The 55,564-nt window shown below is 73.1% G+C and carries 52 protein-coding genes and 1 pseudogene (1 of these 53 cut by a window edge); 21 read left to right on the top strand and 32 right to left on the bottom strand.

Translation table 11 applies throughout. The features are described from left to right. Positions 1 to 2,564, bottom strand: partial view of an FHA domain-containing protein gene (locus tag ACFYXE_RS37455; protein ID WP_389320758.1) — the 5' portion only. 82 nt of this gene lie to the left of the window's left edge; 2,564 of the gene's 2,646 nt are visible here — the first part of the coding sequence; it begins with the start codon at positions 2,562 to 2,564; the stop codon falls past the left edge of the window. A gap of 330 nt (positions 2,565 to 2,894) precedes the next feature. Between ACFYXE_RS37455 and ACFYXE_RS37450 the strand changes: the two genes are divergently transcribed. Then, positions 2,895 to 4,805 (top strand): streptophobe family protein, encoded by a 1,911-nt coding sequence (locus ACFYXE_RS37450; RefSeq protein ID WP_389320793.1) that lies wholly within the window; start codon positions 2,895 to 2,897, stop codon positions 4,803 to 4,805. A 289-nt stretch (positions 4,806 to 5,094) separates the two neighbouring features. Further along, the gene (serB, locus tag ACFYXE_RS37445) at positions 5,095 to 6,309 is read left to right on the top strand and encodes a phosphoserine phosphatase SerB (RefSeq protein ID WP_361171442.1); all 1,215 of its coding nucleotides are present in this window, start codon (positions 5,095 to 5,097) and stop codon (positions 6,307 to 6,309) included. Positions 6,310 to 6,392: 83 nt separating this feature from the next. Here serB and ACFYXE_RS37440 read toward each other — a convergent pair whose 3' ends face one another. The 4 genes from ACFYXE_RS37440 to ACFYXE_RS37425 all read right to left on the bottom strand — a co-directional run bounded on the left by ACFYXE_RS37440 (position 6,393) and on the right by ACFYXE_RS37425 (position 8,848). Beyond that, positions 6,393 to 6,911 (bottom strand): histidine phosphatase family protein, encoded by a 519-nt coding sequence (locus ACFYXE_RS37440; protein ID WP_361171439.1) that lies wholly within the window; start codon positions 6,909 to 6,911, stop codon positions 6,393 to 6,395. A gap of 88 nt (positions 6,912 to 6,999) precedes the next feature. Next, positions 7,000 to 7,215, bottom strand: coding sequence for a hypothetical protein (locus ACFYXE_RS37435; RefSeq protein WP_389320753.1), 216 nt, complete (start codon positions 7,213 to 7,215; stop codon positions 7,000 to 7,002). Between the two features lie 168 nt (positions 7,216 to 7,383). Next, positions 7,384 to 7,500, bottom strand: coding sequence for an SGM_5486 family transporter-associated protein (locus ACFYXE_RS37430; protein ID WP_150166275.1), 117 nt, complete (start codon positions 7,498 to 7,500; stop codon positions 7,384 to 7,386). A gap of 43 nt (positions 7,501 to 7,543) precedes the next feature. Continuing rightward, a complete protein-coding gene (locus tag ACFYXE_RS37425; RefSeq protein WP_389320748.1) occupies positions 7,544 to 8,848 on the bottom strand; it encodes a CynX/NimT family MFS transporter in 1,305 nt (434 codons plus the stop codon). A gap of 119 nt (positions 8,849 to 8,967) precedes the next feature. Here ACFYXE_RS37425 and ACFYXE_RS37420 point away from each other — a divergent pair, with 119 nt between their 5' ends. Further along, positions 8,968 to 9,666, top strand: a complete 699-nt coding sequence (locus ACFYXE_RS37420; protein ID WP_389320745.1) for a FadR/GntR family transcriptional regulator — start codon at positions 8,968 to 8,970, stop codon at positions 9,664 to 9,666. On the opposite strand, the gene ACFYXE_RS37415 is transcribed toward ACFYXE_RS37420, so the two are convergent. From ACFYXE_RS37415 to fabG, 3 genes are all read right to left on the bottom strand, one after another. Then, positions 9,650 to 9,973 carry a hypothetical protein gene (locus tag ACFYXE_RS37415; RefSeq protein ID WP_389320742.1) on the bottom strand — a complete coding sequence of 108 codons (324 nt, stop codon included), beginning with the start codon at positions 9,971 to 9,973 and terminating at the stop codon, positions 9,650 to 9,652. The two genes, ACFYXE_RS37420 and ACFYXE_RS37415, sit on opposite strands and share 17 nt — an antisense overlap. A gap of 151 nt (positions 9,974 to 10,124) precedes the next feature. After that, positions 10,125 to 10,886 carry an enoyl-ACP reductase FabI gene (gene fabI / locus ACFYXE_RS37410; RefSeq protein ID WP_389320739.1) on the bottom strand — a complete coding sequence of 254 codons (762 nt, stop codon included), beginning with the start codon at positions 10,884 to 10,886 and terminating at the stop codon, positions 10,125 to 10,127. A gap of 5 nt (positions 10,887 to 10,891) precedes the next feature. Further along, positions 10,892 to 11,611, bottom strand: a complete 720-nt coding sequence (gene fabG / locus ACFYXE_RS37405; RefSeq protein WP_389320736.1) for a 3-oxoacyl-[acyl-carrier-protein] reductase — start codon at positions 11,609 to 11,611, stop codon at positions 10,892 to 10,894. Positions 11,612 to 11,798: 187 nt separating this feature from the next. On the opposite strand from fabG, the gene ACFYXE_RS37400 reads away from it, so the two are divergent. The 3 genes from ACFYXE_RS37400 (at position 11,799) to tyrS (ending at position 16,061) form a co-directional block, all read left to right on the top strand. After that, entirely contained in the window at positions 11,799 to 13,322 is a 1,524-nt protein-coding gene (locus ACFYXE_RS37400) for a TldD/PmbA family protein (protein ID WP_361171417.1), read from the top strand. Continuing rightward, positions 13,319 to 14,713 (top strand): metallopeptidase TldD-related protein, encoded by a 1,395-nt coding sequence (locus tag ACFYXE_RS37395; RefSeq protein WP_389320733.1) that lies wholly within the window; start codon positions 13,319 to 13,321, stop codon positions 14,711 to 14,713. The genes ACFYXE_RS37400 and ACFYXE_RS37395 overlap by 4 nt, the downstream gene beginning before the upstream one ends. A gap of 79 nt (positions 14,714 to 14,792) precedes the next feature. Beyond that, on the top strand, positions 14,793 to 16,061 hold the full coding sequence (gene tyrS / locus ACFYXE_RS37390; RefSeq protein WP_361171411.1) for a tyrosine--tRNA ligase: 1,269 nt from the start codon (positions 14,793 to 14,795) through the stop codon (positions 16,059 to 16,061). A gap of 68 nt (positions 16,062 to 16,129) precedes the next feature. Here tyrS and ACFYXE_RS37385 read toward each other — a convergent pair whose 3' ends face one another. Further along, positions 16,130 to 16,405 carry a GlsB/YeaQ/YmgE family stress response membrane protein gene (locus ACFYXE_RS37385; protein ID WP_361171408.1) on the bottom strand — a complete coding sequence of 92 codons (276 nt, stop codon included), beginning with the start codon at positions 16,403 to 16,405 and terminating at the stop codon, positions 16,130 to 16,132. 225 nt (positions 16,406 to 16,630) lie between these two features. Between ACFYXE_RS37385 and ACFYXE_RS37380 the strand changes: the two genes are divergently transcribed. Together ACFYXE_RS37380 and ACFYXE_RS37375 are read left to right on the top strand one after the other, a co-directional pair. Next, positions 16,631 to 17,017 (top strand): DUF3099 domain-containing protein, encoded by a 387-nt coding sequence (locus ACFYXE_RS37380; RefSeq protein WP_361171405.1) that lies wholly within the window; start codon positions 16,631 to 16,633, stop codon positions 17,015 to 17,017. A gap of 188 nt (positions 17,018 to 17,205) precedes the next feature. Beyond that, positions 17,206 to 17,445: a hypothetical protein gene (locus ACFYXE_RS37375; protein WP_389320728.1), complete on the top strand. Its 240-nt coding sequence runs from the start codon at positions 17,206 to 17,208 to the stop codon at positions 17,443 to 17,445. Positions 17,446 to 17,452: 7 nt separating this feature from the next. Here the strand turns inward: ACFYXE_RS37375 and moaA are convergent, their stop codons facing one another. The 3 genes from moaA to ACFYXE_RS37360 form a co-directional block, all read right to left on the bottom strand. Beyond that, complete coding sequence (gene moaA, locus ACFYXE_RS37370) at positions 17,453 to 18,460, bottom strand: GTP 3',8-cyclase MoaA (RefSeq protein WP_361171399.1); 1,008 nt, start codon at positions 18,458 to 18,460, stop codon at positions 17,453 to 17,455. A 158-nt stretch (positions 18,461 to 18,618) separates the two neighbouring features. Then, positions 18,619 to 20,256: a cation acetate symporter gene (locus ACFYXE_RS37365; RefSeq protein WP_361171395.1), complete on the bottom strand. Its 1,638-nt coding sequence runs from the start codon at positions 20,254 to 20,256 to the stop codon at positions 18,619 to 18,621. Beyond that, positions 20,253 to 20,639, bottom strand: coding sequence for a DUF485 domain-containing protein (locus ACFYXE_RS37360; protein WP_361171392.1), 387 nt, complete (start codon positions 20,637 to 20,639; stop codon positions 20,253 to 20,255). The genes ACFYXE_RS37365 and ACFYXE_RS37360 overlap by 4 nt, the downstream gene beginning before the upstream one ends. 353 nt (positions 20,640 to 20,992) lie before the next feature. Between ACFYXE_RS37360 and ACFYXE_RS37355 the strand changes: the two genes are divergently transcribed. The 4 genes from ACFYXE_RS37355 to ACFYXE_RS37340 all read left to right on the top strand — a co-directional run bounded on the left by ACFYXE_RS37355 (position 20,993) and on the right by ACFYXE_RS37340 (position 25,958). Further along, on the top strand, positions 20,993 to 22,537 hold the full coding sequence (locus ACFYXE_RS37355) for a S8 family serine peptidase (RefSeq protein WP_389320723.1): 1,545 nt from the start codon (positions 20,993 to 20,995) through the stop codon (positions 22,535 to 22,537). 89 nt (positions 22,538 to 22,626) lie between these two features. Then, positions 22,627 to 24,123, top strand: a complete 1,497-nt coding sequence (locus ACFYXE_RS37350; RefSeq protein WP_389320790.1) for a S8 family serine peptidase — start codon at positions 22,627 to 22,629, stop codon at positions 24,121 to 24,123. Positions 24,124 to 24,203: 80 nt separating this feature from the next. Next, positions 24,204 to 24,812, top strand: a complete 609-nt coding sequence (locus tag ACFYXE_RS37345) for a hypothetical protein (RefSeq protein ID WP_389320720.1) — start codon at positions 24,204 to 24,206, stop codon at positions 24,810 to 24,812. A gap of 141 nt (positions 24,813 to 24,953) precedes the next feature. Next, positions 24,954 to 25,958 (top strand): CopD family protein, encoded by a 1,005-nt coding sequence (locus tag ACFYXE_RS37340; RefSeq protein WP_389320787.1) that lies wholly within the window; start codon positions 24,954 to 24,956, stop codon positions 25,956 to 25,958. Positions 25,959 to 25,976: 18 nt separating this feature from the next. On the opposite strand, the gene ACFYXE_RS37335 is transcribed toward ACFYXE_RS37340, so the two are convergent. From ACFYXE_RS37335 to ACFYXE_RS37285, 11 genes and pseudogenes are all read right to left on the bottom strand, one after another. Beyond that, complete coding sequence (locus tag ACFYXE_RS37335) at positions 25,977 to 27,020, bottom strand: zinc-dependent alcohol dehydrogenase family protein (RefSeq protein WP_389320717.1); 1,044 nt, start codon at positions 27,018 to 27,020, stop codon at positions 25,977 to 25,979. Between the two features lie 42 nt (positions 27,021 to 27,062). Further along, complete coding sequence (locus ACFYXE_RS37330; RefSeq protein WP_389320713.1) at positions 27,063 to 27,779, bottom strand: lysoplasmalogenase; 717 nt, start codon at positions 27,777 to 27,779, stop codon at positions 27,063 to 27,065. After that, positions 27,776 to 28,810: a sterol desaturase family protein gene (locus ACFYXE_RS37325; RefSeq protein ID WP_389320710.1), complete on the bottom strand. Its 1,035-nt coding sequence runs from the start codon at positions 28,808 to 28,810 to the stop codon at positions 27,776 to 27,778. The genes ACFYXE_RS37330 and ACFYXE_RS37325 overlap by 4 nt, the downstream gene beginning before the upstream one ends. A 126-nt stretch (positions 28,811 to 28,936) precedes the next feature. Then, complete coding sequence (locus ACFYXE_RS37320) at positions 28,937 to 29,713, bottom strand: VIT family protein (protein WP_389320707.1); 777 nt, start codon at positions 29,711 to 29,713, stop codon at positions 28,937 to 28,939. A 65-nt stretch (positions 29,714 to 29,778) separates the two neighbouring features. Beyond that, positions 29,779 to 30,414 carry a hypothetical protein gene (locus ACFYXE_RS37315; protein WP_389320704.1) on the bottom strand — a complete coding sequence of 212 codons (636 nt, stop codon included), beginning with the start codon at positions 30,412 to 30,414 and terminating at the stop codon, positions 29,779 to 29,781. Then, positions 30,411 to 30,746, bottom strand: coding sequence for a hypothetical protein (locus ACFYXE_RS37310; RefSeq protein WP_361171371.1), 336 nt, complete (start codon positions 30,744 to 30,746; stop codon positions 30,411 to 30,413). The genes ACFYXE_RS37315 and ACFYXE_RS37310 overlap by 4 nt, the downstream gene beginning before the upstream one ends. 18 nt (positions 30,747 to 30,764) lie before the next feature. After that, positions 30,765 to 35,960, bottom strand: coding sequence for a caspase family protein (locus ACFYXE_RS37305; protein ID WP_389320700.1), 5,196 nt, complete (start codon positions 35,958 to 35,960; stop codon positions 30,765 to 30,767). 123 nt (positions 35,961 to 36,083) lie between these two features. Beyond that, entirely contained in the window at positions 36,084 to 37,328 is a 1,245-nt protein-coding gene (locus ACFYXE_RS37300; RefSeq protein WP_389320697.1) for an amidohydrolase family protein, read from the bottom strand. Then, positions 37,325 to 38,623 carry an amidohydrolase family protein gene (locus tag ACFYXE_RS37295; RefSeq protein ID WP_361171362.1) on the bottom strand — a complete coding sequence of 433 codons (1,299 nt, stop codon included), beginning with the start codon at positions 38,621 to 38,623 and terminating at the stop codon, positions 37,325 to 37,327. The genes ACFYXE_RS37300 and ACFYXE_RS37295 overlap by 4 nt, the downstream gene beginning before the upstream one ends. 33 nt (positions 38,624 to 38,656) lie before the next feature. Next, positions 38,657 to 39,541 (bottom strand): annotated as a pseudogene (locus ACFYXE_RS37290) (SDR family NAD(P)-dependent oxidoreductase). Between the two features lies 1 nt (position 39,542). Continuing rightward, complete coding sequence (locus tag ACFYXE_RS37285) at positions 39,543 to 40,340, bottom strand: acetoacetate decarboxylase family protein (protein WP_389320694.1); 798 nt, start codon at positions 40,338 to 40,340, stop codon at positions 39,543 to 39,545. 166 nt (positions 40,341 to 40,506) lie between these two features. Between ACFYXE_RS37285 and ACFYXE_RS37280 the strand changes: the two genes are divergently transcribed. The 6 genes from ACFYXE_RS37280 to ACFYXE_RS37255 all read left to right on the top strand — a co-directional run bounded on the left by ACFYXE_RS37280 (position 40,507) and on the right by ACFYXE_RS37255 (position 46,255). Next, positions 40,507 to 41,115, top strand: coding sequence for a TetR family transcriptional regulator (locus ACFYXE_RS37280; RefSeq protein WP_361171478.1), 609 nt, complete (start codon positions 40,507 to 40,509; stop codon positions 41,113 to 41,115). A gap of 31 nt (positions 41,116 to 41,146) precedes the next feature. Continuing rightward, positions 41,147 to 42,142, top strand: coding sequence for a DEDDh family exonuclease (locus ACFYXE_RS37275; protein ID WP_389320691.1), 996 nt, complete (start codon positions 41,147 to 41,149; stop codon positions 42,140 to 42,142). Positions 42,143 to 42,256: 114 nt separating this feature from the next. Beyond that, positions 42,257 to 42,490, top strand: a complete 234-nt coding sequence (locus ACFYXE_RS37270) for a hypothetical protein (protein WP_055702389.1) — start codon at positions 42,257 to 42,259, stop codon at positions 42,488 to 42,490. A gap of 158 nt (positions 42,491 to 42,648) precedes the next feature. Further along, entirely contained in the window at positions 42,649 to 43,437 is a 789-nt protein-coding gene (locus ACFYXE_RS37265) for an SURF1 family protein (protein WP_361180775.1), read from the top strand. Positions 43,438 to 43,716: 279 nt separating this feature from the next. Next, positions 43,717 to 45,495: a glycoside hydrolase family 15 protein gene (locus ACFYXE_RS37260; protein ID WP_389320687.1), complete on the top strand. Its 1,779-nt coding sequence runs from the start codon at positions 43,717 to 43,719 to the stop codon at positions 45,493 to 45,495. Between the two features lie 4 nt (positions 45,496 to 45,499). Continuing rightward, on the top strand, positions 45,500 to 46,255 hold the full coding sequence (locus ACFYXE_RS37255; protein WP_361180773.1) for an SDR family oxidoreductase: 756 nt from the start codon (positions 45,500 to 45,502) through the stop codon (positions 46,253 to 46,255). A 49-nt stretch (positions 46,256 to 46,304) separates the two neighbouring features. On the opposite strand, the gene amaP is transcribed toward ACFYXE_RS37255, so the two are convergent. Genes amaP through ACFYXE_RS37230 form a run of 5 tightly spaced genes read right to left on the bottom strand, consistent with a single transcriptional unit; the run spans position 46,305 to position 48,602 of the window. Next, on the bottom strand, positions 46,305 to 46,883 hold the full coding sequence (gene amaP, locus ACFYXE_RS37250; protein WP_389320683.1) for an alkaline shock response membrane anchor protein AmaP: 579 nt from the start codon (positions 46,881 to 46,883) through the stop codon (positions 46,305 to 46,307). Positions 46,884 to 46,887: 4 nt separating this feature from the next. Then, positions 46,888 to 47,553, bottom strand: coding sequence for a DUF6286 domain-containing protein (locus ACFYXE_RS37245; RefSeq protein WP_389320680.1), 666 nt, complete (start codon positions 47,551 to 47,553; stop codon positions 46,888 to 46,890). Then, positions 47,550 to 47,900 (bottom strand): hypothetical protein, encoded by a 351-nt coding sequence (locus tag ACFYXE_RS37240; protein WP_361180770.1) that lies wholly within the window; start codon positions 47,898 to 47,900, stop codon positions 47,550 to 47,552. Before ACFYXE_RS37240 ends, ACFYXE_RS37245 begins: the two co-directional genes overlap by 4 nt. Before the next feature lie 3 nt (positions 47,901 to 47,903). Beyond that, entirely contained in the window at positions 47,904 to 48,089 is a 186-nt protein-coding gene (locus tag ACFYXE_RS37235; RefSeq protein WP_361180769.1) for a hypothetical protein, read from the bottom strand. A 24-nt stretch (positions 48,090 to 48,113) separates the two neighbouring features. Then, the gene (locus ACFYXE_RS37230; RefSeq protein WP_361180768.1) at positions 48,114 to 48,602 is read right to left on the bottom strand and encodes an Asp23/Gls24 family envelope stress response protein; all 489 of its coding nucleotides are present in this window, start codon (positions 48,600 to 48,602) and stop codon (positions 48,114 to 48,116) included. Between the two features lie 163 nt (positions 48,603 to 48,765). On the opposite strand from ACFYXE_RS37230, the gene ACFYXE_RS37225 reads away from it, so the two are divergent. Further along, positions 48,766 to 49,536, top strand: a complete 771-nt coding sequence (locus ACFYXE_RS37225; protein ID WP_389320676.1) for a nucleopolyhedrovirus P10 family protein — start codon at positions 48,766 to 48,768, stop codon at positions 49,534 to 49,536. A gap of 64 nt (positions 49,537 to 49,600) precedes the next feature. Here ACFYXE_RS37225 and ACFYXE_RS37220 read toward each other — a convergent pair whose 3' ends face one another. The 4 genes from ACFYXE_RS37220 to ACFYXE_RS37205 form a co-directional block, all read right to left on the bottom strand. Next, positions 49,601 to 50,404, bottom strand: coding sequence for an enoyl-CoA hydratase/isomerase family protein (locus ACFYXE_RS37220; protein ID WP_389320673.1), 804 nt, complete (start codon positions 50,402 to 50,404; stop codon positions 49,601 to 49,603). 170 nt (positions 50,405 to 50,574) lie between these two features. Continuing rightward, entirely contained in the window at positions 50,575 to 50,796 is a 222-nt protein-coding gene (locus ACFYXE_RS37215; protein ID WP_055550175.1) for a helix-turn-helix domain-containing protein, read from the bottom strand. A 409-nt stretch (positions 50,797 to 51,205) separates the two neighbouring features. Next, entirely contained in the window at positions 51,206 to 52,804 is a 1,599-nt protein-coding gene (locus tag ACFYXE_RS37210; protein ID WP_361180764.1) for an ABC-F family ATP-binding cassette domain-containing protein, read from the bottom strand. Between the two features lie 120 nt (positions 52,805 to 52,924). Continuing rightward, positions 52,925 to 53,776, bottom strand: a complete 852-nt coding sequence (locus ACFYXE_RS37205; protein ID WP_389320668.1) for a hypothetical protein — start codon at positions 53,774 to 53,776, stop codon at positions 52,925 to 52,927. A 241-nt stretch (positions 53,777 to 54,017) separates the two neighbouring features. Here ACFYXE_RS37205 and ACFYXE_RS37200 point away from each other — a divergent pair, with 241 nt between their 5' ends. Further along, positions 54,018 to 54,908 carry a neutral zinc metallopeptidase gene (locus ACFYXE_RS37200; RefSeq protein ID WP_361180777.1) on the top strand — a complete coding sequence of 297 codons (891 nt, stop codon included), beginning with the start codon at positions 54,018 to 54,020 and terminating at the stop codon, positions 54,906 to 54,908. A 106-nt stretch (positions 54,909 to 55,014) separates the two neighbouring features. Further along, positions 55,015 to 55,428, top strand: coding sequence for a VOC family protein (locus ACFYXE_RS37195; protein WP_389320663.1), 414 nt, complete (start codon positions 55,015 to 55,017; stop codon positions 55,426 to 55,428). Positions 55,429 to 55,564: the final 136 nt, after the last annotated feature.

Below are 55,564 nucleotides of genomic sequence, written 5' to 3'. Positions count from 1 at the left end.
ACGGTGATGTTCAGGCTCCACTGGCCCGCCGAGTGCTCCCACAGCGGGTCCAGGTCGCCCGGCTTCTTGGGGTCCCACGGCGGCATGAGGTGCGCCAGGTCGAGCGTGGAACCGGCGCCGGCGATGGCCCAGCGGGAGGGCATCAGCCAGGCGAACTGCTCCAGGCCCGGCGAACCGTAGATCTGGAAGAGCACGCCGGTGAAGACGACCTGGACGATCGCGAACATCACCAGGAGCGGCATGGTCTTCTCCGCGGTCTTCACCAGCGAGGAGATGACCAGGCCGAACATCATCGAGGTGAAGCCCAGGGCGATGACGACCAGGCAGATCTCGACGGCCGGGGGCATGATCAGGCCCTCTTCCGGCATGTCGCGCGTGGCGAAGCCGATGCCGCAGAGGATGACGCCCTGGATGGCCGTGATGACGCCGAGGACGATGACCTTCGACATCAGGTACGCCGAGCGGGACAGGCCGGTCGCCCGCTCCCGTTCGTAGATGACCCGTTCCTTGATCAGCTCACGGACGGAGTTGGCGGCGCCGGAGAAGCACATGCCGACCGCGAGGATCAGCATGATCGTGCCGGCGTCGCCGTTGAACTTGACCGGCGGTTTCGGTGGCGCGAGGCCGAAGTCGGCCGGGATCACGACACTGACGATGCCGAGCACCGCGGGCAGGATCACCATCAGGCCCATGAAGCCCTTGTCGGAGGCGATCACCGAGACGTAGCGGCGGATCAGGGTCCACAGCTGTGAACCCCAGCCCTGCGGCTTCGGTGGCCGCACCGCCTGGTGCGGTGGCATGGGTACGGACTGCGCGGCGACCGCGTCGATGTCCGCGGCGTACATCTGGTAGTGCTGCGAGCCCTTCCAGCGGCCCGCCCAGTCGTAGTCGCGGTAGTTCTCGAAGGCGGAGAAGACGTCGGCCCAGGTGCTGTAGCCGAAGAAGTTGAGGGCTTCCTCCGGCGGGCCGAAGTACGCCACCGAACCGCCCGGCGCCATCACCAGGAGCTTGTCGCAGATCGCCAGCTCGGCGACGGAGTGCGTCACGACGAGGACCGTGCGGCCGTCGTCGGCGAGGCCGCGCAGGAGCTGCATGACGTCGCGGTCCATGCCCGGGTCGAGGCCGGAGGTCGGCTCGTCCAGGAAGATCAGCGAGGGCTTGGTCAGGAGCTCCAGGGCCACCGAGACGCGCTTGCGCTGGCCGCCGGAGAGGGAGGTGACCTTCTTCTCCTTGTGGATGTCCAGCTTCAGCTCGCGCAGGACCTCGTCTATGCGGGACTCGCGCTCGGCCTCCGTGGTGTCCGCGGGGAAGCGCAGCTTGGCCGCGTACTTGAGGGCCTTCTTGACGGTCAGCTCCTTGTGCAGGATGTCGTCCTGCGGGACCAGACCGATGCGCTGCCGCAGCTCGGCGAACTGCTTGTACAGGTTCCTGTTGTCGTACAGGACGTCGCCCTGGTTGGCGGGCCGGTAGCCGGTGAGCGCCTTGAGCAGGGTGGACTTGCCGGAACCGGAGGGGCCGATGACCGCGATGAGCGACTTCTCCGGGACGCCGAAGGAGACGTCCTTGAGGATCTGCTTGCCGCCGTCGACCGTGACGGTGAGGTGACGGGCCGAGAAGGAGACGTCACCGGTGTCGACGAACTCCTCGAGCTGCCCGCCGACGATGCGGAACGTCGAGTGGCCGACGCCGACGATGTCGTTCGGGCCGATCAGGACGGTCGAGGACTTCGCGATCGGCTGGCCGTTGACGTACGTGCCGTTGTGCGAGCCGAGGTCGTGCAGCTCGAAGCGGCCGTCGGGCGTCGCCGTGAACTCGGCGTGGTGGCGCGAGACCTGCAGGTCGGAGACGACCAGCTCGTTCTCGAGCGCACGGCCGATGCGCATCTTGCGGCCCAGTGCCAGCTGGTGGAACGTCGTGGGGCTGCGGTCGCCGTAGACCGGCGGGGCCCCCGCGGCACCGCCGGACCCGGGGGTCTTCTGCGCGTACTGCTCGGACGGGCCGCCCTGCTGCTGGGGCACGTGCGGCTGGTGCTGCTGGTGCTGCTGCGGCTGTTGGTGCTGCTGCGGCTGCTGTTGCGGCCAGCCCTGCTGCTGAGGCTGGTACGGAGCCTGCTGCTGGGGCGCCTGCTGGTGCTGCTGAGGGGCCTGTCCTGCCCAGCCGGGCGCCTCCTGCTGGTGCTGCTGGGGCGCGGCCTGCTGTTGGGCGTGCTGCGGCGCGGCCTGCTGGGCGTGCTGCTGCGGTGCGGAGACGGCGGCCGCGGAGGCGCCCGCCGCACTGCCGGACACGTTCACCCGCGGGCCGTCGGTCGCGTTGCCCAGGTGCACGGCCGAGCCGGGACCGATCTCCATCTGATGGATCCGCTGGCCCTGCACGAAGGTGCCGTTGGTGCTGCCGTGGTCCTCGATGACCCAACTGCGGCCGCTCCAGCTGATCGTCGCGTGCCGCCAGGAGACCCTGGCGTCGTCGAGCGAGATATCCCCCTGCGGATCACGTCCGAGGGTGTACGGCCTGGACGGGTCGAGCGTCCAGGTCCTGCCATTCAATTCCAGTACGAGTTCCGGCACTCCATGCCCCACTGAGTTGTCCCCCGAGCTAGCCCCCATTGGTGGGGAGTCTAGGGATGTCGAACATCGGGAGGAACTATTTCAGGAGGAGGGCTCTGACCGAAAGTCGGGCCTTGTGAAGACTGCGTACCGGCGTGACGGGTCGGACCGTTGACGGGGCAGAAAACGCACCGGAGAGTGGTAAGCACCCATCAGTGCATACGGATCATGCGCATTGGGCGCATTTCGCCCAGGACGCTCATCGTTGCCACTAGGCACATGAGTCGTGTGAAACGCGTGGAACGCGTGCGGCGTGGTGATGGTTCGGTGCACTGCGGTTCGGGGGTCCTCATGGCGGCCGGTGAGCACAAAAGTGAAGGCCGGGGCGTGCGCTGGGGCGATGTGCTGCTTTCCGCGATCGCCGCCGTGAGTTGGTCGCTGGTCGGCATGGCGGGGACGGCCGCGCTCGCCCTGCACCTGCTCGACGCGGACGCGGCGGGCTCGCTCGGGCCGATGACGGCGGCGGCCGTCGCCCTCGGCGCGGGGGGTTCGGTCACCCCGTCCGGCGACGTCTCGGCGTTCGGTCTGGACGGCGCCGAGGCCACCACGACGATCGATATCGCGCCACTCGGCGTCGGCCTGGTGGGGGCGCTGCTCCTCGCCCACTTCTTCCTGCGCTCCCTGCGCGGCGCGGGGCTCGTCGTCCGGCCCGCCGAACTCGCCGCGCGCGCGGCCGCGGTGGTCGCCCTCTTCCTCGCGATGCTCGCGGGGCTCGCCTGGGCGGGGCACGACGTGATCACGATCGACGGCGAGCAGCTCGGCATCGACAAGGGCATCGACAAGGGGCTCGACGAACTGCCGGGCGGCATCGGTGACAAGCTGCCCGGCGGCATCGGCGACATCGGCGGGCTGCTGCCGGACCGGCTCGGCGACCTGGCGAAGGCGAAGGCCTCGGTCGGCTTCACCGTGGACACGGTGCCGACCCTGCTCGGTGGCGCGTGCTGGGTGGTCGGGGTCCTGCTCATCGCGCTGCTCGCCTCGCGGCGCACCCCGCTGCCGCGCGCCCTCGGCGGACTGCACCGGGTGGTGCGGCCCGCCGTCTCCGCGCTGGTCACGGTGGTGCTGGTCGCGGTCTGCGCGGGCCTGGCCGCGGCGGCGTACGCGATGGTCGGCGACGACCACCCGCGGCGGATCGCGGGTGCCGCGCTGCTCGGGGCGCCGAACGGGGTGTGGCTCGCGCTTCCCGTCGGCCTCTTCGTGCCGTGGGACGGCAGTGCGACGGGTGCGCTGAGGCAGTTCCTGCCGGACCCGGTGGACGACCTCCTGACCGGGCCGGACGACAAGGCGCTCACGCTCGGGCGGCTCGCCGAACTCGACGGCAGGGTCTGGCTGTTGGGGGTCGCGGCGGCGGTGACGATGCTGTTCGCCGGGGTGCTGACGGCGGTCCGGACGCCCCGGGCACGGGACACGGTGTCCGCGACGGGCTTCGCGGGGCGGTGCGGGCTGCGGCTCGCGGTGGTGACGGCGCTCGCGCTCGTGCTGCTCGCGTGGCTGACGGAGGTGTCCGCCGACGCCTCGCTCTCCGTGCTCGGCTTCGACGCGTTCGGCGCGGGGGTCGAGTTGCACGGACGGCTGGGGGCGGCGGCGGTGCTCGGGGCGGCGTGGGGGTTCGGGGCGGGAGTGGTGGGGGCGCTGCTCGCGGTCGCGACGGGGGCGGCGGGCGGGCGGGCGTCGCCGCTCGCCCTGCCAGGTGCGGTGGGCGGGGCGCCGGCCGCGGAGCACGCGGCGGTCCCGGGAGCGGGGGCGAGCCCGTACCGGCCCAGCACCCCGCACCGGCCGCCGAACCCCGACACGAACCCGTACCTGCGCCCGCTGCACGGAGACCCGACACGCGCTTCCGGTACGGGGCCGGGTTCGGGTCCCGGTACGCCGACAGGTACGGGTCCCGGTACGCCACCGGGTTCAGGTCCCGGTACGCCACCAGGCGCGGGTCCAGGTACGCCACCAGGTGCGGCTTCCGGTACGCGGCGGGGTTCGGGTCCCGGTACGCCGCCGGGTTCGGCTCCCCCGCCCGGCCGCTCCTCGTCCGCTCCGCCCCCGGACACCTCCGGTGCGCCGACGGTGGTGGGCCCGACGGTTCCGCCCCGCGCTCCGAGGCGCCCCCGCTCCCGCTCGGCCGACTGGCCTCCTCCCCCACCGCCGCCCCCGCCTCCCCCGGACACGGGCCCTCCGCCCCCGCGCAGGCGGGGCGGCCCTAACTGAGGAAGGGCGGCGCGAGGGCGAACGGGTGGTGGACGGAGGGGGGAGGCGGGGGGCGGGAAGGCGGAAGCCAAGCCGGAGGCAGGAGACCGGAAGCCAAGCCGGAAGACCGGCCGGGGGCGGAAAACAGGCCGGAGGCCGGAAGACAGGCGGACGGCGGAAGGGTACGCAGGCCGAATCGCCGCGAAGTGGGGGAATGGGTGAGCTCGGGACGGCCACCCGGGAACCCTCTGTCCGGCACGCGGACCGCCGGAACGCGCCCCGGAGCCAGACGGATACCGTAGGGATCACCATGAGTGCTTCGCAGCCCCCTCAGCCCGCCGACATCCCGACGCTCCTCGTCAAGATCTTCGGCAAGGACCGCCCCGGCATCACCGCCGGCCTCTTCGACACCCTCGCCGCCTACTCCGTCGACGTCGTCGACATCGAGCAGGTCGTCACCCGCGGCCGCATCGTGCTGTGCGCGCTCGTGACCGAGCCGCCCGCCGGCCTGGAGGGCGATCTGCGCGCCACCGTCCACAGCTGGGCGGAGTCCATGAAGATGCAGGCCGAGATCCTGTCCGGCATCGGCGACAACCGGCCGCGCGGCGTCGGGCGTTCGCTCGTCACCGTGCTCGGCCACCCCCTGACCTCCGAGTCGACCGCTGAGATCGCCGCGCGCATCACCGCGACCGGCGGCAACATCGACCGTATCTTCCGGCTCGCCAAGTACCCGGTGACCGCCGTCGAGTTCGCGGTGTCCGGCACCGAGACCGAGACGCTGCGCACCGCGCTGGCCATAGCGGCCACGAAGCTCGGCGTGGACGTCGCGGTCGTCGCGGCGGGCCTGCACCGCCGGGCGCAGCGCCTGGTCGTGATGGACGTCGACTCGACGCTCATCCAGGACGAGGTGATCGAGCTCTTCGCCGCGCACGCCGGCTGCGAGGACAAGGTGGCCGAGGTGACGGCGGCCGCGATGCGCGGCGAGCTGGACTTCGAGCAGTCGCTGCACGCGCGCGTGGCGCTCCTCGCGGGCCTGGACGCGTCGGTCGTCGACAAGGTGCGCGCGGAGGTGCGGCTGACGCCGGGTGCCCGCACCCTCATCCGCACCCTGAAGCGTCTGGGCTACCAAGTGGGCGTCGTCTCGGGCGGGTTCACCCAGGTCACCGATGATCTGAAGGAACGTCTCGGCCTCGACTTCGCCCAGGCCAACACCCTGGAGATCGTCGACGGGAAGCTCACCGGCAGGGTGACGGGCGAGATCGTCGACCGGGCGGGCAAGGCGCGGCTGCTGCGCCGATTCGCCGCGGAGGCGGGTGTCCCGCTGGAGCAGACGGTCGCGATCGGCGACGGTGCCAACGACCTCGACATGCTGAACGCGGCGGGTCTCGGGGTCGCGTTCAACGCCAAGCCCGTGGTCCGCGAGGCCGCGCACACCGCGGTGAACGTCCCCTTCCTCGACACCGTCCTCTATCTCCTCGGGATCACCCGTGAAGAGGTCGAGGCGGCGGACACCCACACCGACTGACGGCTCCCCTCTCCCGTCGCGTACGCGACAAAGGGCCCGGCACCCTCGTGGTGCCGGGCCCTTGCACGACGGGTGGGAGAGGGCTACTCGGAGGGCGCCCAGTAGTCGACGAGGGTCGCCACGCCGGGCTCCAGCGCCTTCCAGGAGCCGGTGTACGTCAGGACGGCGAAGGCCGCGGTCGGGAAGCCCCGGCGGTTCAGCCGCTCCCTGGCGTCGCCCTCGGAGTCGCCCCCGAGGACGTCGGCCAGGCCCTGGACTCCGGGGTTGTGGCCGATCAGGACGAGGTTCCGCACGTCGTCCGGGGTTTCGTTGAGCACGGCGATCAGCTCGCCGGGAGAGGCCTCGTACAGCCGCTCCTCGTAGACGGTCTTGGGCCGCTGCGGGAGCTCCTGGACGGCGAGCTTCCATGTCTCGCGGGTCCGGGCCGCGGTGGAACAGAGGGCCTGGTCGAAGGCGATGCCACTGTCCGCCAGCTTGCGTCCGGCGACGGGGGCGTCCCGGCGGCCTCGCTCGGCGAGCGGCCGCTCGTGGTCGGAAACCTGCGGCCAGTCGGCCTTCGCATGCCGGAAGAGGACGATCCTGCGGGGTTCTGCGACGCTCATGCTTCCCAGCTTCGCATGAAACGCGCCACGGGGCGCAGAGAGTTGGCGCGGTCCCCCGGCAGGGGTGACGGCGGCGGGGGCGCGGGGCTCACGGGGCCGCCCACAGGACCAGCGTCCTGATGCGCTCCAGGAGGTGGGTCACGACGGGCTCGCTGGTGGCCGCGTGGGCGTCCACGGGGTTCAGGATCAGCAGGAGCAGGGCCGCGAAGGCCACGGCGGGCAGGGCCATGGCCCACCACGGGAGCTGGATCTCGACGCTGCCCGATTCCGCGGGGTCGCGCCGGGTGTGCGGTCGGGCCGACATGCCGCCTCCGTGGTCTTCGAGTGGTCCGCGCCGCGTGGTCGCGGGCACAACTCGAAATTAGGCGATCGGCGGCCCCCAACCCATCCGGAGATCCACCCACTTGACCCTGACACTGGCCCCCTAGGGGATGGGGGTGCTAGCCCCACCATCGCCCCGCCGGGGGCCGGTTCACGGCGAGGCGATGGAGGCGATGATGCCGATGATCACGGTGATGGCCAGCATCGAGCCGAGCACGATGAGCAACTTCTTCTGGCCGTTCTGGGGGTTCGGGTCGAGGACGGGCATACGGCCAGTCTCGCACCCTTTGCCCGCCCTCCGTGCGCCGGGGTCAGGCCGCCGCGGCCCGCGCGGCGACCTCGTCCTCGACCGTGCGGTTGCGGCCCGCCAGGGTGCCGATGAGGATCTGCGGCACCATCAGGCCCGCCATGAGCGCGATCGGCAGGCCCCAGCCGCCGCTGTGCTGGTAGAGCACGCCCACCAGGAGCGGCCCGGGGATGGAGATCAGGTAGCCGGTGCTCTGCGCGAAGGCGGACAGCTTGGCGACGCCGACGCTGCTCTTGGCGCGCATGCCGACCATCGTGAGGGCGAGCGGGAAGGCGCAGTTGGAGACGCCGAGCAGCAGGGCCCAGGCCCAGGCGCCGCCCGCGGGGGCGAGGTAGAGGCCCGCGTACCCGGCGAGGCCGCAGGCGCCCAGGACGATGACGACGGGGCCCTGGTGGGTGAGGCGGGTGGCGACGCGCGGGATGACGAAGGCCAGCGGCACGCCCATGGCCATCGTGACGGCGAGCAGGACGCCCGCCTGGCCCGCGGGGACGCCGGCGTCGCGGAAGATCTGCGGCATCCAGCCCATCGTGATGTAGGCGGCCGTGGCCTGCAGGCCGAAGAAGACGGCGAGCGCCCAGGCGGTGCGGCTGTGGGTGATGCGCAGGCCCGCGTCCTCCTGGCGCACGGCGGGGCTGACGTGCTCCGGGGCGTCGGTGCCGGGCGTGCCGCGCTCGCGGACGAGCGGGATCCACGGCACGACGGCGGCGACGGCGAGCGCCGCCCACACCGCGAGGCCGGTCTGCCAGCGTCCGCCGAGCGCGTCGGTCATGGGGACCGTGAGGGCCGCGGCGAGGGAGGTGCCGAGGGCGAGCGCCATCGAGTAGAGGCCGGTCATCGAGCCGACCCGGTCGGGGAACCAGCGCTTGACGATGACCGGCATCAGGACGTTGCTGACCGCGATGCCCGCGAGGGCGAGGGCGGTGGCGGCGAGGAAGCCCGCGGTGCCGCCGATGAAGGGCCGGACGACCAGGCCGGAGGCGATGGCGGCCATGCCGACGCAGACGACCGCGCCGGGCCCGAAGCGCTTCGCGAGGCGCGGCGCCATCACGCCGAAGATCGCGAAGCAGAGCGGCGGCACGGAGGTGAGCAGGCCCGCGAGGCTGCCGCTCATGCCCAGGCCGTCGCGCACCTCTTCGAGGAGGGCGCCGAGGCTGGTGATGGCGGGGCGCAGGTTCATGGCCGCGAGGACGATGCCGACGATGACGAGGCGCGTCGCCCACGCGCGCGTGGGGGCCTGTTTCTCGGTGGTCCCGGTGGGTGCCGGGGGCGTCGCTGTCGGCGTCATCGTCTGGGTTTCCTCACTAGCCATGGAGCCATCATAGAATCATGGGATGATTGGCTGTCCAATCCGATCGCGTCACACTGCTCCCGTCACTGCTCCCGCCACACCGCTCCCGTCACGCCCCTGGCCACGTACGAAGGAACGTCATGCCGCTGACCACCCCTCGCCGTTCGGCGCTCTCCGAGCAGGTCATCTCCGAGCTGCGCAACCAGATCTCCTCGGGCGAGTGGCCGGTCGGCTCCCGCATCCCCACCGAGCCCGAGCTGGTCGAGCAGCTGGGGGTGGCGCGGAACACGGTGCGGGAGGCCGTGCGCGCCCTCGCGCACAACGGCCTGCTCGACATCCGGCAGGGCTCGGGCACCTATGTGGTCGCCACCAGTGAGCTGGCGGGCGTGATGCAGCGCCGGTTCGCCGACGCCGACCCGCGGCACATCGCCGAGCTGCGCAGCACGCTGGAGTCCAGCGCCGCCAAGCTCGCCGCCGAGCGCCGCACCGAGCGCGACCTGAAGCAGCTCGACGTCCTGCTGGCGCGCCGTGAGGAGACGTGGGCGTCCGGGGACGCGGAGGCCTTCGTGACGGCCGACGCGACCTTCCACATGGCCGTCGTCGCCGCCTCGCACAACGACGTCATGACGGCGCTGTACGCCGACCTCGGCGAGGTACTGCGGGACTGGCTGCGCGAGGACATCGGCGAGGAGCTGACCCCGGAGGCGCACATGGACCACACCCGTCTCGTCGACGCGATCCGCGCGGGCGACGCGGAGGCGGCCGCCACGGAGGCCGCGGGCTATCCGTTCCTGTGCCGCCCGGAGCGGTTCGCCTCGGCCGTCACTTCTGGTGGGTGACCCAGACCGCGCGGACCTCTTTCCAGCACCGTCCGCTGAGGCGCACGGTCTGCGCGGGCCCCGCCTCGACCGGGCGGGAGTCGGTGTCGATGTCCCACCACCGGTCGCACTCCACGTGGAGCCGGATCCGGTCGGTCTCGGGATAGGGGTTGTGGCAGTACGCGAAGACGTCCGGTCCCGCGACGCCGGTCCGGCACTCCGCGCCGAAGGGCCGGGGCGCCTCGCGCCGCCCGTCCGCCGTGGCGCGCGCGGAGGGCTCGGCCCGCGGCGCGGCGCTCGGCGCGACGGTCACGAGAGCGAGAGCCACGAGGACCGCACCGGTAGGACGCACACTTCAGAGTGCGCGGCACTGGCCCCGCACCGCCCGGCCGGGGGGCCGAACGGGTGAGGCCCCGCCTCCCGCGCGCTGCGGGGGACGGGGCCTCGAACACGTACCGCCTGTGCGGCGAAGTGCCTGGTCAGGCACCCATCATGTGCACGCCGCCGTCGACGTGGATGATCTCGCCGGTGGTCTTCGGGAAGAAGTCCGAGAGCAGGGCGACGATGCCGCGGCCCGCGGGCTCCGGGTCGGCCATGTCCCAGTCCAGCGGGGAGCGGGTGTTCCAGATGTCCGCGAGGTCGGCGAAGCCCGGGATGGACTTGGCCGCCATGGAGCCGATCGGGCCCGCGGAGATCATGTTGCAGCGGATGTTCTCCTTGCCCAGGTCACGGGCGAGGTAGCGGCTGGTGGCCTCCAGGGCGGCCTTGGCCGGGCCCATCCAGTCGTACTTCGGCCAGGCGAACTGCGCGTCGAAGGTCAGCCCCACGACGGAGCCGCCGTTCGGCATCAGCGGGCGGCACGCCATGGTGAGCGACTTCAGGGAGAACGCCGAGACGTGCATCGCCGTCGAGACGTCCTCGAAGGTCGCCTCCAGGAAGTTGAAGGCGCCCTGCGGCGCGAAGCCGATGGAGTGCACGATGCCGTCGAGGCCGCCGAGCTCGTCCTTGACCAGGCCCGCGAGCCGGTCGAGGTGCTCCTGGTTGGTCACGTCGAGCTCGATGACCTTGGCGGGCTCGGGCAGCTTCTTGGCGATGCGCTCGGTGAGCGTGGGCCGCGGGAAGGCGGTGAGGATGACCTCGGCGCCCTGCTCCTGCGCGACCTTGGCCGCGTGGAACGCGATGGAGGACTCCATCAGGACGCCCGTGATCAGGATCTTCTTGCCGTCGAGAATTCCGCTCATGGTGATCAGTGACCCATGCCCAATCCGCCGTCAACGGGGATGACGGCTCCAGTGATGTACGAGGCGTCGTCGGACGCGAGGAACTTCACCGCGGCGGCGATCTCCTCGGGCTGCGCGTAACGGCCGAGCGGCACCTGGGAGACGATGCCCGCTCGCTGCTCGTCCGTGAGCACCTTGGTCATGTCGGTGTCGACAAAACCGGGGGCGACGACGTTGAAGGTGAGGTTGCGCGACCCGAGTTCGCGGGCGAGCGAGCGCGCGAAGCCGACCAGACCCGCCTTGGAGGCGGAGTAGTTCGCCTGCCCCGGGCCGCCCATGAGGCCGACGACCGAGGAGATGAGGACGACGCGGCCCTTCTTGGCGCGCAGCATGCCGCGGTTGGCGCGCTTGACGACGCGGAAGGTGCCGGTGAGGTTGGTGTCGAGGACGGACGTGAAGTCCTCCTCGGTCATGCGCATCAGGAGCTGGTCCTTGGTGATGCCGGCGTTGGCGACCAGGACCTCGACGTTGCCGTGCTTGTCCTCGATCTCCTTGTAGGCCTGCTCCACCTGCTCGGCATCGGTGATGTCGCACCTGACGGCGAGCACACCGGCGTCGGTGAGGCTCTGCGGTGGCTCACCCGAGCGGTAGGTGATCGCGACCTTGTCGCCTGCCTCGGCGAAGGCGCGGGCGATGGCGAGGCCGATGCCCCGGTTTCCTCCGGTGACGAGAACCGAGCGGCTCAACGGATCACCCTTTCGATAGCGGTCTGGTACCTCGAAAACCTATCGGTACCTGCCGCGATACGGAGAATCGGCGACCGACAGTGGCGCGGAGGACTCCCTGTCGGATCCCTACAGAAAACCCTGGCCCCCGGGGCGTCGGGCGCGACATGATCGGACCTGACCCGGTGCCGACAGCAGGGAGACATCCGTGCCTCATTCCATCGATGAAGCCTTCACGGCGCTGCCGCTGCGGGCGCTCGCCGACGCCGCGCTCGCCCGCGCGCGGGCGCTCGGCGCCGACCACGCGGACTTCCGCCTGGAGCGGGTGCGCGGCGCCTCCTGGCGGCTGCGCGACGCCAGACCGGCCGGCACCAGCGACAGCACGGACCTCGGGTACGCGGTCCGGGTGGTGCACGGCGGCACCTGGGGCTTCGCCTCGGGAGTGGACATGACCATGGACGCGGCGGCCCGCGTCGCCTCCCAGGCGGTGGCCATGGCGAAGCTGTCCGCGCAGGTCATCAAGGCCGCCGGGTCGAACGAGCGGGTCGAGCTCGCGGACGAGCCGGTGCACGCGGACCGGACGTGGGTCTCCTCGTACGAGATCGATCCGTTCTCGGTGCCGGACGAGGAGAAGGCGGGGCTGCTCGCCGACTGGAGCGCGCGCCTGCTGGCCGCCGACGGGGTCGCGCACGTGGACGCCTCGCTGCTCGTCGTGCACGAGAACAAGTTCTACGCGGACACGGCGGGGACGACGACCACCCAGCAGCGCGTGCGCCTGCACCCGCAGCTGACCGCGGTGGCCGTCGACGAGTCGAGCGGCGAGTTCGACTCGATGCGCACGATCGCGCCCCCGGCCGGCCGGGGCTGGGAGTACCTGACGGGCACCGGCTGGGACTGGGAGGGCGAGCTCGCGCAGATCCCCGAACAATTGGCCGAGAAGATGCGGGCGCCCAGCGTCCGCGCGGGCTCGTACGACCTGGTCGTCGACCCGTCGAACCTCTGGCTGACCATCCACGAGTCCATCGGCCACGCCACCGAGCTGGACCGCGCGCTCGGCTACGAGGCGGCGTACGCGGGCACCTCGTTCGCCACCTTCGACCAGCTCGGCAAGCTCGCCTACGGCTCCTCGCTGATGAACGTGACGGGCGACCGGACCGCCGAGCACGGCCTCGCGACCATCGGGTACGACGACGAGGGCGTGGCCGCGCAGTCCTGGGACCTGGTCAAGGACGGCACCCTGGTCGGCTACCAGCTGGACCGGCGCATCGCGCGGCTCACCGGCTTCGAGCGCTCCAACGGCTGCGCCTACGCCGACTCCCCCGGCCACGTGCCGGTGCAGCGCATGGCGAACGTGTCGCTCCGGCCGGACCCCGGCGGGCTCGGCACCGAGGACCTGATCGCGGGGGTGGACCGCGGCATCTACGTGGTCGGCGACCGGTCGTGGTCCATCGACATGCAGCGCTACAACTTCCAGTTCACCGGCCAGCGCTTCTACCGGATCGAGAACGGACGGCTCGCCGGGCAGCTGCGCGACGTCGCCTACCAGGCGACGACCACCGACTTCTGGGGCTCGATGGCCGCGGTCGGCGGCCCCCAGACGTACGTCCTGGGCGGCGCGTTCAACTGCGGCAAGGCCCAGCCCGGCCAGGTCGCCGCGGTGTCGCACGGCTGCCCGTCCGCCCTGTTCCGGGGCGTGAACATTCTGAACACCACGCAGGAGGCCGGTCGATGAGCCGCAGCGCCAGCAAGCCGCACGAGATCGTCGAGCGCGCCCTCGACCTGTCCACCGCCGACGGCTGCGTCGTGATCGCCGACGAGGAGTCCACGGCGAACCTGCGCTGGGCGGGCAACGCCCTGACCACCAACGGCGTCACCCGCGGCCGCACCCTCACCGTCATCGCCACCGTCGACGGCAAGGAGGGCACCGCCTCCGGCGTCGTGACGCGCTCCGCGGTGACCGCGGACGACCTGGAACCGCTGGTGCGGGCCGCCGAGGAGGCGGCGCGCGGCGCGGGCCCGGCCGAGGACGCCCAGCCGCTGGTGACCGGCACGGCCGCCTCCCCCGACTTCACGGAGGCCCCCGTCGAGACCTCGTCGGCGGTCTTCGCCGACTTCGCCCCGGCGCTCGGGGAGGCGTTCGCGCGGGCCAGGGCGGGCGGGCGCGAGCTGTACGGCTTCGCGAACCACGAGTTCGTCTCCAGCTACGTGGGCACGTCCACGGGCCTGCGGCTGCGGCACGACCAGCCCAACGGCACGCTGGAGGTGAACGCCAAGTCGCCGGACCGCACCAAGTCGGCGTGGGCCGGGCGGGCCACCCGTGACTTCAAGGACGTCGACCCGGCCGCCCTGGACGAGGAGCTCGCGCAGCGGCTCGGCTGGGCCGAGCGGCGCATCGAGCTGCCTGCCGGGCGGTACGAGACGCTGCTGCCGCCGACCGCCGTCGCGGACCTGCTGATCTACCAGGTCTGGTCGTCGTCGGCCCGGGACGCGGCCGAGGGGCGCACCGTCTTCTCCAAGCCGGGCGGCGCCACGCGGCTGGGCGAGCGGCTGGCCGCGCTGCCGCTGACCCTGCGCAGCGACCCGCACGAGCCGGGCCTGGAGTCCGCGCCGTTCGTGCTCGCGCACTCCTCGGGCGGCGACGCGTCCGTCTTCGACAACGGTCTGCCGCTGACCGCCACCGACTGGATCCGCTCCGGTGAGCTCGCTCACCTGGCCACCAGCAGGCACAGCGCGGGCCTGACCGGTCTGCCGGTGACCCCGGCCGTCGACAACCTGATCCTGGACGGCGGCGGCGACCACTCGCTGGACGAGATGGTCGCGGCCACCGGGCGCGGGCTACTGCTGACCTGCCTCTGGTACATCCGCGAGGTCGACCCGGCGACGCTGCTGCTCACCGGCCTGACCAGGGACGGCGTGTACCTGGTGGAGAACGGCGAGGTGGTGGGCGAGGTGAACAACTTCCGGTTCAACGAGTCGCCGGTGGACCTGCTCGGCCGGGCCACCGAGGCGGGCCGCACCGAGCGGACGCTGCCGCGCGAGTGGGGCGACTACTTCACCCGCGCCGCGATGCCCGCGCTGCGCGTCCCGGATTTCAATATGAGTTCGGTCAGCCAGGGCGTATAACCTCGGAGCGTGCACGTAGCTGCACCTTCATACGAACCCGACGTGCACCCGGTAAGCACACCTAGGAGACGCGAGACCCGTGACGGACATCGTCGACGAGCTGAAGTGGCGGGGGCTCTTCGCCCTGTCCACCGATGAAGACGCACTGCGCAAGGCGCTCGCGGACGGTCCCGTCACGTTCTATTGCGGCTTCGACCCGACCGCGGCCAGCCTGCACGTCGGGCACCTGGTGCAGGTCCTCACCGTCCGCCGGCTCCAGCAGGCGGGGCACCGCCCGCTGGCGCTGGTGGGCGGGGCCACGGGCCAGATCGGTGACCCGCGGCCGACCGCCGAGCGCACCCTGAACGACCCGGAGACGGTCGCGAACTGGGTGGCCCGGCTGCGCTCGCAGATCGAACCGTTCCTGTCCTTCGAGGGCGAGAACGGCGCGACGATGGTCAACAACCTCGACTGGACCGCGGGCATGTCCGCGATCGAGTTCCTGCGGGACATCGGCAAGCACTTCCGGGTGAACAAGATGCTCACCAAGGACTCCGTGGCGCGCCGCCTGGAGTCCCAGGAGGGCATCTCGTACACGGAGTTCAGCTACCAGCTGCTGCAGGGCATGGACTTCCTGGAGCTCTACCGCAGGTACGGCTGCGTGCTGCAGACCGGCGGCAGCGACCAGTGGGGCAACCTGACGGCGGGCATCGACCTGATCCACCGCCTGGAGCCGGACGCCACGGTGCACGCGCTGGGCACGCCGCTGATGCTCAAGTCGGACGGCACCAAGTTCGGCAAGTCCGAGGGCGGCGCCGTCTGGCTCGACCCGTCGATGACGACGCCGTACGCGTTCTACCAGTTCTGGCTGAACACGGACGACCGGGACATCTCCACGTACCTGCGGATCCTCTCCTTCAAGTCCCGTGCGGAGCTGGAGGAGATCGAGCGGCAGACCGAGGAGCGTCCGCAGGCGCGGGCCGCGCAGCGCGCGCTCGCCGAGGAGCTGACCACGCTGGTGCACGGCGCGGACCAGTGCGCGGCGGTCATCGCCGCGTCCAAGGCGCTCTTCGGCCAGGGCGACCTCGCCGAGCTGGACGAGGCGACGCTGGCCGCGGCGCTCTCCGAGCTGCCGCACATCCGCGTCGCCGAGCTCGGCCAGGTCGTGGACCTGCTCGCCGAGGTCGGCCTGGTGGCGAGCAAGTCCGCCGCCCGGCGCACGGTGAAGGAGGGCGGCGCCTACGTGAACAACGTGAAGGTGGCCGCCGAGGACGCCGTGCCGGAGCGCGCGGAGCTGCTGCACGGGCGGTGGCTGGTGCTGCGCCGCGGCAAGAAGAACCTGGCGGCGGTCGAGGTCACGGCGGGCTGACCGCCGCACCGACGAACGGGAGGGGCCGGTCCGTGCGGACCGGCCCCTCCTGCGTGCTCGTCGCGCGTCTAGGCCGACCGTCTGTTGCCCTTGATCGCCTTGTACGCCATGTCACCGATGGCGACGATGACCAGCGCCGCGACGATCTGCAGGGCGTGGCGCCCCCAGTCGATGCCCTTGGTCTCGTCGATGCCGAACGCCGCGGCGAGCGAGTTGCCCACAATGGCGCCGATGATGCCGAACACCGTGGTCAGCCAGAGGGGACTGTGCTGCTTCCCGGGGAGGATCGCCTTGGCAATCAGCCCCAGCACGAATCCCACGATGATCGCCCACAACCAGCCCATAGCTGCCTCCTCGTACGGCTCCACATGAGCAGTACGGTCAGTTTCGTCCCGTCCGCCATACGGCGCATGTCGGGCACACCCATACGTGGCTCGGCGCAGTGCGGGCACGGAGGTGAGGCCCGCCCCGGTCTCGTGGGCGGCGCAGGCGCGGCGTAACGTTGAGGGGCCGGACCGGGGCAGGTCACCAGGGAGAGTCCGGCGCAGCGGACAGGGCGGTGGAGCGTGATGCGGAAGCAGAGCAGCGGCCAGGTCTTCCGGATCACGGGGGCCCGGCAGGGCCTGGCGGAGGACGTGCGGGGCCGGCAGCGCCGGTATGTGATCTCGATGTCGGTCCGCACCGTGTCGGTGGTGGCCGCGGCCGTGCTGTGGAACGTCGAGCGGCACGTCGCCCTCGTCGCCCTGGTGCTCGGCATCCTCCTGCCGTACGTCTCCGTCGTGATCGCCAATGCCGGGCGGGAGACGCCGAAGTCGCTGCCGTCGACGTTCGTGCCCGCTCCTTCTCGGCCAATGCTCGCGCCGCCCGCCGCGGCCGCCGCCGCGGAATCCGTCCCGGAAGATCCCCTGGGGCCCGCGTACGACCAGCGGCGGGGCACTTCACCCGATCCGGGGTGACCGTCGACGTTGCGCCAAGCTCAAGAAAACCTCAGATCAATCATGTAGTTCCGGTGCCAGCCACCGGGTCCCCCATGACATACTTCGTACGCGCTCCGCATCCCCCGTCGGAGCGACAGACCGACGCCGGGCAGCTCCCCCCGTGGCTGCTCGGCGTCGCCTTGTGATGAGCACGTGTGGACGCGACTGTGAGTGACGAAAACCCGATCTGTTCCGCCAAGGGCTGCCGCGTGGCCGCGGTCTGGGTCCTCGCCTGGAACAACCCCAAGATCCACACGCCGGAGCGGCGCAAGACGTGGCTCGCGTGCGAGGAACACCGTGAGCACCTGTCCCAGTTCCTGGGCGTGCGCGGCATGTTGAAGGACGTCGTGCCGCTGGCCGAGTGGCGGGCCCGCGAGGCCGGCGAAGGCGACGCGGGACCGGCCTGACCCCCGGCTAGCCGCCGATCGCCGACATCGGGCGGTCCGGCTGCAGGAACGACGGGTCGTCCAGGCCCGAGCCCGCCTTCTTGCCCCACATCGCGATCTTCCAGATGCGGGCGATCGCCTCGTCCGAGCCGTCCGTGCTGTCCTCGGGGGCCGCGCGCAGCGCGCCGCGCAGGTCGGTCTCCTCGGTGGCGAACAGGCAGGTGCGCACCTGGCCGTCGGCGGTCAGCCGGGTCCGGTCGCACGCCGAGCAGAACGGGCGGGTGACGGAGGCGATGACCCCGACGCGGTGCGGGCCGCCGTCGACGATCCAGCGCTCGGCGGGGGCCGAGCCGCGCTCCGTGGAGCCCTCCTCGGTGAGCTCGAAGCGGGTGCGCAGGGACTGCAGGATGTCACCCGCGGTGATCATGCCGTCGCGCTTCCAGCCGTGCTGGGCGTCCAGCGGCATCTGCTCGATGAAGCGGAGCTCGTAGTCGTTCTCCACGGCCCAGGCCAGCAGGTCGGGGGCCTCGTCGTCGTTCAGCCCGGGCATCAGGACGGTGTTGACCTTGACCGGGGTGAGCCCGGCGTCGCGGGCCGCTTCGAGGCCTTCCAGGACGTCCTTGTGGCGGTCACGGCGGGTGAGCGTCTTGAAGACGTCGGGGCGGAGCGTGTCCAGCGAGACGTTGACCCGGTCGAGGCCGGCGGCCTTGAGGGCCTTGGCGGTCCGCTTGAGGCCGATGCCGTTGGTCGTCAGGGACATCCGCGGGCGGGGCTCGAGCCGCGCGCAGCGCTCGACGATCCCGACGAGGCCGGGGCGCAGCAGCGGCTCGCCGCCGGTGAAGCGGACCTCGGTGACGCCGAGCTGCGTGACGGCGATGCGCACCAGGCGGACGATCTCGTCGTCGGTGAGCAGGTCCGGCTTGGCCAGCCACTGCAGGCCCTCTTCGGGCATGCAGTACGTACAGCGCAGATTGCAGCGATCGGTCAGTGACACGCGCAGGTCAGTGGCTACACGGCCATAGGTGTCGATGAGCACTGCGGCCCCTCCCCGGCGGTTGGATGCTGATGTTCCGACTGCTTCCGACCTTACGCCAGACCTCTGACAACGCCATGGGCCATTTGACACGAGGAACGCCGCGGCCGCGTCGTAGGACTCTACGACGCGGCCGTGACGTGCGGATGAACAGCGCCTGGTCAGTGGGCTCCGACGCCGGTGAGGGACTTGACCTCCAGCTCGGCGTACTTGCCCTTGTCGGGCTCCTCCTTGGAGAGGACCGAGCCGAGCCAGCCGAGCAGGAAGCCCAGCGGGATGGAGATCAGGCCGGGGTTCTCCAGCGGGAAGAAGTCGAAGTTCGCGTCGGGGAACATCGAGGTGGGCTTGCCGGAGACGACCGGCGAGAACAGCACGAGGCCGACCGCGGCGACAAGCCCGCCGTAGATGGACCAGAGCGCGCCCTGCGTGGTGAACCGCTTCCAGAAGAGGCTGTAGAGGATCGTCGGCAGGTTCGCGGAGGCCGCGACGGCGAAGGCGAGGGCGACCAGGCCCGCCACGTTCAGGTCGCGGGCCAGGGCGCCCAGCGCGATGGAGACGATGCCGATGAAGACGGTCGCCCAGCGGGCCGCCTTCATCTCCTCCTTCTCGGTGGCCTTGCCCTTGCGGATGACGTTCGCGTAGATGTCGTGCGCGAACGAGGACGACGAGGCGAGCGTGAGGCCCGCGACGACGGCGAGGATGGTGGCGAAGGCGACCGCGGAGATCACCGCGAGCAGGAGGGCGCCGCCGGTGGAGTCGCCGCCGCCGCCGATCTCCAGGGCGGCGAGCGGTGCCGCGGTGTTGCCCGCCTTGTTCGAGGCGATGATGTCGCCGGGCTTGAGCAGGGCGGCGGCGCCGAAGCCGAGGACGATCGTCATCAGGTAGAAGGCGCCGATGATGCCGATCGCCCAGTTCACCGACTTACGGGCGGCCTTGGCGGTGGGCACGGTGTAGAAGCGGATCAGGATGTGCGGCAGGCCCGCGGTGCCCAGGACCAGGGCGATGCCCAGCGAGATGAAGTCCAGCTTCGAGGTGCCGCTCGCGCCGTACTTGAGGCCGGGCTCCAGGAACTTCGAGCCGTGGCCGCTGTTGGAGGCGGCGGTGCCGAGCAGGTCCGAGACGTTGAAGTGGAACTTCAGCAGGATCAGGAAGGTGATGAGCACGGTGCCCGCGATGAGCAGGACGGCCTTGACCATCTGCACCCAGGTGGTGCCCTTCATGCCGCCGATGGTGACGTAGACGATCATCAGGACGCCGACCAGGGCGACGATGAGGACCTTGCCCGCGTCGCTGGTGATGCCGAGCAGCAGCGAGACCAGGACGCCGGCGCCGGCCATCTGCGCGAGCAGGTAGAAGATCGACACGACGATGGTGGAGGTGCCCGCGGCGGTGCGCACGGGGCGCTGGCGCATCCGGTACGCGAGGACGTCGCCCATCGTGTAGCGGCCGGAGTTGCGCAGCGGTTCGGCGACCAGGAGGAGTGCCACCAGCCAGGCGACCAGGAAGCCGATGGAGTAGAGGAAGCCGTCGTAGCCGAAGAGGGCGATGGCGCCCGCGATGCCGAGGAAGGACGCGGCGGACATGTAGTCGCCGGAGATCGCCAGGCCGTTCTGGAAGCCGGTGAACTGGCGGCCGCCCGCGTAGAAGTCGGCGGCGTTCTTGGTCTGGCGTCCGGCCCAGACGGTGATGCCGAGGGTCGCGACGACGAAGGCGGCGAAGAGGCTGATGATCAGCGTCCGGTGCTCGGAGGCGTCGGACGCCGCCGCCAGGTCGATCACGGCGGTGTGCGCGGGGCTCATGCGTCGCCCTCCATGCGGGTCTCCATGCGGGACTTGATCGCCTCGGCCTTCGGGTCGAGCTGCGCGGCGGCGTGGCGCGAGTAGAACCAGGCGATGAGGAACGTGGTCAGGAACTGCCCGAGGCCGAGTACCAGGGCGACGTTGATGTTGCCGAAGAGCTTGGTGCCCATGAAGTCGCCCGCGTAGTTGGAGAGCAGGACGTACACGAGGTACCAGGCGATGAAGGCGACGGTGAGCGGAAAGGCGAACGAGCGGTGGGAGCGGCGCAGTTCGCCGAATTCCGCGCTCTGCTGCACCTCGGTGAACTCCTCCGTGGAGGGCGCGTGGGGAGCGGGTTCATTTCCTGCGCCACCCTTCGAAGGGGGCGGTGCGTCGGTGGCCACGGAGTCTCCTCGTGGTGCGGGTGGGGTGGGGACGGACAGTTGTTCCATGTGCGCTGCGGTCTCGCATCCGGAGTGACGCGGATCACGCGAGCCACGGTTGGCGATGCTAAGGCCACGGGACGTGATCCGACAGGGGGTTGATGTTGCTTCCGTTCTCTGCTCAACGGCGCCGGGATGCGTGCGACGTGGCCGAACTCCCCCATTTCTTCGGGAAGTCATTGCTGGCCTGGGAGTTTCAGGGTTAGCTTCACCCTGAACGACCCGTCATGTACCTGCCCGAGCACCAGTCGTGTTCGGGCAGTTCCGTATGCAATTCCGTGTGCGGTTCCGTCTCCGGATGATGTGGAGATCCCATGGCTCATCTGCGTTCCAGACGTCGCGCGGCGCTCACCGTGCCCCTCGGCCTCGCGCTCGCCGCCTCGGTCGGCTTCATGCCCGGCGCCGCCACCGCGGCCTCGAACGAGTCGCCCGCCCCCGTGTCGGCGAAGGCCGCGCAGGACGCCCCCGTCTTCGCGTACGTCGTCAACACCCGTACGGACCGCAAGACGGTCGCGTACGTCAAGAAGGCGATCGCCCGGGCCGGCGGCTCGGTCGTCGTCGCGCACGAGAAGATCGGCGTCATCGTCGTGCACGCGACGGACGCGGACTTCGGCAAGCGAATACGCGAGGTCCGCGGCGTCCAGTCGGCGGGTGCGACCCACACCGCGCCCCTGCGGGCGGCGGGCACCACCGAGGACGGCAGGGCCCAGCGCCTCACGAAGGCCGAGGCGGCGTCCCTGAAGCGGCAGGCCGCCACGGGCGCCGAGCCGCTGGAGGCCGACCAGTGGGACCTGCGGGCGATCGGCGCCGACAAGGCCGCGAAGATCAACCCGGGCAGCAAGAAGGTCACCGTCGCCGTGATCGACACCGGCATCGACGACACCCACCCCGACCTGGCCCCCAACTTCTCGGCGTCGCAGTCCGCGAGCTGTGTCGGCGGCAAGGCGGACACCTCGGCCGGAGCCTGGCGCCCGGCCTCGAAGGACAGCTACCACGGCACGCACGTGGCCGGTGAGATAGCCGCCGCGCGCAACGGCGTCGGCGTGGCGGGCGTGGCGCCCGGCGTGAAGGTCTCGGGCATCAAGGTGGCCGACCCGGTCGACGAGCTGTTCTACCCGGAGAACGTCGTCTGCGCGTTCGTGTTCGCCGCCGACCACGGCGTCGAGATCACCAACAACAGCTACTACGTGGACCCGTGGCTGTACAACTGCCAGGACGACCCGGACCAGAAGGCGATCCTGGACGCGGTCAACCGCGCCCAGCTGTACGCCCAGAAGAAGGGCACGGTCCACGTCGCCTCCGCGGGCAACTCCAACCACGACCTGGACTCCGACGCGATCGTCGACTCCTCGAGCCCGGACGACTCGACCCCGGTCACCCGCACCATCGACCCGCACACGTGCCTCGACGTGCCGACCCAGCTGCCGGGCGTCGTCACCACCAGCGCGACGGGCGTGCGCAACCTGAAGTCGATCTACTCCAGCTACGGCAAGGGCGTCGTCGACATCACCGCGCCGGGCGGCGACAAGTTCCAGATCCCGGCCGACACCCCGTCGAAGAACGGCCGCATCCTGTCGACCATGCCGGGCGGCGAGTACGGCTGGCTGCAGGGCACCTCGATGGCCGCGCCGCACGCCTCCGGCGTCCTGGCGCTGCTCAAGTCCACCCACCCCAAGGCGGGCCCGGCCGAGCTGCAGCGGCTCCTGAAGAAGCAGGCCGACCGGCTGGAGTGCCCGACCGCCTACGACCCCGACGGTGACGGCGACGTCGACGCGGTCTGCCAGAGCGGCGGCAGGAACAACAACGGCTTCTACGGCAGCGGTCTCGTGGACGCGCTCGACGCCGTGAAGAAGAAGTGAAGGGGAGCACGCGCGTGAGCAGGTCCCACCCCACGGCTGCCGCCTTCCCGCGCTCGCGCCGCGCACTGGCGCTGCCGCTCGGCGCCGCGATGGTCTCGGCCGTCGCGTTCCTGCCGGGCACCGCGTCGGCGCGGCCCGCCGCGATCCAGGACGCCCCGGCGTCGGCGGCCGCACCGGGCGCCGCGCAGGACGCCGCCTCGATGAGCTACGTCGTCAACGTCCGGCCCGGCAAGGGCACTTCGGACCGGGTCGAGCGGGCCATCGGCAAGGCCGGCGGCGACGTCGTCATCGCGTACGACAGGATCGGCGTCATCGTCGTGCACGCCGCCGACCCGGACTTCGCGAAGAAGATCCGCAAGGTCAAGGGCGTCGACTCGGCGGGCGCGACCCGCACGGCCCCGCTGTCGGCGCAGGCCGACGACGCGCTGGAGTCGCAGCGGCCGCTGACCGCCGCCGAGGCGAAGGCCGCCGCGGGCCGGGCGGCGGCGGGCCAGGACGAGCTGGAGCCGCTGCAGTGGGACCTGCCCGCCATGAAGGCGGACCAGGCCCACAAGATCTCGCTCGGCAGCCGCAAGGTCACCGTCGGCGTCCTCGACTCGGGCGTCGACGACACGCACCCCGACATCGCGCCGAACTTCGACCGCGCGGCGTCCGCGAGCTGCCTGGGCGGCGTGCCCGTGCAGAAGGGCGACGCGTGGCGGCCGGTGGCCGGCGAGAGCGACCACGGCATGCATGTGGCGGGCACCATCGCCGCGGCGAAGAACGGCACCGGGATCACCGGCGTCGCGCCCGGCGTGAAGGTGGCGAGCCTGAAGGTGGCCGAGCCCGCGACCGGCATGTACTACACGGAGGCCGTGGTCTGCGGCTTCGTGTGGGCGGCCGACCACGGCGTGGACGTCACCAACAGCAGCTACTACACCGACCCGTGGCTGTTCAACTGCACGACCGACGCCGACCAGAAGGCGCTGGTCGACGCGGTCGGACGGGCCTCGCGCTACGCGGAGCGCAAGGGCGCGGTGAACGTCGCCGCGGCGGGCAACGCGCGCACCGACCTCGCCCAGGACGAGATCCTCGACGCGTCGAGCCCCGACGACACCACGCCGGTGCCGCGGACCATCAAGACCAAGGACTGCCTCGACCTCCCGTCGCAGCTGCCGGGTGTCGTGACGGTCTCCGCCACCGGGGCCAAGGGCGTCAAGGCGTCGTACTCGAACTACGGCAAGGGTGTCGTGGACATCGCGGCCCCTGGCGGCGACTCCACGAAGTACCAGACGCCGAACCCGCCGGCCGTGGACGGCAGGATCCTGTCGACGCTGCCGGGCGGCACGTTCGGCTACAAGGCCGGTACGTCGATGGCGTCGCCGCACGCGGCGGGGGTGGCCGCGCTGATCAAGTCGGCGCATCCGCACGCCTCCGCGGCACGCGTCAAGGCGCTGCTGTACCGCCAGGCGGACGCGATGGCCTGCACGGACCCGTACGACATCGACGGTGACGGCAAGGTCGACGCGGTCTGCGAGGGCGGCCGCAACGACAACGGCTTCTACGGCGTCGGCATGGCCGACGCCCTGGACGCCGTACGCAAGTAGCACGGCCCCGCGGTGCGGTGGGCCGGGCGGTCGAGAACCGCCCGGCCCTTCGCGCGCGGCGCAGGAGAGGATCTCGCCCCATGCACGAACACCCCCACCACCACTCCGTGTACACGTACCAGGACGACAAGTTCGTGGTGGCCGACACCCGGGCGTGGGAGGCGTGGCCGCCGCGTCCCCGGGGGAAGCTGGTGGCGCGGTTCACCGGCACCGTGGTGCTCATGCCGTTCTGGACCGTGTTCGCGGTCGCGGTCTTCTGCGCCACCCTCGCCATCGGGCTGCTCACCGAGGTGATCGCCGCGGTGAGCTCCTCGTACGAGAAGGGGTTCGACCGGTTCATGGACCGGGCGCTGGGCCGTGTCACCACGCTGCCGGGCTGGTGCGTGGGCTGGTCCGAGATGCGCCACGAGGGGGACGCCGCGCACTACCGCGCGCGGGTCGACGGGCACCTCGCCCGCTGGACGGCCCGCGCGTCCGCGGAGCGCCGTCCCGGCAAGCCCCTGCCGCCCGTCGAGTGCGAGATACCGCGCCGCGTGTACCGCGGGGTCGGCGGCCACTACGTCGTGCGCGCGGCGGCCGCGCAGGGCTGGGAGCTGCGCCCGTCCGACCCGGACACGTCGATCAGGCTGTGGTGGTCGGCCGCGTCCGCCCCCGGCGGCCCTCCCGCGGGCGCCGCGCACCCGGCGTGACGGCGGGCTCCGGCGTCCGTTCGAAACAGCTTTGCGCCAGTTGTCCCACAGGACTTGCCCGGTCGAGCGACCCCTGGTGAAGATCATGAGGTGAGCCCCGTACGACCGTCCGTCGAGCCCGGGGGCGACGCCCCGGCCGGCATACCGGCCACCGCCCCCGCCCCGCACCGCGCCCCGCGCGCCCGCCCCGCCGCGGGCCGGTCCGCCGCCGTGCTGGTCCTCCTGGCCGCGGCCGCGCTGATCCCGCTGCTCGGCCCGTCGGCGGCCCTGCACGGCACCGGTGAGGCGCAGGCGCCCGGCACGGCCGGGATCACGCTGCTGCGCTCGGTCGTCTTCGCCGCCCTGTGCGTGCCGCTGGGCGAGGTGTTCGCCACCCGGCTGGCCCGCCGGGTGCCGGGGGCACCGCTGGAGCGGGCGCCGCGCCCCTGGGCGGCGTCCGCGGCCTGGGCGGGATGTGCCGCGGCGCTCGGGCTCGCCGCGATCGTGGCGAACGGCAATCTGGTGCCGCAGAGCCTCGCCGACCTGGACCTCGGGCGGCTCTACGACACCCGGGACGGCCGGCTCGCCCTCCTGGAGGTCAACGCGTTCCTGGTGGCCGCGCTGTGCGCACGCTCCCGGCGCCCGGCGGGCGTGGCGCTCCCGCTGTCCGCCGTGGTCGTCGCGGAGGCGCTGCGGGCCCACCCGCCGGTGGAGGACTCCCCCCTGGTCGGCAGCGGTCTGACGCTGGTCCACCTGACGTGCGGGGCGCTGTGGGCGGGCGGCCTGCTGTACGTGCTGCGCATCCTGCGGCGGTGGCGGACGTCCGCCCCGGAGGCGGCCGTCGCGGTCCTGGGGCGCTACGCGCGCGTGGCCGCCGTCCTGTTCGCCGCGATCACGGCGACCGGGGTGTGCAGCACGCTGCGCCGGATGCCGCCGGGCACGGTCCTGGACCAGCTCACCGGGACGGCCTACGGCCGCACCCTGGTCGCCAAGGTGCTGCTCGTGGCCGTCGTCGCGGTGCTCGCGCTGCTGGCCCGCCGCCGGCTGCGCCGCGCGGCGGACGGCATCGCGGCCTGCGCCCCCGCGCGCGCCGAGGTGGTCGCGCTGGGCCTCGTCGTGGTGGTCTCGGCGCTGCTCACCGCGGTGCCGGTGCCGATCCGCTGGTGAGCGGGGCGGGGCCGGGGCCTAGAAGGCGACCTGCACCTTGAGGGCGGTCCGCTCGTCCATCGCCTTGTAGCCCTGCGGCACGTCCTCCAGGCCGACCGTCAGGTCGAAGACCGGCGAGGGGTCGATGGTGCCGTCCAGGACGTCGGGCAGCAGTTCCGGGATGTACGTGCGCACGGGCGCGACGCCGCCGCGCAGGGCGATGTTCCGGTCGAACATGACGCTCAGGTCCAGGCCGGTGCCGCTGCCGTGCGGCACGCCGACGAAGCCGATCGAGCCGCCGTCGCGGGTGACGTCCACGGCCGTGCGCATCGACTGCTCGGTGCCGACCGCCTCGATGACCGCGTGGGCGCCCTGGCCGCGGGTGAGCTCGCGCACCGCGGCGACCGCGGCGTCCCCGCGCTCGGCGACGACGTCCGTGGCGCCGAAGCGCCGCGCGATGTCCGTACGGGCCCGGTGGCGGCCGAGCGCGACGATCCGCTCGGCGCCGAGCCGCCGGGCCGCGAGGACCGCGCACAGGCCGACGGCGCCGTCGCCGACGACCACGACCGTGGCGCCGGGCCGGACGCCCGCGCCGAGCGCCGCGTGGTGGCCGGTGCCCATGACGTCGGAGAGGGTCAGGAGCGCGGACAGCAGCCGCTCGTCCGAGGCGGCCTCGGCGGGCAGCCGCACCAGGGTGCCGTCGGCGAACGGCACCCGGACGGCCTCGCCCTGGCCGCCGTCGTAGCCCACCGAGCCCCAGAAGCCGCCGTGCTCGCAGGACGTGGTGAGGCCCTCCGCGCAGTAGTCGCAGACGCCGTCGGACCACATGAAGGGCGCGACGACGAGGTCGCCGCGCCGCACGTCGCCCACCGCGGAGCCGGTCTCCTCGACGATGCCGAGGAACTCGTGACCGATGCGCTGGCCCGCCTCCCGCTTGGCCTCGCCGCGGTAGGCCCACAGGTCGCTGCCGCAGATGCAGGCGCGCAGGACGCGCACGACCGCGTCGGTGGGGAGCTGGACCACGGGTTCGGGCACGTCCTCCACGCGCATGTCGAACGGGGCGTGGATGGTGGTGGCGCGCATGCGTGGTCCTCGGTGCGGGGTGGGGGAAGCCGGTGCCGACGGTCAGGGCGTGGTGCCGACCGTCTCGCTCTCACCGTACGCCCGCGCCGTCCCGGGACGCGCTCCGGGCACCGCGAGCACCCCGGTGGCCAGCAGGAACTGCGCCGCGATGTAGGTCAGCATGATCGCGAAGTCGGGCCGGGGCAGCTGCGGCCAGTCGGCGACGCCGGTCGCGATGAGGGTGTCCGAGAGCAGGAACAGCGCGCCGCCCGCGGCCGCCCGCGGACCGAGCGTGGTCGCGCCGAACGCCATGGCGGTGAGCAGCAGGCTGTAGCCCGCGACGGGTCCCCGCATGTCGGCCGGCAGGTCGGGCCAGAGCAGCACGACGGTGGCGACGAGCGCGACGGCGTACACGGCCACGAGGGCCGTCCCCCGGGCGCGGGGCGAGCCGCCTCCCGGCGCGTACCTGCGGGTGTCGCCGTACCGCTTGAACAGGACGAGGTAGCAGACGTGACCGGCGGCGAACGAGCCCATCCCAGCGAGGAAGGCGAGCTCGGCGTCGAAGAGCAGGAAGGTGTCGCCGCCCCAGCCGAACAGGAGGGCGGCGATCAGCGGGCGGGGGCCCCGCAGCACGGCGACGTACGCCGCGAGCAGCGGCATCAGGAGCGGCTTGCAGACGGCGTGGCCGGGGCCGAGATCCGCGAGGAGCGCCAGGAGGTCGCCGAGCGCGACGGCCCCGAAGGCGCCGAGCAGCAGCCCCGGCCGGGGTCGCCGCGTCACGCCGCCCGCTCGGGGACGGGGGCGCCGGGGGCGGTGGGGGTGTCCGGGGCGGACGGGGCCTCGGGGACGGTGGCGGTGGCGGTGGCTTCCGCGGCGGAAGGGGTCTGCGGGGCCGTGGCGGTGGCTTCCGCGGCGGCTCGTGCTGCCGCGGCCACCTGGGCCGCTTCGGCCGCCTGAGCCGCCTGGGCCGCCACGAGGGCCTGCGGCTGCCATCCGGGGCCGCCGAAGATCCGTCCGGCCCGCTCGCGCCAACTGGTGGCCGCCTTCAGGTCCCTGGCGATGGCGGCGTACTCGTGGGTCGCCACGCGCAGCGGGTTGAAGGTGTCGATGTTCTTCGTCAGGCCGTACACGGGGCGGTCGGTCTCGGCGACCCAGGAGCCGAACATGCGGTCCCAGATGATCAGGATGCCGCCGAAGTTGCGGTCCAGGTAGCCGCCTTGGGACGCGTGGTGCACGCGGTGGTGCGAGGGCGTGTTGAAGACGTACTCGACGGGGCGGGGCAGTTTCCCGATGCGCTCGGTGTGGATCCAGAACTGGTAGACCAGGTTGGCCGACGAGCAGAACGCGAGCGCCGCCGGGTGGACGCCGCAGGCGATGAGCGGCAGGTAGAACGGCCACACCGTCAGGCTCGTCCAGGGCTGGCGCAGCGCGGTGGTGAGGTTGAACTTGCGGCTGGAGTGGTGCACGACGTGGCAGGCCCACAGGATCCGGATGACGTGGTGGCCCCGGTGCGACCAGTAGTAGAAGAAGTCCTGGGCCAGCAGCATCAGCGGGACCGTCCACCACAGGACGGGCACGCGCAGCGGGGTCAGCGCGTAGACGCCCGAGTAGATCGCGACGATCGGGATCTTCCACAGGAAGTCGAAGGCGAGGCTGCCGAGCCCCATGGTGACGCTGGTGGCGGCGTCCTTGGTCTCGTATCCCGCGGCGTCGTCGTCCGGATGGATCCGGTGGCTCACGATCTCGACGACGGTGAGCAGCACGAAGGCCGGGATGGACCACAGCACGACATCGGGCAGGTTCGGGGACATGCGTGCACCGTAGAACGGCTCTTCGTCCGCGACTAGGGGTTGTTACCGACAAGTATTACCGACGGTACGGGACGAGTTGTTGGTGATCCTCACCAAAGCCGCCCGGCAAACCACGCGATCACGGGCTCACACCCCGGCCGCCCCGAGCAGCGCCCCCGCGCCGTACGTCACCGCCATGGCGAGCGCCCCGCCCCCGACGTTGCGCAGCACGGCGCGGCGCACGTCGGCCGCGCCGAGGCGGGCGCTGCTCCAGCCGGTGAGGGCGAGCGCGGCCAGGACGGAGCCGACGGTGACGCCGAGACGCCAGCCGGCGGGCGGCAGCACGATCGCGAGCAGCGGCAGGAGCGCGCCCACGGTGAACGCCACGAAGCTCGCCCAGGCGGCGTGCCAGGGGTTGGTCAGCTCGTCCGGGTCGATGCCGAGCTCCACGCGCGCGTGGGCGCGCAGCGCATCCCGCTCGGTGAGCTGCTCGGCGGCCTCGCGGGCCACCTCAGGGCTGAGGCCGCGCGCCGCCAGGAGGTCGGCCAGCTCGGCGAGTTCGGCCTCGGGCCGCTCACGCAGCTCGCGCTTCTCCAGGGCCAGCGCGGCCTTCTCCGAGTCGCGCTGCGTGGACACCGAGACGTACTCGCCCGCGGCCATGGACAGCGATCCGGCGAGCAGCCCGGCGAGGCCCGCCGTCAGCAGCGCGCCGCGGTCGTCGGTGGCGCCCGCGACGCCGACGACGAGTCCCGCGGTGGACACGATGCCGTCGTTGGCCCCGAGGACGGCGGCCCGCAGCCAGTTGAGCCGGGCGCCGAGGGCCCCGCCGTGCGCCTCCGCGTGCGTCGTGTCCGCGTGCGTCGTATCCGCGTGCGCCGCGCCACCGGAGGGCCCGTCGGCGCGTCCTGTCGTCCGCTCACTCATCCGGGGAGGATCTCACCGGGGCACGTCCGGCCACCACTGGCACGCCGTCGCCGGAGGAGGGCAGCTCAGCAGTGGCGTACGGGGACCAGCGAGCGGACCTCGTCCGGGGCGACGGTCCTGCGGACCGGCCCGCCGCCGCCCGGCACCCTGATCGTCACGCCCCGGGCGTCGCTCACCACCAGTTCCCCGCAGACGGTGCCCTTCCCCGTGGTCACCAGGACGTGGGACACCCCGGCGGGCGCGCGCCCGGCGGGCTTCCCCCCGCCCGCGTCGACCGGCACGACCCAGCTGACCGCCAGCGCGGCGACGATCGCGCACAGGCCCGCGACCGAGCACCGGCGGGCGGCGACCAGCGCGTCCTGGGTCCGCTCGACCTCGTCGAGGACGGCGGAGAAGAGCTCGTCGCCGCTCAGCCAGGTCTGCCGGCCCAGCTCGCCGTGCGCGGCGCGCACCGCGAGCAGCGCGCCGGACAGGAGCAGGGCGAAGGCGGCCACGAGCAGGCCCGCCGTGGTCCAGCGCCAGAGGTCCGGCATTCCGGCGACGCTCTCGCGCCCCTTGAGCACGAACACGGCGCCGACCAGGCCGGTGAGTCCGGCGAGGCCGTTGCGCCACCCCTCGGCCTGCCGCCGGACGGCGCCGAGCTGGTCGCTCTGGAGCTGCTGGCCGAGCTGCGCGAACCGCTTCTTGGCGAGGTCGGTCACGGGGCGGCACCGCCCTGCGCGGGCGGCACCGGCACGTCCCAGAAGGCACCGCACCCGGAGTCGGGCGACTCGGGCGGGCGCTCGGGGTGCGGGTAGCCGCACTGGCAGACGACGGTGATCGGACCGGCGAGGGGTGCGGGCCGGGTGCGGCGCCGGCCTCCCTTGGCCGGGCCGAGCACCCCGTGGGCGACCCGGAACACGGTGCCGGCCCGGCAGGTCGGGCAGTCGCCGGTCACGGTGTACCAGCGGCCGTCGGCGGACCGCCGCACCACGGTGGAGGCGTCGGGCCGGACTTCCGTCTCCTGGAAGGGGGTCGGCTGGTGATCGGGCATACGGGCCTTCCGGAAGGGTCAGTCCGCGCCGTGCCGGTACGGCAGTGCGCGCGGCAGCGGGGCGGGCTCGGCGGGACAGTCGGCCGGCAGGGTGAGGCCGAACAGCGGTGCGTACAGGGCGAGTCGGTCCCGCACCCACGCGGTGGGGCGGTCGACCTCGCGCGCGAGGACCGCGATCCGCTCGGCACTCACCGGTCCGGCGAGCGCGGGGGCGCGGCCGGTGTACCGCTCGGTGAGCAGGATCAGGTCCTCCCAGGCCGGTACGGCGTCCACCTGCGGCCTCTGCATGGTCAGTTCGACGCCGAAGGGCCGGTACAGGGCGAGGTGGTCCCAGGTCCGGTCCAGGGGCCGGCCGAAGCGGCCCGCGACGCGCAGCAGGTCCAGGGGGGTGACGGGGCGGTCGCCGATCAGGTCGGCGGAGAACATCGCGCTGTCGTGCGCGGTGGGCCGGTGCTCGCGCCAGGCCTGGTCGCCCTCGGTGATGTCCGTCCAGGGGCCGCCGATGGGGGCGTAGCGGCTGAGCGTGCTCAGGCTCTCGCCCAGTGTGCTGTCACGCTCGCGCGCGTGCGCGACGAGGACGTCCACGCCCGGCTCCTGGCGCCAGACCACACCGTCCTTGCCCATCAGACAGCAGGCCTTGGCGTCCTGCCCGGAGGGGCGCGCGCCGGCGAGTTCGGCGGGGAGCCGCAGGGACGGAGAGACCGGGTGGCCGGTCAGGGGGCCGAGTTCGGCGAGCCGGCCGCAGACCACGCCGAGGGGATTGGCGGAGACGGCCGAGGCGACCATCGCGTAGGGGGCGTCGAAGCCTTTCTGCTCGGCATCCGACCAGAAGGGGCCGCCCTCCACTCGGTCGAGGAGTCCTCGGCCGGTCCGCTCGGTCGGCAGTACCTGTACGTCGCCGGCCGACAGGCTCCGCCAGCTGTCGACGAGTCCGGGCGCCGATGCGTGGACCAGGCCCACGGCCGCGAGCTCCGTCAGGGTCGCGCGGATCTCCGCCACGTCGGCCTGTACGGCCTGCACGGCGAGAGCGGTGTCCAGCAGCTTCGCGGGGGTCCCCCGGGAGCCCGGGTCGTAATACCTGCTCTCCGGGTTCTGGAGGAGTCCGCACTCGAGACGGCTCGCGATGCGGCCCGCGAGCACGCCGAGTTCGGGAACGCGCAGGCGGCGCCACGCGATGACCCCGGCGAAGCGGTCCACGACCTCGGCGAAGGTGAGCGACAACGCGCCCGAGGCGAGGGCCACCTGGACGAGCGACAGGTCGGAGTCGACATCGGCGCGGGTGAAGTGACGGCTGAACTCGCGTGCTTCCTCCTCGCCCGGCTCGGCGGCGGCACTCGCCTCCGCGACGGCCGGCCGGCACGTCACGGCGGGCAGCTCGGGCAACCCCCACCAGGCGTAGCGCCGGAGGGTGTCCGCGTAGAAGCCGTCGGACGGTCGCGGACCGACCATGTCGGTCTTCTTCGGTCCGGCGAGCCGGGGATGCCAGGACAGGGCTTGCAGTTCCTCGGCGGTGGCCACGTGGTCCGGGTCGATGTCCGCGACGGGCCGGAACGATTCGATCCACAGGCCGACGTCGGCGAACCGGCGTGCCCGTCCCAGCGCCTCGGCCACCGGTAGCCCTGCTTCCAGCGAGAGGCTCCGCAGGACGGACATCAGGGGGAGCCGGCCGTACGTCGGCAGTCGCCAGTGCCGGAGCATCCCGTCGTAGGCGCTTCTGCCGCACAGCAGCCCGCGGTCCACCGCGTCCAGCTCCGTGGCATGGGCCGTGTCGAGGTCGGGCACCTCCGGAACCGTGACCCCGGTGATGGCGTGCCGCCGCACGTGGCCGAGCAGCCACCCCACGCTGCAGGCCTCGTCGGCCACGGAGAGTGCCGCCCGCAACAGGGTTCCCATCGAGTCTCCCCCGCGCGCCACCACACGCGCTTCCCAGCCCTGCGGCAGGGGGTATCCCTCCACCGAGTCGGGGACGGCCAGATCCGTGCCCCGACTCCGCAACGGGATCCGGGCGTCCCGCAGGATCGCGGACCGCCACGCCTCGAAGGCCGGGCCCAGCGAGGGAACGTAGTGGTAGACCCTGCTGCCCCGCTCCCCGGCGAGGTCGGGGTCACCGGGGAAGAATCCGACCCGCCGGAAGGGGATCACGGTCCGGTCCCAGGCGAGCCCGCTGGTGACCTGCGCGTCGGCGGCGAGCAGCCGCTCCGTCAGCCGGGCCGCCCCTTCCGGCAGCCACAGCGCGAGGTCCCAGAGCCACTCCAGGCCGAACCACGCGGGCGGCTCGAAGTCCGCGCAGGCGTCCAGGATCTGCCGCGCCGCCCACGCCTGGTCGTAGGCGAAGACCTTCGTCCGGCTGGTGCTGATGTCGGGGGCGTGCGCCTCGCGCAGGTCCATCACGCAGCCCGCGGGAAAGCCTCTGCGCCAGCCCCCGACCGGCTCCTCCAGGGCCCCGGCCTTCCAGACGGGCAACGTCGACTCCCCCGCCTCCCCCGCCTCGCCCTCCTCGCCCGGCGGCTCCGCCACCAGCACCCCGTCCGCCAGCAGCCGGCCCGGCCCCGGCACCCACCACAGGTCCCGGGAGGCCCGCGCCGCGCGGCTCGCGTCGCCCTCGTAGTAGAGCGTGTCCGGCACCCACTCCCGGACCGTCTCGCCGTCCCGCTCGACGCGCAGCGCGAAGTCGGAGCGCCAGACCAGCGCGCCGAGTTCCTTCGCCACGTCGACCGGGTCGCCCTGGAGGTGGAGCCGGACGCGGGTGCCCCCGCCGGGCCGGGACTCGTCGCGCTCGCCGATGCGGAAGAGGCTGCCGCTGGACGCGATGTCCACCCGCAGTCCGCGGCCCGAGCGCGCGCGGCCGTACTCGTCCGTGGCGCGGGTGGAGATGCTGATCTCGTCGGCCAGCATGAAGTAGCTGAAGACGCCCACCCCGAAGCGGCTGTTGGGGTAGATGCGCAGGTCGTCGTCGACGCGCCGCCAGCGGGCCTGTTCCCTGCGGTACTCGCGGGACTGCTCGAAGCGCCGTCCCGCGCGCGAGAACGTGCCGCGCAGGGTGTCGCGCCCCATGCCGACGCCGTTGTCCTCGCACTCCACGTAGGCGCGGCCCTCGCCGTCCGTGCCCTGCCGGAAGACGATCTCGCCCGTCCAGGTGTACGGGATGCCCTTGCCCGCCTTGCCGTAGCGCAGCCGCGCCTGGCGGTAGCGGCAGGCGTCCAGGGCGTTCTGGTAGAGCTCGCGCAGGGCGAGGTTGCGGTCGCCGTAGAGCTGGGTGCCCATGAGGAGTTCGCGCATCTCGTCCTCGGCGAGGCCGAAGCGCATCAGGGGCACTCCGTAGGCGTCGCCCTTCGTGCGGGCGTCGTACTGGGGGCGCAGGCCGCCGCAGGTGACCCGCTCGGGCAGATGGGCGAGGAGGCCGTCGGGCGCGGTCCGGCCCAGGTGCCGTCTGATGCGCAGCACGGCGTCGTCGGTCCAGCCGGTCAGCGCCTCCAGCCCCGCGTGCACCGCGGGGTGGGGGCAGGGGAGGTCGAGGTCGAGGGTCCGGGCGTAGCGGTCCCTGACCCAGCGCAGCTCCCGGACGCTCGCGACGGCCTGGTGCGGGACGAGGCCGTCGGCGACGCCGATGTTGTCGACGAGGACGCCGGGCAGTTCCCGCAGGTCCCCGCCGAGCAGTCCCGCGACGGCGATCAGCCAGGACAGCTCGCGGGGGCGCCAGGCCTCGGTGACCTCGGAGGTCCCGGGGGCGCCGGTGCGCACCAACTCGTGCAGCCGGAAGGGCGGTTCGGGCTCGTCGTCGTAGGACCGGGCGGGCACGACGCCGGTCTGGCGGCACACGCGGATGAGTTCGTCGGTGAGCTCCTGCACCCGCTGGGTGGGGGCGCCGTCGCCGATGAGGGCCGTGGCGAGCGGGGCGAGGAGCTGCTGGGCGTACGCCTCGTCCCACAGGTCCTCGCGGCCGCGGACGTGCCGGTGCATGAGCCAGGCGGCGACGGCGTGGGCCTCCTGCGCCCGGCCGCGCGCGGCCAGTTCGCGGCCCTTGCGCCAGATCAGGGCGTGGGCGGCGAAGGTGTGCTCCAGGTCGACCCGTTCGGTGCGGGCGCCGGAGTGCGCTCCGGCCGGTTCGAGCCGGAAGGCACCGGCCGCGGCCGCCGCCTTGACCCCGAGGGCGTACAGCGCCTCGCGGACGAAGGGCGCGGCCGCGAGGACGGCGAACTCGCCCGCGTCCAGGAGCGGGCCGCCCTGGGTGCGGGAGGGTGCGAGCAGGGGGCGCAGGCCCTTGGTGAGGACCCGTACGGGGTAGTCGTCGTCCGCCCAGGGGTCCTGCACGCCGGTCAGCGCGGTGGCGTACCAGCGCGCGCACTGCCGGGTGAGGTCGACGAGGGCCTGCTGGATGGGGGCGCGGCGGTCGTCGTCGCAGCGGACGGCCGCCCAGAGCTCGGGGTCGCGCACGGCCGTCGACCAGGATTCCTGGAGCGTGCGTCCGGTGCACAGGAGCACCGGGGCGATGGCGTCGGGGCCGGCGGGCGCGTAGTGCGGGGTGGGGGTCTGTTCGTGCCGGGCGGCGCGGGCCAGTTCGGTGGTCCGGGCGGTCGTGTGGGCGATGACCTCGCCCACGGTGCGCGGCGGGGAGTCGGCGTCGAGGGCCTCGGCGAGCGCGCGGGTGAAGTGGCTGCCCTGTTCGTCGTCGGAGCCGCAGGTCTGGCCGGGTCCGCAGCCGAAGAGGACGGCGACGCGGTCGCGCCACGCGGGGAAGTTGGTCGCGGCGCCGCCGCCGTGCGAGGCGCCGTCCGGGCCCGCCGGATCGCGGCAGGCGTCGACGGTGAGCAGCACGGTGCCGGCCCGGCAGCCCTGGAGCAGCGAGGCCAGGTCGAGGTCGATGAGGCTGTCGAGGGCGACCTCGGGCGGGTCCACGGCCCAGCTCAACTGGGCGTCGGCGGGCACCAGATGGTCGGCGCCGCCGACGGAGAGGCCGTGTCCGGTGAAGTGCACGACGACGGTGCCGTCCTCCGGCGCGGTGCAGCAGATCCGGCTGATCGCGCTGCGGATGCGGGAGCGCTGGGCGGGGCGGTCGGGGGTGAGGCCGAGGATCTCGACGCTGTATCCGGAGGATTCGAGGGCCGCGCCGAGGAGTTCCGCGTCGTGGTGGACGGCGGCGGTCAAGTCCGGGAATTCCTCCTCCAGTTCGTAGCGCGGCACGGCGACGATCAGTGCCCGCTTGCTCTCCCCCATGGCCGCGCGCCTCCTGTCGAACCGAGCCCGGTAGGGGCCAGGATCCCACAGGGCTCCGGGGCGGCACCGGCCACCGGCGCCGCCCCGGTCCGCCGCGCGGTCACCCTCCGGGGGGTGGCGTGCTCACCAGACGCGCACCGACCCGCCGGAGGCGAACACCGGGCTCGTCGCGTCGCCGGGCGGCTCCTTGAGGGGTTCGTCCAGTTCCTGGACGGTGGGTCCCACGCGCGCGGCGACGGCGTCGAGCCGGGCCAGGTCGAAGCCGTAGACGCGGGCGGCGTTGCCGCCGACCATGGCCGCGATCTCGTCCCGGGGCAGGCCCGCGTAGGCCATCCGCAGGCCTTCGCGCGAGTAGGGGTGGGTGCCTTCGTCGTGCGGGTAGTCGCTGCCCCACATGATCTTGTCGAGGCCGATGCGGTCGCGCAGCGCCGCCTCGTGCGGGCGCATGAAGCTGGCGCCCACGAAGCAGTTCTCGCGCCACACCTGGGAGGGGCCCTTGCCCATCGAATCGGCCAGGCCCGCACCGAACTTGGACTCGGCCGTGTCCGCCCTGGTGGCCGCGGCGACGAGTCGCCCGTGGTAGTAGTCCAGCATGTCGAGCACGCCGGGTACCCACCCCGAGCCCTGTTCGGTGAGGACCAGCTTGAGGTCCGGGTGGCGGCGGAAGGCGCCGCCGAAGACGAGGTGCCACAGCGCCCGGTGCGAGAACCACGTCGTCTCGACCATGAACACCGCGCGCGCGGCGGGCTCCTCGCCCAGCGGCGGCGAGGCCGATCCGGCGTGGTGGTTGACCGGGACGCCGAGCTCCGCGCAGACCGACCAGATCGGGTCGTACGCCGCCGAGTAGAGCTCGGGCAGGCCCGAACCGGGCGGTGTGCCGGGCAGCATGAGGCCGCCGGTCAGGCCCGCCGCCACCGAGCGGCGGATCTCCTCGACGGCCAGGCCGACGTCGTTCAGGAGGATCTGGAAGACGCCGGCCCTGCGCCCGGGGGCGGCGGCGCAGAAGTCCGCGAGCCAGCGGTTGTGGGCGCGCAGGCCCGCCCAGCGCTGCTCGAACTCCTCGCGGGTGGGGGCCGGGGCCATCAGGGACGCCGTGGGGAAGAACGGCGGGATGGTGTTGGGGAAGACGACCTCGGCGACGATGCCGTCCGCCTCCAGCTCGGCGAGGCGGCGCCCGGAGTTCCAGTTGCGGTCGGCGGTGTCCGCGAGGAGGTCCTCGTACGGGTTGACGTAGGTGGCCGCCCAGGTGTCGAACGCGTCGTGGTGGCGGGACTCCAGGTAGGGCCGGTAGTCCAGGAGGTCGGCGCCCGCGTGGCAGTCCGCGGAGATCACCGTGTAGCGGTCCTCGGTGGTGCGCTGTGTGCTCATGTGTCGGCCCCCAGTACCGGGAAGTCGTGGTCGGTCAGCCAGTGGCGGCCCACGTCGCGCGAGCGCGCCCAGGAGGCCTCGACGGCGGCCTGGCCCGCTTCGCCCGGGTCCTGGCCCAGGTCGGCGGGGGTCGGGCCGATGCGGCGGGCCAGCGGGGCCAGCTTCTGCGTGTCGAAGCCGAAGACCTCCGCGGCGGCGAGGCCCAGCATGCGGCGGGTCTCCGCCACCGGGATGTCGTGGAACGTCTTCCGCAGCCAGCCCCGGGTGTCGGGCCAGGTGCCCTCGGGGTGCGGGAAGTCGCTGCCCCAGAGGATGTTGTCGACGCCGATCTCGTAGCGCTGGGCGAGCTCGCGGCGCTTGGTGTTGGTGGCGCAGACGAAGATCTGCCGGTCGAGGTACTCGTGCGGCGGGCGCTTCAGCTCCGCGAAGGGGGAGAGCTTCTTGCCGCCGTGCGCGCCCAGGTAGAGGCGGTCCATGAACCACAGCAGGTTCGGCAGCCACCAGCAGCCGGACTCCGCGACACCGAACCTGAGCCCCGGGTGGCGCTCGAAGGCACCGGACCAGAGCAGGAACCACAGCGGCCGGGCGGGCCACCAGGTCACTTCGGAGACGTAGATCCCGAGGTGGTCGCCGTACTCGTGGCGGGGCGCCGCGCCGGAGTGCGTGAGCACGGGCATCGCGCACTCGGCGGCGGCCGCCCACACGGGGTCGTAACGCCGGTCGTGGTAGGGCGCCTTGTCGACCCACATGGAGGGGATCATCAGTGCGCCGAGCCCCGACTCCTTGGCGCGGTGCACCTCGGCGACGACCCGGTCGACCTCGCCGGTGACGGGCAGCAGGGCGACGCCGCAGTGCCGTTCGGGGTGTTCGGACACGAAGTCGGCGAGCCAGCGGTTGTGCGCCTGGGCGCCCGCCATGCCGAGCTCGGGGTCCTGGTCGCCGGAGAGGCCGAGGCCCACCCCGAAGGGGGCGGCGGTCTGGCTGTCGACGGCGTCCGCGTCGGGGAAGACGACCTCGGCGGCCACGCCGTCGCCGTCGAGTTCCTTCAGGCGCTGCGCGGTCTCCCAGCCGCCGCGCAGGCCCTCCTCGTTGTCCTGGAACCACTTGGCGGCGAAGGCGTCGTTGCGGATGCCGAGCCGGGTGGCCTCCTCGCGGCGGGCGTCGCGCTCGCCGAGGAACCGGTCGAACTCCCGGTGGAAGCGGCTGTCGAGGTAGGGCCGGTACTCCTCGGTGGGGAGACCGGCGTGGCAGTCGGAGGAGATGATCAGGTACGGGTCGTTCTGCTGAGCCGTCATCACACGTCCCTCAGTCGGTCCCGGACGAAGCCCTCAGTCCAGGATGAAGCTTTCCAGGTACGCCGGGTCGGCGCGGTCGAGCATGGACTGCGAGCGCGCCCTGATCTACCCGTCGCTGTGCCCGCTCGGCGGGAGCAGCCAGAAGCGGCCGGCCGCGATACCCTCCGCGACGAAGTCCGCGACCTGCTCGACGGGGGTGAACGTCACCTCCTGGCCCGCCTCCTTCATCGCGGCCTCCCACTGGTCGAGGCTGCGGTAAGGGGTCTTGCGGGGGCGGGACTTGGCGTAGCGGTCGGGGCGGTTGCGGTGCGACTCCCACAGGCCGGTGCGCAGCATGTGGGGTCCGGGGAAGAGCACGGAGGCGCCCACGCGCGCGTGGGCGGCCTTGAGGTGGGCGTACAGCGACTCGGTCATCGTCACCACGGCGGCCTTGGTGACCGCGTACACCGAGGCGGTGGGCAGCGGCGCGATGCCGCCGTCCGCGGAGGAGGTGTTGACCACGTGCCCCGGCTCGCCGCCGTCGATCATGCGGGGCACGAAGGCCTGGATGCCGTGGAAGACGCCCCAGACGTTGACCTCGAAGGCCCACTTCCAGTCGTTCGGGTCGTGCTCCCACATGCGGCCCTCGGCGCCCGAGCCGACGCCCGCGTTGTTGCACAGCACGTGGACGGCGCCGAACTTCTCGTACGTCTCGTCGGCGAGGGCGAGCACCTGTTCGCGCGAGCCGACGTCGACCACGCGCGCGTGGGCCGTGGCGCCGTCCTCGCGCAGGGCGGCGGCGGCCTTCTCCAGGGCGCTCTCCTCGACGTCGGCGAGGACCACCTTCAGGCCCTCCGCCGCGAACCGCCGCGCCATGGCGAGCCCGATGCCGCTCGCCGCGCCGGTGACCACGGCGACCTGTCCTGCCCGCAGCTCCATCTCAGACGCTCCCCTCGGGCGGTCCGTCGAGGATCTGGGCGGGGTCGTCGTAGCGCTGGTGGATGTAGGGCAGCAGGGCCTGCGCGCTGACCCGCTCGACGACGCGGCCCTGCTGGTCGGTGGTCTTCTCGCCGAGGGTGATCTCGACGAGGGAGCGCACCGGCAGGTCGGCCACCGGGTCGTACATCGACTCGCGCAGCACGACGTCGCCGGTGACGGCCTCCAGCTTGCGGATCTTCTCGTTGCGCACGCAGTGCACGAGCACCGGGTCCGCGTCGAAGCCCGAACCGTCCACCGCGGGCAGGAACTTGAAGTAGAAGTCGGTCTTCCGGGTGGGTTCCGGCAGCGGCAGGGGGCCGCTGACCGCGCCGCGCACCTCGACGAACGCGATGCCGTGCCGCGCCAGGTGGGCCCGTACCACCAGGCCGTCGCGGGTGACCTGCACCTCGCCGAGCTTCTTCGGCTCGCCGAAGACCTCGCGCCCGCCGATCAGCGCCCGCTCGTGCGTCATCGGCATCACCAGCGGATACCAGCCCGCCACCCCGGCGTGCTCGGCGGCGACGGCGACCGAGCCGGCGCCCAGCGGGTAGCCGGGCAGGTCCACCGTGCTGATGTTCACCCGCACCAGCGGGCGCCCGGTGGGCTTCAGCGGCGGCGGCAGGACCGCCGCGACCGCGTCGGGGTCGCTCTCCCAGACGGCCACCACGCCCGTGGACCAGATGTCGGGGAGCTTGGAACTCGCGGTGCGCGCGGCGGCGATCTCCGCCTCGCTGCGCGCTCCGTAGCGGATGCGTGCCATGTCGTACCACCTTTCGTCAGCGCGGAATCGGGCCCGCGGCCGGGACTTGCGGCGGTTCTGTAACACAGTTACAACAGGTCTCGTGAAGGGTAAAGAGACACAGCGCGATCGGACGCGGAAGGCCGCGCGGGAGCGGGGCGGCGCGGCCGGGGAGTCCCGTGCGCACCTGGACCGGGAGCAGGTCCTGGACACCGCCGCGCGCCTGGTCAAGCTGCACGGCCCGGAGGCGCTGACGATGCGGGCGCTCGCCGCCGAGCTCGGCACCGCCGTCACCTCCATCTACTGGCACGTCGGCAACCGCGAGTCGCTCCTGGACGCCCTCGTCGAGCGCACCCTGGCCGATCTCGGCGAGATCCGCGCCACCGGCCGCACCCCCGCCCAGCGCGTCGCCTCGGTGGCCCGCGCCCTGCGCCACCAGCTCCTCGACCACCCGCACCTGGTCGCGATGGTCCACGAACGGGGCCTGACGGAACGGATGTTCCTGCCCGCCCAGCGCACCCTCGTGCACGAGGTCCACGCGGCGGGCCTGCGCGGCGCCCGCGCCGCCGAGGCCGTGCGCATCGTCCAGCTGCACGTCGTCGGCCATGTCCTGGTCGAGCGCAACCGCGCCCGCGCCCCCGCGCAGCGCCCCGGCGAGGAGGAGCTGTGGACGGCGCAGGCGGCGGAGCAGGACGCGCCGCTCGCCCGCGCGCTGGCCGGACCGGTCGACCCCCAGGCGTTGTTCGCCACCTCGGTGCGGGCTCTGGTGGCCGGGCTCATCGGACCGGGGACGTGACTGTCGGTCGCGGCCCGTATCCTCATGAACCATGCTCGAAGACCGCACGACCGCAGCGTCCGCAGCCCCCTGGCCGGCCGCGTATCCAACGGGGTACGCGGTCGTCGACGTGGAGACCACCGGCCTGGCCCGCGACGACCGCATAGTGTCGGCCGCCGTCTACCGGGTGGACGCCCGGGGCGAGATCGAGGACCACTGGTACACGCTGGTCAACCCCCAGCGCGACCCCGGACCGGTCTGGATCCACGGCCTCACCAGCGCCATGCTCGCGGACGCCCCGCTGTTCGGGGACATCGCCGAGGAGTTCTCCAGCCGCCTGGACGGCCGCGTCCTGGTCGCGCACAACGCCGTCTTCGACTGGTCGATGATCGCCAGGGAGTACGCGCGCGCGGAGCGCACCGCCCCCGTCCGCCAGCGGCTGTGCACCATCGCGCTCTCCAAGGAGCTCGCGCTGCCGCTGCCCAACCACAAGCTGGAGTCCCTGGCCGCGCACTTCGGCGTCGAGCAGCGCCACGCGCACAACGCGCTGGACGACGCGCGCGTGCTCGCCGAGGCGTTCCGCCCCAGCCTCGAGGCCGCGGCCGGCGGCAATGTCCGGCTGCCGCTCCTGGAGTGCCGCCCGCTGACCGAGTGGGCGGACGGGGCGCCCCGCATCGGCCGCCAGGCGACGGGCCCGGCGCCCTCCTCCTCGTACCGCCCCGGCACATGGCGTGCCGCGCGCAAGCGCCAGCCGTGCCCGTACCCGAACCCGGGGCGCTACGAACCGGGCAAAGCACTCAAGCAGGGCATGCGGGTCGCGTTCTCCGGGGACACCTCGGTGGAGCGCGAACTGCTGGAGGACCGGGCCGTGGAGGCCGGGCTGCACATCGCGACGAGTGTGTCCCGGCTCACCAGCCTGCTCGTGACGAACGACCCGGACTCCGGCACGTCCAAGACCGTGAAGGCCCGCGCCTTCGGCACGCCGGTGATCGACGAGGCGGCGTTCGGCCAGCTCCTCCAGGACGTGGCGCCCGCCACGGAGGCGTAACCGCACAGGTGTTCAACGGCGGGGCGGGTCCCCCGGCGTCAGACGGGTGATTGCCGCACGACTCGCCCGCCGCCCCCTCGCCCCGCACCGCCGCGCCGTCCCACCCTGTGGCGCATGGCACGTTGCGAGGTCTGCGGAAACGACTACGGCATGTCCTTCGAGGTCCATGCCCAGGGAGCAGTGCACGTCTTCGACTGCTTCTCCTGCGCCATCCACCGCATGGCGCCCATCTGCGAGCACTGCCGGTGCCGCATCATCGGCCAGGGCGTCGAGGTGGAGGGCCACTGGTACTGCGGCGCCCACTGCTCGCGCGCGGAGGGGCGGGTGGGCATCGTCGACAAGGTGTGACGGCGGGGCCGGACCGGGCGCGGGACCGACCCGCTGCCGCGCCCGGACCGGCCGGTGCCGCACCCGGACCGCCGGTGCCGCACCCGGACCGGCCGGTTCCCGCCCTCCGCGGGACCCGCCCGACGGGGTCCGATACACCCCGGGGTACCGTCTTTGCCGTGTACCGCTTCCTGTTGTCCCGGCAGTGGGTGATCCTCACCCTCATCGCCCTCGTTCTCATCCCCGTGATGGTCGAGCTGGGTTTCTGGCAGCTGCACCGCCATGAACACCGTGTCGCGCAGAACCAGCGGATCACCGACGCGCTGGCCGCCGACCCGGTGCCGGCCGAGAAGCTCACCTCGCCCGGCCACGAGGTGCCGCAGCGGGACCTGTACCGCCGGGTGAGCGCCCAGGGGACGTTCGACCCGCGGCACGAGGTCGTCGTGCGGCGGCGCACCAACTCCGACGACGAGGTCGGCTTCCACGTCCTGACGCCGTTCGTCCTCGACGACGGCAAGGTGCTGCTCGTCAACCGCGGCTGGATCCCGGCCGACGGCCCGCAGACCGCCTTCCCGAAGGTCCCCCGGCCGCCCGGCGGCAAGGTCACCGTCACCGGGCGCCTGATGGCCGACGAGACGTCCGCGGCCAGCGGCATCAAGGACGTCCGCGGCCTGCCGGACCGTCAGATCATGCTGATCAGCAGCGGCCAGCAGGCCGACAGCCTCGGCAAGCAGGTCCTCGGCGGCTATGTCGAGCAGACCTCCCCCGAGTCGCGCGACGGCTCCCCCGAGCTGATCGGCGAGCCCGACCACAGCGGCATCGGCCCGCACATGGCGTACGCGGTCCAGTGGTGGCTGTTCGCCGCGGGCGTCCCGGTCGGCTGGGTGGTCCTGGTCCGCAGGGAGCGGCGCGACCGCGCGGCGGCGGCCGAGGCGCCCGCCCCGGAGACGGCCACGGCGGGCGTCTAGCCCCACCGGCTCCTCCCGCCCCCGGACGGCCACCGTCCCCGGACTCCCCCGGCCCCGCGGCGCCTTCCGGTCACCGCGGCCACGGACTCGGCCGATTGGCGGCCCCGGTCCCCGGGAACCCGTTCATCCGTGCCCCGTCGCAATGAAGATTCCGCGCCCACCGAAGATTCCGCGCCCGCCGAGGACTCCCGCCCCGGCGAGAAATCCCGGCCCGGCGATGGCTCCCGTCCCCGCGAGGAGCCCGCTCCCGCCGCAGCCCCCACGTCCCTCGAGGGTCTCGTGCCGATCGAGGACCGCGCGCTCATCGGCGACCACCAGACCGCCGCCCTGATCGGCAGGGACGGCTCCATGGACTGGCTCTGCCTGCCCCGCTTCGACTCGGCGGCCTGCTTCGCCGCGCTGCTCGGCGACGAGGAGAACGGCCACTGGCGGATCGCCCCCAAGGACGCCGGCGCCTGCACCCGGCGCGCCTACCGCCCCGACTCGCTCGTCCTCGACTCGGAGTGGGACACCCCGGACGGCTCCGTGCGCGTCACCGACTTCATGCCGCAGCGCGACCGCGCCCCGGACGTCGTCCGCATCGTCGAGGGCCTCAAGGGCACCGTCACCGTCCGCAGCACGCTCCGGCTCCGCTTCGACTACGGCTCGGTCGTGCCGTGGATGCGCAAGCGGGACGGTCACCGCGTCGCCGTCGCGGGCCCCGACTCGGTGTGGCTGCGCAGCGAACCGGCCGTGCGGACCTGGGGGGAGGACTTCGGCACCCACTCCGAGTTCACCGTCGAGGAGGGCGAGACGGTCGCGTTCGTCCTGACCTGGCACCCCTCGCACGAACCGCGGCCCCCGCTCGTCGACCCCCACGACTCGCTGCGCGAGAGCCTTGCGGACTGGCGCGCCTGGGCGGCCCGCTGCGGCTACGACGGGCCGCACCGCGACGCCGTCGTCCGCTCCCTCATCACCCTCAAGGCCCTCACCTACGCGCCGACCGGCGGCATCGTCGCCGCCCCCACCACCTCACTGCCCGAGGAGGCCGGCGGCGTCCGCAACTGGGACTACCGCTACTGCTGGCTGCGCGACTCCACCCTCACCCTGGGCGCCCTCCTCGCGGCCGGCTACCAGCAGGAGGCCGTGGCCTGGCGCGACTGGCTGCTGCGCGCGGTCGCGGGCAACCCGGCCGACCTGCAGATCGTGTACGGGCTCGCCGGGGAACGGCGGCTGCCGGAGTCCGAGATCGGCTGGCTGTCCGGCTACGCGGACTCCGCCCCGGTGCGCATCGGCAACGAAGCCGTGGAACAACTGCAGCTCGACGTGTACGGCGAGGTCGTCGACTCCCTGGCCCTCGCCCACCGCGCGGGCCTCACCACCCCCGCACACGCCTGGAACCTGCAGCTGTCCCTGCTGGAGTTCCTGCACGAGAAGTGGCGCGAACCCGACCAGGGCCTGTGGGAGGTGCGCGGGCCGGGCCGCCACTTCGTCCACTCGAAGGTCATGGTGTGGGTCGCCGCCGACCGCACCGTACGCACCCTGGAGGAGAACCCGCGGCTGCGCGGGGACGTCGAGCGCTGGCGCACCCTGCGGGACGCGGTGCACCGCGAGGTCTGCGAGCGCGGCTACGACCCGGCGCGCAACACCTTCACCCAGTCCTACGGCTCCACCGAGCTGGACGCCGCCCTGCTGCTCATCCCGCGCGTCGGCTTCCTGCCGCCGGACGACCCGCGCGTCATCGGCACCATCGACGCGGTGCACGCCGAACTCGGCCACGACGGACTGCTGCGCCGCTACACCGCAGACCAGACCGCCCTCGACGGCCTGCCCGGCCAGGAGGGCGTCTTCCTCGTCTGCTCGTTCTGGCTGGCGGACGCCCTGCACATGACCGGGCGCACGAAGGAGGCGCGCGCCCTCTTCGAGCGCCTCCTCTCGCTCGGCAACGACGTGGGGCTGCTGGCGGAGGAGTACGACCCGGTGTCGGGCCGGCAGCTGGGCAACTTCCCGCAGGCATTCAGTCATATCGGACTGGTGAACACCGCCCTCGCGCTCTTCGGCGAGGACGCGGGAGGATAGGACCATGGATCTTGGACTGAAGGACCGTGTCTACGTAGTCACCGGCGCCACCCGCGGCCTCGGCAACGCCACCGCCCGCGCCCTGGTCGCGGACGGCGCGAAGGTCGTGGTCACGGGCCGCGACGAGAAGACGGTCGCCGAGGCGGCCGCCGAACTCGGCACGAACGCGGTGGGGGTCGCCGCCGACAACGCCGACCCGGCCGCCGCGGGCGCGCTGGTCGCCGCGGCGCGCGAGCACTTCGGCGGCTTCGACGGCGTGCTGATCAGCGTCGGCGGACCCGCCCCCGGCTTCGTCGCCGACAACACCGACGAGCAGTGGCAGGCGGCGTTCGAGTCGGTCTTCCTCGGCGCGGTGCGGCTCGCCAGGACCGCGGCCGCCGAGCTCGGCGAGGGCGGCGTCATCGGCTTCGTGCTCTCGGGTTCGGTGTACGAGCCGATCGCGGGCCTGACGATCTCCAACGGGCTGCGCCCGGGGCTCGCCGGGTTCGCCAAGTCGCTCGCGGACGAGCTCGGCCCGCGCGGCATCCGCGTCGTGGGTGTGCTGCCCGGCCGGATCGGCACCGACCGGATGCGCCAGCTCGACGGGCTCTCCCCGGACCCGGCGGCCACCCGCGCGGCCAACGAGGCGGGCATCCCGCTGCGGCGCTACGGCACGCCCGACGAGTTCGGCCGCACCGCGGCGTTCCTGCTGTCGCCCGCCGCGTCGTACCTGACGGGGGTCATGGTGCCGGTGGACGGCGGGTCGCGCAGCGGCTTCTGACGGCGCCGGTCACGTCCCGCACGTCCCCGCGAGGCCGGCGGGCGCGGGCTCAACTCACGCGTTCGGCGCGGTGCTTGAGCCCGCGCAGCCGCACCTCGGCGGGCAGGCTCGCCAGGCCCGCCGAATCGCGGGCGTGCGCGAGGGCCTGGGCGGAGAGCCGCCGCAGCGCGTCGGACGGCGTGGCATGGGGTTCGAGGACGAGGTCCAGGCGCGCCTGCGGCGTGCTGCGCCGCCCGGTCAGCCGGGCCTGGGCGCGCTCGACGCCGTCCAGCGCCTGCGCCTCACCGGCCAGGACGTTCTCCATGGCGCGGCCGCGCAGCAGCGCGCCCTCGCCGTCCCCGGTCTCCACCAGGACCTCCGCGAGGCGGCGGGTGCGCAGCTGGGCGGAGAGCCACCACAGCGCCAGCAGCACGCACACCGCGAGGGCCGCGACGACCGCGGGCCAGAACCAGCCCTCGTCGCGCCACCGCGTCCGGTCGGCGGCGCTGAGCAGCACGTCGCCCTTGCCGTCGTGGATCCACCACGAGGGCGGCGACGCACCGAGGCCGACGGCGAGCACCGAGCCGCCGAGGACCAGCAGCGCAAGACCGGCGAGGGCGAGGACCACGCGGTTGACCGTGCTCAGCATCGGTTCATCCCTTCCTGCCGGGCCGGGCCACGTGGACCGCGAGTCCGGGAGCACGCGCGAGGCCCAGGTCGTGGATGCCGTCGGTGAGGACGGCGTCCAGGTCTCCGCGTACGTCGTCGAGTTCACGGAAGTGCGACACCGCGCGCACGTCCACCTTGGAGCGCGTCATGCGGACCCGCACGGACTGCACGCCGGGCACGTCCATCGCCCGGTCGCGCAGCACCATCGCGGCGGCGCCGCGGTGCAGTCCGGCGCGTACGTCGGAGTGGGTGCGGCGCATCGGCAGCACGGAGCGCTGTCCGGGCGTCACGGCCAGCACCAGGAGCCAGATCCCGGCGACGGCGGCCACCGCGGCGCCGGCGAGGACGGCGGTGTCGTCGAGGTGGCGCTCGCCGAGCTGGCGGGCCAGCTCGCGGCGCCAGCGCATCGCCGGATGGTCGGCGCGCACGGCGACGACGTCGTAGAGGAGCAGGCCGGCGGTGCCGAGCGCGAGCAGCGCGACGACGGCCGCGGGCACCCGGCGGGGCGACCGGAAGCGGGGCGCCTTCTCCTCGTCGCCGGAGAGCGTGGGCAGCGGCTGATGGGCGGACGCCGACTGGTCGAGCTCGTCGTCCTGCGTCTGGTCGACGACCGGCAGCGGCCGGGTGCCGCCGCCCGCGGATTCGCTCATCGGATCCTCCCCTGTGCCGCGGTGCGTACCTGCGCCGAGTGCAGCCGCTCCACCTGGACGGTCACCTCGGGCACGTCCATTCCCGCCAACGCCTTCACCCGCTGGGCGACATGGCGGCGCACGGCGCCGCACTGGCCGCCGATGTCGCAGGGGTAGTCCAGTTCCAGACTGATGCGGATGCGGGCCGACTCATGGCGGACGGAGACCGTGGCGCGCGGCGGCGGCCCGTCGGGCGGGACCGCGTCCGCGGTCACCGCCTCGCGCGCCGCCCGCGCGGCGATCTTGGCGACGACCCGGTCGGCGATCCGGGTCGCGCCGCGCTCCGCCGCCGCGACCTGTGCCGCCACCGCTCACCGCCGCCGGTCGTCGCGGCCGCGGAAGAAGTCGCCGGGCTCCAGGTCCCCGTCCAGGAACCGCCCGGCCACGAAACCGATGGCGCCCAAGGCGGCCACCAGCAGGAACGCCCCGAATCCACCGAAGTATCCGGCGAAGCCGAGGGCCATTCCGGCCACCATGCCGATCACGGCCATGCTCATCGTGCGCTCCTTAGGCGGGACGGCCTACTGCAGGCGTCCCTGAGGCTCGTCGTCATCGTCCTCGTCGGGCAGTTTCACATCGCTCACCGCGATGTTGACCTCGACGACCTCGAGCCCGGTCATGCGCTCGACGGCCGTGATCACGCTTTCGCGCACGTCCTGGGTGACGTCCGCGATCGAGACGCCGTACTCGACGACGATCTCCAGGTCGAGCGCGGTCTGCACCTCGCCGACCTCGGCCTTCACGCCGCGCGAGACGGACTTCGAGCCGCCGGGGACCCGGTCGCGCACGGCCCCGAAGGTCCGGGCGAGCCCGCCGCCCATCGCGTGCACGCCGTCGACGTCACGCGCGGCGAGTCCGGCGATCTTCTCGACGACGCCGTCCGCGATGGTGGTGCGGCCGCGGCTCGCGGGGTCGCCGCCGCCCCGTCCCGCCGCGGACTTCGCCGCTCTGTCGTCCGGGGAGTCCTTCGCCAGGCTCTGAGACTGGTTCCGCTGTCCGGTGTCGGTCATCGCCGTCCCGTTCCTTTCGAAAGGGGAACTGCTCCGTCGGAGCCCCACGGGGAGGCCCGCAGGGAGATCCGCGGAGGTCTGGCCCCGTCGGGCGGGGCTGCTTTCCCGCTCACATTAAGCGCGCTCCCGCGCCCGCGCGCCCGGGATGCGGCAGGGTGGAGCCATGACGGGCGAGGGATGGACCCAGGCGGTACGCCGACAGCTGGGGCTCGGCCGGGTGCTGCCGCTCGGCGGCCCCGAGGACGGCGCGTGGCTGGCGGAATCGGCCGCGGACGGCGCGTTGCGCCAGATGGCTGACCGGGTCGCCGGAGTACGGCTCGGCACGGTCCGCATCGGGGCGGCCGATCCGGCGGGCCGGTACGTGGCGGCGGTGCCGGCACCGCCGAGCGCGCTGCCGCCGGGGCCGCTGCGGATCACCGCCGAGTTCGCGGCAGCGGCCTCCGCGCCGCTGCCCCCGGCGGCGGACCGGCTGCGCGCCGCCCTCTCGGCGACGGCGGCGGAGGTCGGCCTGGTGGTCGCGGAGGTGGACCTGCGGGTGACGGCGCTGCTCGAGAAGGACGCAGCCGACGCGGCCCCCGGCTCCGTACCCCCCGAGGACGTGCGCGCCGAGGAGGCGGCCGGTGACAGCACCACCGACGCCGGGGCCGGTACCGACGCGGATGCGGACGGCGACGCCGACGGCGACGAGGCGCGTGTGGCGCGGGCCGTCCTCGCGGTACCGGGAGTGGCCCGGCTGACCGGGGTCCTGGGCCGGGCCGTGCACATCGAACAGCACGCGGCGGCGGGCAGCCTGCCGCGCCGCCACGCGCGCGTGGAGCTGGCGACGGACCGCGGTCACCGCGCGCTGGACGTGGCGCTCGCGGTCCGGGCGGCGGTCGGCGCGGCCCTGCCGGACCACCCCTCGGTGGCCGTGCTGGTCACCGAGGTGGGCTGAAACGGGCGGAAACAGGCGGAATCGGAGGCGGTGGGCCGATGCGGGGACCGGTCCGTACCGGTCCTCAGTCGCCGAGCCCCGCGAGGTCGCGCAGCCGGCGGCCCTGCGCGGCGCGCTCGGCGATGCGCTGCTCCTCGAAGGAGCGGCCCACGGCACCCTGCAGCAGCGCCTTGGTCTCGATGACGGCGTCGCGCGGCGCGGCGACGAGCGCGGCGGCGAGGTCCGTGGCGGCGGCGTCGAGCTGGTCCGCGGGCACGACGAGGTTGGCGAGGCCGGTGCGCTCGGCCTCCTCCGCGTGGACGAAGCGTCCGGTGGCGCAGATCTCCAGGGCGCGGGCATAGCCGACGAGCCCCACCAGCGGGTGTGTGCCGGTGAGGTCGGGGACGAGCCCGAGGCTGGTCTCGCGCATGGCGAACTGCACGTCGTCCGCCGCGATCCGCAGGTCGCAGGCGAGCGCGAGCTGGAAGCCCGCGCCGATGGCGTGGCCCTGGACGGCGGCGATGGACACGAGGTCGCTCCGCCGCCACCAGGCGAACGCGTCCTGGTACTCGGCGATGGTGGCGTCGAGAACGCCGTCCTCGCCCCGTGCCAGGTCGATGAAGGAGGGCTCGCCGTCGAAGCCCTCGGGCGTGAACGCCTGCCGGTCGAGGCCCGCGGAGAAGGACTTGCCCTCACCGCGCAGCACCACGACGCGGACGCTGCCCGGCAGACGCCGACCTGCCTCCGTCAACGCCCTCCACAGCGCGGGAGATTGGGCGTTGCGCTTGGCCGGATTGGTCAGCGTCACCGTGGCGACGGCCTCGTCGACGGTGAGGCGTACGCCGTCCTTGTCGAGAACCGGTGCGAGCTCGCTGTCGGACGAAGCCATGGGGTGCCTCCGATGGGGTGCGGTCGGTCGGGGCGCGTGGGAGCGCCCGTAAGTGACTGCACAGTAACCACCCGGTCGGCAGGGCCTTCTCCCAGGCCCCCCTAAGGGGGTCCGGGGACGGACGACCGGGTGGTCACCATCGGACCACTGGGACAGCGTGCCGCCGCCTGTCAGCCGGCGGCGGCCTTCTTGCCTCGCGTCGCCCCGCCGCGTCCCCGCAGCGTGACGCCGGATTCGCTGAGCATGCGGTGCACGAACCCGTACGAACGGCCCGTCTCCTCGGCCAACGCCCGGATGCTCGCACCACCGTCGTACTTCTTCTTCAGGTCTGCCGCGAGCTTGTCGCGCGCGGCGCCGGTAACCCGGCTGCCCTTCTTCAGAGTCTCGGCCACCCGTGCCTCCTCATGGGAAGTGCGCTCTGGACTTCTCATGATCACCCCTCTCGCGCTTCCTGGCCACCCATTCGACAAGGTCCGTACGACGAGGTTGACCGCGTCGAGAGCGCTCCCCACGATCGGAATTAACGATTCCGCACGATCGGCTTCGCGCGGTCGCGCGGCTGTGGCGACGAATCGGCAGGTCAGCGGGGTGGTGGCGGAGAGTGTCCGGCCCATCGCAGGTCGGCGACGAAATCCGTGTATGCCACACCTCGGTACGAGGAGAGCTCACACAGATGGGGGATCACGGATCGGCCGAATGATCCATACCCAGTGGATCAGTCATTCGATCAAGCACGGTGGACGCCCCTCGGGAGGGGCGTCCACGGATTCCGCATCGGGGCCCGGGGGCCCCTGCGGAGGGTCAGGCGAGGGCCACCAGGTCCGCGTAGTCCTGGCCCCACAGGTCCTCGACGCCGTCCGGCAGCAGGATGATCCGCTCCGGCTGGAGCGCCTCGACCGCGCCCTCGTCGTGCGTGACGAGGACGACGGCGCCCTTGTACGTGCGCAGCGCGCCGAGGATCTCCTCGCGGCTCGCCGGGTCGAGGTTGTTGGTGGGCTCGTCCAGGAGGAGGACGTTGGCCGAGGAGACGACGAGGGTCGCGAGCGCGAGCCGGGTCTTCTCGCCGCCGGAGAGCACCCCGGCCGGCTTGTCGACGTCGTCGCCGGAGAAGAGGAACGAGCCGAGCGTCTTGCGCACCTCGACCAGGTCGAGGTCGGGGGCGGCCGAGCGCATGTTCTCCAGGACGGTGCGCTCGGGGTCGAGCGTCTCGTGCTCCTGGGCGTAGTAGCCGAGCTTGAGGCCGTGGCCCTCGATGACCTGCCCGGTGTCGGGCTTCTCCGCGCCGCCGAGCAGGCGCAGCAGGGTGGTCTTGCCCGCGCCGTTGAGGCCGAGGATGACCACGCGTGAGCCCTTGTCGATGGCCAGGTCGACGTCGGTGAAGATCTCCAGCGAGCCGTACGACTTCGACAGGCCCTCGGCCATGAGCGGCGTCTTGCCGCACGGCGAGGGCTCGGGGAAGCGCAGCTTGGCGACCTTGTCGCTCTGGCGCACCTCGTCCAGGCCCGCGAGGAGCTTGTCGGCACGGCGCGCCATGTTCTGCGCGGCGACGGTCTTGGTGGCCTTGGCGCGCATCTTGTCGGCCTGCGAGTGCAGGGCGGCGGCCTTCTTCTCGGCGTTCTGCCGCTCGCGCTTGCGGCGCTTCTCGTCGGACTCGCGCTGCTGCTGGTAGAGCTTCCAGCCCATGTTGTAGACGTCGATCGCGGAGCGGTTGGCGTCCAGGTAGAAGACCTTGTTGACGACCGTCTCGACGAGGTCGACGTCGTGGGAGATCACGATGAAGCCGCCGCGGTACGTCTTCAGGTAGTCCCGCAGCCAGACGATGGAGTCGGCGTCGAGGTGGTTGGTCGGCTCGTCGAGCAGGAGCGTGTCGGCGTCCGAGAAGAGGATGCGGGCCAGCTCGATGCGGCGGCGCTGACCGCCGGACAGCGTGTGCAGGGGCTGCCCGAGCACGCGGTCGGGGAGGTTGAGCGCGGCGGCGATGGTGGCGGCCTCGGCCTCGGCGGCGTACCCGCCCTTGGTGAGGAACTCCGTCTCCTGGCGCTCGTACTTCTTGAGGGCCTTCTCGCGGGTGGCCCCGGCGCCGTTCGCGATGCGCTGCTCGTTCTCGCGCATCTTGCGGATCAGCACGTCGAGTCCGCGGGCGGAGAGGATGCGGTCGCGGGCGAGCACGTCGAGGTCGCCGGTGCGGGGGTCCTGCGGGAGGTAGCCGACCTCGCCGGAGCGGGCGATCGTGCCGCCGGCCGGGATGCCCTCACCGGCCAGGCACTTGGTGAGGGTGGTCTTGCCCGCGCCGTTGCGGCCGACGAGGCCGATGCGGTCGCCCTTGGCGATGCGGAAGGTGGCGTTCTCGATGAGGATGCGGGCGCCGGCGCGCAGCTCGATGCCGGAAGCGGTGATCACGGGGTACTCCTGAACAGAGTGGACGGCGAGAGGGACGACTGGGGTGCTCGGGACCGGTGTCTATGCCGTCCAACTGAGGAGAGGAGCTGCCATGGCAGCCAGTCTAACGGCCCGTCGCAACTACTTTTCTGGCCGCCCGTGGCCGTCGGCGCCCCGCCGCAGGTCCCCGTTGCCCAGCGGGGTGCGGCCCGGAACGATTCTTCCGTAGTCGTCGACCGCGACCACCTGCGACGTCCAGGACGTGCCGGGGCCGGCGCAGGGCTGGGCGATGAGCAGGGCGCCGTCGCGGCGCACCGCGCGGGCCGGCGCGAAGGCGCAGCCGGGGCGGGCGGGCAGCACCCAGCGCAGGTCGCCGTCCGCGGTGCGGTAGGCGGCGATGCGCTGCGGGGTGACGACGGCCAGCATCCGGGCGCCGGGGGCGAGCGGCTGCAGGACGCCCGCGCCGCCGCGCGCGGCCGGGGTGCGCAGCCAGTCGGCGCTCGCGGGCACGGCCCGGTGCCAGCGCACCGAGCCGCCGTCGGCCCGGGCGGTGTCGGTGACCAGGCCGTCGTTCCAGAGCGTGAGGGCGTGGCCCGGCGCGGCCAGGGACGTGACGGGACGGCGGCCCTCGCGCGTGTAGGTCCAGCGGGGGCCGCCGCTCGCCGGGTCGTACGCCCGCACGGCACGGCCGCTCGTGCGCACCACGGGTTCGGCGGCGCCCTGGCCCGCCCCGCGCGCGTGGACGGTGAGCCGGTCCCCGAAGGGGGCGGGCCGCGCGTGGTGGGCGGCGGTGACGAGCGGCAGGGCGAGCAGGGCGAGGGCCACGGGCAGGGCGATGCGGGTGCCGCGGCGAGCGGGGCTGCCCGGCGCGGCGGGCGGGGGCGGTCCGGGCGCCGTGGGGGCGGCCAGGGGCGCGGGCGTGGCGGCGAGCGGGGGTGGCACCGCGGGGGTGGCGTGCGGCAGGCCGGTCACGTCCAGCGGCAGAGCTGCCATGACGCCCCCTTCGGTCCCACTGCCCATGCACCCGATATGCCCGCGGATCAGGCGCAGAGCGTAGCCGCGGGCGGGACGGCGGCCGGTGCGCGGCGGGGCGACACGGCGCGGACGGCGGCCGGTGTCCCCCGTTCGGACCCCCGTCCGGGGCCCGGCGGGGGCGGGCATATCAGGATGAAGTGGCCGGTGCTCCGGCGCGGGGCGGCGCGTGCCGTCCCGGACGCGGCAGAGGGGTGCGCCCATGCAGTTCGACGACGACGCCGACCTGGACACCTCCGAGGTGCAGGATGTGCGCGGCAGTCGGATCCCCGGCGGCCGGGCGACGGTGGGCGGCGGCATCGCCGGCCTGATCGCGCTGCTCCTCGGCCTGTTCTTCGGGGTGGGCCCCGACCAGCTGGGCCTGTCGTCGGGCAACGACGAGCCCGCGGCCTCGTCCTCGTCCCTCGGGCAGGTGCAGCAGACCTGCCGCACCGGGCAGGACGCCAACAGCAAGCAGGACTGCCGCATCGTGGCGGTGGTCAACAGCGTCCAGGACTACTGGCGCCCGGAGTTCCGGCGCCGCGGTGGCACGTACACGCCGTCCCAGACCGTGCTGTTCACCAGCAGGGTGGGCACCGCCTGCGGGACGGCGACGTCGGCGGTCGGCCCCTTCTACTGCCCCGGCGACAAGAAGGTCTATCTGGACCTGGGCTTCTTCGACGACCTGCGGACCAAGTTCGGCTCGTCCGGCGGGCCCTTCGCGCAGGCCTACGTGGTGGCGCACGAGTACGGGCACCACGTGCAGGACCTGATGGGCACGCTGGGGCGCTCCCAGGACGGGCGCACCGGCCGGGACAGCAACGCCGTCAAGGTCGAGCTGCAGGCGGACTGCTACGCCGGGGTCTGGGCGCGGCAGGCGACCCGCACCCCGGACGACCGCACCGGCAGGCCGCTGCTCAGCAGCCTCGACGAGAACGACATCCGCGACGGCCTGGACGCGGCGGCCGCGGTGGGCGACGACCGGATCCAGGAGAAGTTCCAGGGCCGGGTCACCCCGGAGTCCTGGACGCACGGCTCGGCCGAGCAGCGCCAGCGGTGGTTCTACGAGGGCTACCGCAGCGGCGACATGGGGCAGTGCAACACCTTCCGCTGAGCCGCCGGGCGCCGGTCCGGCGGGCGTTGTCGGACCCCGGTGCGACACTGTGAAGTGTGTGGCCCGGGTCACACCGCGCGGTACGGACCTGATCGGAGTGATCGGCATGGCAGGCGACGACGGCGGACGGCCGAGCATCTACCCCACCTTGCTGTACGCGGACGCGAAGGCGGCGATCCGGCAGCTGACGGAGGCCTTCGGCTTCACCGAGGTGAGTGTGTACGAGGGCGAGGACGGCCGGGTGATGCACGCCGAGCTCGCCCAGGGCAACGGCGCGGTGATGCTTGGCTCCAAGGGCACGGGCAGCGCGTTCGACGAGGCGATGAAGGGCGCGGGCCCGTGCGGCGTCTACGTGGTGGTGGACGACGTCGACGCCCACCACCGGCGGGCCCAGGAGCACGGCGCGGAGATCCTGCTGCCCCCGACCGACCAGGACTACGGCTCGCGGGACTACATGGCCCGTGACGCCGAGGGCCATGTCTGGAGCTTCGGCACGTACGCCCCCGAGATCCGGGGCTGAGGTCCGCCCGGCGGGCGGGGGGGGGCGCGCCCCCCCCCCCCCGGGCCCCCCCCCCCCCGGGGGCCCCGCCCCCCCCCCGGCGGCCCCCCCGGGGGGGCCGCCGCCGGGGGGGGGGCGGGCGGCGCGGCGCCCCCCC

Origin of the sequence: Streptomyces sp. NPDC002564 (assembly GCF_042889645.1) — a bacterium.
Taxonomy (GTDB): domain Bacteria; phylum Actinomycetota; class Actinomycetes; order Streptomycetales; family Streptomycetaceae; genus Streptomyces.
This window is presented reverse-complemented; position numbering and strand designations above follow the sequence as displayed.

Excerpts from the sequence above, each read along its gene's own strand:
- ACFYXE_RS37450 (WP_389320793.1), top strand. The coding sequence starts at position 2,895 with ATGGCGGCCGGTGAGCACAAAAGTGAAGGCCGGGGCGTGCGCTGGGGC.
- serB (WP_361171442.1), top strand. The coding sequence starts at position 5,095 with ATGAGTGCTTCGCAGCCCCCTCAGCCCGCCGACATCCCGACGCTCCTC.
- ACFYXE_RS37440 (WP_361171439.1), bottom strand. The coding sequence starts at position 6,911 with ATGAGCGTCGCAGAACCCCGCAGGATCGTCCTCTTCCGGCATGCGAAG.
- ACFYXE_RS37435 (WP_389320753.1), bottom strand. The coding sequence starts at position 7,215 with ATGTCGGCCCGACCGCACACCCGGCGCGACCCCGCGGAATCGGGCAGC.
- ACFYXE_RS37430 (WP_150166275.1), bottom strand. The coding sequence starts at position 7,500 with ATGCCCGTCCTCGACCCGAACCCCCAGAACGGCCAGAAGAAGTTGCTC.
- ACFYXE_RS37425 (WP_389320748.1), bottom strand. The coding sequence starts at position 8,848 with ATGGCTAGTGAGGAAACCCAGACGATGACGCCGACAGCGACGCCCCCG.
- ACFYXE_RS37420 (WP_389320745.1), top strand. The coding sequence starts at position 8,968 with ATGCCGCTGACCACCCCTCGCCGTTCGGCGCTCTCCGAGCAGGTCATC.
- fabI (WP_389320739.1), bottom strand. The coding sequence starts at position 10,886 with ATGAGCGGAATTCTCGACGGCAAGAAGATCCTGATCACGGGCGTCCTG.
- ACFYXE_RS37395 (WP_389320733.1), top strand. The coding sequence starts at position 13,319 with ATGAGCCGCAGCGCCAGCAAGCCGCACGAGATCGTCGAGCGCGCCCTC.
- ACFYXE_RS37385 (WP_361171408.1), bottom strand. The coding sequence starts at position 16,405 with ATGGGCTGGTTGTGGGCGATCATCGTGGGATTCGTGCTGGGGCTGATT.
- ACFYXE_RS37380 (WP_361171405.1), top strand. The coding sequence starts at position 16,631 with ATGCGGAAGCAGAGCAGCGGCCAGGTCTTCCGGATCACGGGGGCCCGG.
- ACFYXE_RS37365 (WP_361171395.1), bottom strand. The coding sequence starts at position 20,256 with ATGAGCCCCGCGCACACCGCCGTGATCGACCTGGCGGCGGCGTCCGAC.
- ACFYXE_RS37355 (WP_389320723.1), top strand. The coding sequence starts at position 20,993 with ATGGCTCATCTGCGTTCCAGACGTCGCGCGGCGCTCACCGTGCCCCTC.
- ACFYXE_RS37350 (WP_389320790.1), top strand. The coding sequence starts at position 22,627 with ATGGTCTCGGCCGTCGCGTTCCTGCCGGGCACCGCGTCGGCGCGGCCC.
- ACFYXE_RS37345 (WP_389320720.1), top strand. The coding sequence starts at position 24,204 with ATGCACGAACACCCCCACCACCACTCCGTGTACACGTACCAGGACGAC.
- ACFYXE_RS37335 (WP_389320717.1), bottom strand. The coding sequence starts at position 27,020 with ATGCGCGCCACCACCATCCACGCCCCGTTCGACATGCGCGTGGAGGAC.
- ACFYXE_RS37325 (WP_389320710.1), bottom strand. The coding sequence starts at position 28,810 with ATGTCCCCGAACCTGCCCGATGTCGTGCTGTGGTCCATCCCGGCCTTC.
- ACFYXE_RS37320 (WP_389320707.1), bottom strand. The coding sequence starts at position 29,713 with ATGAGTGAGCGGACGACAGGACGCGCCGACGGGCCCTCCGGTGGCGCG.
- ACFYXE_RS37310 (WP_361171371.1), bottom strand. The coding sequence starts at position 30,746 with ATGCCCGATCACCAGCCGACCCCCTTCCAGGAGACGGAAGTCCGGCCC.
- ACFYXE_RS37305 (WP_389320700.1), bottom strand. The coding sequence starts at position 35,960 with ATGGGGGAGAGCAAGCGGGCACTGATCGTCGCCGTGCCGCGCTACGAA.
- ACFYXE_RS37300 (WP_389320697.1), bottom strand. The coding sequence starts at position 37,328 with ATGAGCACACAGCGCACCACCGAGGACCGCTACACGGTGATCTCCGCG.
- ACFYXE_RS37295 (WP_361171362.1), bottom strand. The coding sequence starts at position 38,623 with ATGACGGCTCAGCAGAACGACCCGTACCTGATCATCTCCTCCGACTGC.
- ACFYXE_RS37285 (WP_389320694.1), bottom strand. The coding sequence starts at position 40,340 with ATGGCACGCATCCGCTACGGAGCGCGCAGCGAGGCGGAGATCGCCGCC.
- ACFYXE_RS37275 (WP_389320691.1), top strand. The coding sequence starts at position 41,147 with ATGCTCGAAGACCGCACGACCGCAGCGTCCGCAGCCCCCTGGCCGGCC.
- ACFYXE_RS37270 (WP_055702389.1), top strand. The coding sequence starts at position 42,257 with ATGGCACGTTGCGAGGTCTGCGGAAACGACTACGGCATGTCCTTCGAG.
- ACFYXE_RS37255 (WP_361180773.1), top strand. The coding sequence starts at position 45,500 with ATGGATCTTGGACTGAAGGACCGTGTCTACGTAGTCACCGGCGCCACC.
- amaP (WP_389320683.1), bottom strand. The coding sequence starts at position 46,883 with ATGCTGAGCACGGTCAACCGCGTGGTCCTCGCCCTCGCCGGTCTTGCG.
- ACFYXE_RS37245 (WP_389320680.1), bottom strand. The coding sequence starts at position 47,553 with ATGAGCGAATCCGCGGGCGGCGGCACCCGGCCGCTGCCGGTCGTCGAC.
- ACFYXE_RS37235 (WP_361180769.1), bottom strand. The coding sequence starts at position 48,089 with ATGAGCATGGCCGTGATCGGCATGGTGGCCGGAATGGCCCTCGGCTTC.
- ACFYXE_RS37230 (WP_361180768.1), bottom strand. The coding sequence starts at position 48,602 with ATGACCGACACCGGACAGCGGAACCAGTCTCAGAGCCTGGCGAAGGAC.
- ACFYXE_RS37225 (WP_389320676.1), top strand. The coding sequence starts at position 48,766 with ATGACGGGCGAGGGATGGACCCAGGCGGTACGCCGACAGCTGGGGCTC.
- ACFYXE_RS37220 (WP_389320673.1), bottom strand. The coding sequence starts at position 50,404 with ATGGCTTCGTCCGACAGCGAGCTCGCACCGGTTCTCGACAAGGACGGC.
- ACFYXE_RS37205 (WP_389320668.1), bottom strand. The coding sequence starts at position 53,776 with ATGGCAGCTCTGCCGCTGGACGTGACCGGCCTGCCGCACGCCACCCCC.
- ACFYXE_RS37200 (WP_361180777.1), top strand. The coding sequence starts at position 54,018 with ATGCAGTTCGACGACGACGCCGACCTGGACACCTCCGAGGTGCAGGAT.
- ACFYXE_RS37195 (WP_389320663.1), top strand. The coding sequence starts at position 55,015 with ATGGCAGGCGACGACGGCGGACGGCCGAGCATCTACCCCACCTTGCTG.